Origin of the sequence: Pseudalkalibacillus decolorationis (assembly GCF_024609785.1) — a bacterium.
Lineage (GTDB): Bacteria > Bacillota > Bacilli > Bacillales > Fictibacillaceae > Pseudalkalibacillus > Pseudalkalibacillus decolorationis.
In genome coordinates this window covers 288,357-346,027 of sequence record NZ_JANHJQ010000001.1, presented here as the reverse complement: position 1 = coordinate 346,027, position 57,671 = coordinate 288,357, and the positions used below count along the sequence as shown (strand labels likewise).

The window sequence follows — 57,671 nt, the reverse complement described above, 5'->3', positions numbered from 1 at the left end:
CGGAACTATGCATCGTCATGAGATGTCGGGTGCCCTTGCTGGACTACAGCGTGTTCGATCGATGACCTTAAATGATGCACATATTTTTGTACGACCGGATCAGTTAAAAGATGAGTTTATCAGGGTTGTTCAGCTCGTACAAAAGGTGTACAAGGACTTTGGAATTGATGACTATAAATTCCGTTTATCATACCGAGATCCTGAGGACAAAGAAAAATATGTTGATAACGACGAGATGTGGGAAAAGGCACAAGCACTCTTAAAAGAAACGATGGAAGATATGGACCTGAATTATGTAGAGGCGGAAGGAGAAGCTGCTTTTTATGGTCCGAAGTTGGATGTCCAGGTTAAAACAGCACTTGGAAAAGAAGAGACGCTTTCTACTGTACAGCTCGATTTCCACTTGCCTGAGCGGTTTGATCTTACTTATAAAGGAAGTGACGGTCAAGGTCACCGCCCTGTTGTCATTCACCGTGGTGTCGTTTCGACGATGGAACGATTTGTTGCCTTCTTAATAGAGGAATACAAAGGAGCCCTTCCTACATGGCTTGCACCTGTTCAAGTTAAGGTTATTCCTGTTTCATCGGTGCATATGGATTATGCGTATAAAGTTCACGAAGACCTTAAAGCGAATGGGATCCGTGTAGAGGTTGATTCCCGTGAAGAAAAGATTGGGTATAAGATTCGTGAGGCGCAGATGATGAAAACTCCATATATGCTGGTTGTAGGTGATCAAGAGATTGAGAGCAACTCCGTCAATGTCAGAAAATATGGTGAACAGAACTCAGAAACGGTGCCGTTTGAAGGCTTTAAAGAAGGTTTACTAAACGAGATTGAACGAAGCTGATTTAAAGGACGTGTTCAAAAGAAGATAAAAGAGCCGTTATATATGAAGTTCAACTAAATTCGTAACCCATGCGCAGGAGATAGCTGAAAATAGTTATCTCCTTTTAAATTCCCCCTTGATTTTCAGAAGAAGGTCAGGTAAGCTATATTAGGTTGAATAAAAGCACACATGTAATTGCTTGACATCAGTGTGTCATCAATGATATGATTTTAAGGTGATAATTGAATAATCTTGTGAAAAAGCAGAAGCACCCGCTTCTCACCTTATTGACGCACATGAGAGTGCAGTTGTCAGGTAAATGATCTAGAGATCGATTCAAAGTCGATTCGTCAATCAGTGTGGGTGTTGTGTGCGCCGACGCTTTTTTATACGTTCTGAGGGTATATATACTTTCAAATATACGTTTTACAAGAGACCTTTAATGTAAAATCTTATGGAGGTGGCTCATTATTAGTAAGGACATGATGGTCAACGACGGTATTCGCGCTCGCGAAGTTCGCCTAATTGGTGCCAATGGAGATCAAGTTGGCGTAATAACTCGTCAAGAAGCACTTGAAATTGCACAAAATGCTAACCTTGATCTTGTTCTTGTTGCTGCAAACGCTAAACCGCCAGTATGCCGAATTATGGACTACGGTAAGTTTCGTTACGAGCAACAAAAGAAAGAAAAGGAAGCGCGGAAGAATCAAAAGATCATTACGACGAAGGAAGTTCGTCTAAGCCCGAATATCGAGGAACACGATTTCAACACAAAGTTACGTAATGCTAGAAAATTCCTTGAAAAAGGCGACAAATTGAAAGCGTCTATCCGTTTTCGCGGTCGTGCGATTACTCACTCTGAATTAGGACGTGCAGTACTCATGCGAATGGCAAAGGAATGTGAGGATCTTGGAACGATAGAATCCAGACCTAAGATGGAAGGCCGAAGTATGTTTTTAATTCTTGCTCCAATTAATGAAAAGTAAGAGGAAGTTCATCTATTTAATGTAGTGAACTAGTATCAAAAAGGAGGAAAACTCACTATGCCTAAAATGAAAACTCATAAAGGAACTGCAAAACGATTCAAAAAGACCGGGACTGGTAAATTGAAACGTTCACATGCATTCACTAGTCACATGTTCCGTAATAAGTCGCAAAAGCAAAAGCGTAAGCTTCGCAAATCTGCCATTGTGTCTAGCGGAGACTACAAGCGTATTAAAGACATGATCTAACACGAAATAAACAGATAAATTATAGGAGGGATTACAATGCCAAGAGTAAAAGGTGGCTATGTAACACGTCGTCGTCGTAAACGCGTCTTAAAACTTGCAAAAGGTTATTATGGTGCGAAACATAAATTATTTAAAGTTGCTCAGCAACAAGTATTTAAATCACTACGTTATGCTTATCGTGACCGTCGTCAAAAGAAGCGTGATTTCCGTAAACTATGGATTACACGTATTAACGCGGCAGCTCGTATAAACGGTATTTCTTATAGCCGTTTAATGCATGGCTTGAAGCAAGCTGGTATCGATGTAAACCGTAAAATGCTTGCTGATCTAGCTGTAAATGATGAAAAAGGATTTGCTGAGCTTGCAAGCAAAGCAAAAGATAGCTTAAAAGCATAAATAAAAACCGGGTCGACTCTGTTTAATGAGAGTCACCCTTTTTTAATGGATAAATTACTGCTACAGAGTTGATTAAGGTCATTGTGACTATACAATCACCATGACTCCGATTAAAAATGAAGGAGAACGATAACCAATGACGATAATTACTGCCCTGCTTGCTGTTCTGAATATATATGGATTAGCCCTTATGTACATAGATAAACAAAAGGCAAAAAAACAAAAATGGAGAATCTCAGAAGCCCATTTGTGGCTGGTATCGATCTTCGGAGGAGCATTTGGCGTATTAATTGGGATGTACATGTATCGACATAAAACAAAACACCTTTCATTTCGTTTGGGTGTACCCTTCATAATCCTTGTACATATTTCTCTTTATACATGCTACATTCTCAATGTGGTCTAGTGTCGTAGTTTCTCGCATAAAATAGGGAACGGGGGGGATGAAGGTGGAACAGCATGTCATGCAACTCATCCATTTGATCGGCGAAAGTGGTGTATTGGCCCCGGTATTATTTATTTTTCTCCACATTTTAAGACAATTTTTGTTTATTCCTGTCGGCTTTATTTGTATTCTCGGTGGGGTAATATTCGGTGTCGTGTTTGGAACCATTTATTCATTGATCGGGGTAACCCTAGTTAGTCTTTACTTTTATGGACTCGTTAAATCATTACCTAAATCGTACAAAAAGGTTATTACACTTAAAGAGAAATGGCTTGGAAGACGATCTACTCTTTCACTTGGACAAATTACGATCCTAAGACTCGTACCATTTCTACATTTTCATCTGATATCACTATGTTTAATTGAAATTGCAAGAAATTTTAAGGAATATACAAAGTTTTCACTTTTCACGAATGTTCCGCTTGCGATTGTCTATACATCTCTCGGAAATTGGTTGAATCAATTGTCTATTCAATGGATGATGGCAATCCTTTTGACGTTAGGAATTCTTTTTTATGTGCTCCGCCGTAAAGAAATGGTTATTAAATGGCATGACTTTTTTGCAAATGCAAGTTAATTTTTAATGGAGGAAATTGGCTAACGGAGACGGTAGGCTCACTTATGGAGGTGAAGCTTCCTTTCTATCCGTTAGTCTTTTTCTTTTTTACACGTTACTAAGGCGATCATCTGCGGGGCCTTTAGTTGTTCAAATGTTATACTGTAGGTAACATTTCGGAAGGGGTTACATAAATGAAGCTGAATCTAAAACCATTTTACAACATGCAGGACGAGCTTGACCGACGAATTGAACGAGAACATGCTCTTGAGGAAAAGGATCTTTTTACAGAAAAAATCCTAGCCTTACTTGTGGAGGTTGGTGAGCTTGCAAATGAAACGCGCTGTTTTAAGTTTTGGAGTTCTAAACCACCTTCAAGCAAAGAAGTTATTCTTGAAGAATTCGTTGATGGTTTACATTTTGTGTTGTCGATTGGGATAACAAAGGGTTATAAGCTGCCTGCAACTATAACAATTAAAGACGAACAATATGATGGACTTATACAAGCCTTTTTAGACGTTTATAACGATATTCAGCTATTAGAAAAGGATCACGATGTCAATAAATTTGTTCAATTAATGGAAGACTACTTAGTGATCGGGCGAATTCTGGGATTTACTGCTGAAGATGTGGAAAATGCTTATCTTTTCAAAAACGAGGTGAATCATTCGCGACAGGATCAAGGCTATTAACGCATCACGATAGAACATCAGGAGGTATTGTATGAAAAAGCTGGATGAAACGTTATCGATGTTAAAAGAGTTAACGGATGCGAGAGGGATTTCAGGGGAAGAAGCGGAGCCTCGTGAGGTAATGAAAACATACATTGAACCATTTGCCGACGAGATCTTTTATGATAATTTAGGAAGCATTATTGCCAAGAAAAAAGGATCAGCAGATGGTCCGAAAATAATGATAGCAGGACATCTAGATGAAGTCGGTTTTATGGTTACACGGATCGACGATAAAGGTTTTCTAAGGTTTCAGCCAGTCGGTGGTTGGTGGGGTCAGGTCTTATTGGCCCAGCGTGTTACGATTATGACGAAAAGCGGAAACGTAACAGGTATTATTGGATCAAAGCCTCCACATATTTTGTCACCTGAAGCACGCAAGAAGCCAGTTCCCATCAAAGACATGTATATTGATATCGGTGCGAGTGACCGTGATGAAGCTATGAAAACCGGTGTTCATCCAGGTGACTCCGTTGTACCCTATTTTGAATTTACAGTCATGAGTAATCCAAAAATGCTGCTAGCAAAAGCATTCGATAATCGGGTTGGCTGCGCAATTGTTATCGATGCGTTTAGACAGCTTAAAGATGGTCACCACCCGAATACGATTTATGGAGTAGGTACTGTACAAGAAGAAGTTGGTCTTAGAGGGGCGAAGACAGCAGCACACCTCATTGAACCTGATATTGCATTTGCTATCGATACGGGGATTCCTGGGGATACACCTGGGGTAACAGATCGAGATGCAATTTCAAGCTTGGGGGAGGGGCCACAAATTATACTGTATGATGCACGAACGTTAGCACATAGAGGGTTACGTGAATACGTACTGAATGTAGCTGAGAAAAAGAAAATCCCTTACCAGTTAGACACGACCGCTGGTGGTGGAACCGACGCGGGAACCATTCATATTAGTCATGCTGGAGTACCAGCCCTTTCTATTACAATTGCAACACGTTATCTTCATACGCACGCTTCAATGATACACAGGGATGACTATGAAAATGCAGTAACGTTAGTTGTTGAGATTATTAGGGGACTGGATGAAAAAACAGTCAAAGATTTAATTAAACCATAAGGAGAGGGGCTGCACAAAAGGTTAAATAAACCTTGAACAGCCCCTTCCTTATTCTGTAAAGATAAGAAAGTATAAAATTTTACTGCATTGATGTAATGTCTAGCTCCAGCGCCCAACCCCTTGATCACTTCAGTCCTCCTGCGGCGGCAACACACTGAAGTACTCCATGTATATTCCCACGCAGGACCGAACTTGTTTGGGCCGAGCCTCCTCGTTGGCCTTCCAGTGACCTTCGGGGCTAAACAGAGCGCTTGCGCTTTTCTAAAATTATTGAAGCCCAGATGATAACGTTTCTAACATTTCATCTTTTTCTTGTTCGTCTGAATGTTGCCAGATAACCTCAAATAAAACACCAAGACCAGGAAGCATTTTTTCCTCCCCGCTTTGGATCGCTTCTAATATCGTACTCTCAAGCTGTTCACGATTGTTACCAGAAACATTTGCTAAGATTGCTTTTCTTAAGTTCAAATCCAACTTAATCACCTCATTTGTCATGATTTTGGTAAGTTATAAATATAGTGTTTGCAGTTCTTATAGTATTCATCAGATAAAATTGGATTATGTATGGAATTCACGTATAATAACAATGTTTAGAACGGACGGTCAAATACACGTAAAAGGATTGAAATGAATGAATCGGATTACCTCTCCAAAAAATGGTCGAGTAAAGGAATGGAAAAAGTTAAACAGTAAAAAGGGTAGAGAAAAAGCGAATGCTTATCTTATAGAAGGGCCACACCTTGTTGAAGAAGCGTTGTTGCATCATGCAGCTATCTCGAATTTAATCACTGATGAATCGTTTCGGATTCCTACGAACTGGCACACGGGGGATATTACAACATGGGTAGTTACGAGCTCGGTTATTAAAGAGCTGTCTGATACTGAATCTCCTCAAGGGGTAATTGCTATTGTCGAGATTGAAAAGAAACCTTTTGAGATCAACCCGCAAGGAACTTATCTTTTAATCGATGGTATTCAGGATCCTGGAAACCTTGGAACCATAATCCGAACGGCCGACAGTGCTGGTGTTGATGGTATCATTCTAGGTCCTGGGACAGTTGATTTACATAACAGTAAAGTGTTGCGATCGACACAAGGATCATTATTTCATATTGCGGTAATCACAGATCAGCTAGAGAAGTGGATCGATCGCTTTCAACGTGAGGATGTGATTGTTTACGGAACTTCATTACAAGGAGGAGTTCCATATACAAATGAAAACATTCCACATGGTTTTGCATTATTATTAGGGAACGAAGCAAACGGGGTAACGACTGAATTACTTAAGAAAACAAACAAAAACTTATTTGTACCGATTTATGGCAAAGCAGAATCCCTTAATGTAGCCGTAGCTGCAGGAATTCTTTTATATGGATTAAAGCAAAATTAGTTATGGCAATAGTTGCAGGAACCAAGTTGAATCTTATATAATAACTACAAGAGAAGGTAAATTCCATTTAAATTCAACTAAATATAGTAAAAATAACGATGAAGGAAAGTAGTACATTATTAATAGCCATTGAGGGAGAGTGTGTCTAAGACTGGAAGCACACTTATGGTTAATATAATGGAATTCACTCTGGAGTTGCCTTTCGAACACTGGTCGGCTTTTAGGCGATGGGCTAAGATTGTGCCGGGAAACCGTTAGAAGAATGAAGTGATTGACCAAGTACGTTTGGTCTTTAAATAGGGTGGTAACGCGAATCTTCGTCCCTTTATGGGAGGAAGGTTTTTTTATTTGCACTTAATTTTAAATGGAAAGTCCATAAAGGAGGAAACGACTATGCAGGACCGTTTAATCACACTGCAAACCGAAGCAATTGAAAAAATCGAGCACGCTTCATCGCTAAAAGAATTACAGGATATTCGTGTCCAGTATTTAGGTAAAAAAGGACCTATAACTGAAGTTTTAAGAGGAATGGGGCAGCTTCCGGCAGATGAACGTCCAAAAATGGGGCAACTAGCAAATGATGTCCGTGAGGCAATTACTTCGAAACTTGATGAAAACATAAAAAAATTAGAAAGAGCGAAACTCGATGAGCAGCTTGCAAACGAAACGATTGATGTAACTTTACCAGGTCGACCTATTCGTAAAGGGAATGCACATCCATTGACGGCAGTAATCGAAGAGATTGAGGACTTGTTTATCGGTATGGGATTTTCGGTTGCGGAAGGGCCAGAAGTTGAAACAGATTATTATAACTTTGAAGCACTAAACTTACCGAAAAATCACCCGGCAAGAGATATGCAGGATTCCTTTTTTATTACTGAGGACTTTCTATTAAGAACACAAACCTCACCTGTACAAGCAAGAACGATGGAAAGACATAAAGGTAAGGGACCAGTGAAAATCATTAGTCCCGGTAAGGTTTACCGACGTGACACCGATGATGCCACACACTCTCATCAATTTATGCAAATTGAAGGCCTAATGGTTGATGAAAATGTACGAATGAGTGATTTAAAGGGGATATTAACAACTTTTGCTCAAAAGTTGTTTGGAGAAGAGCGGGAAATTCGTCTTCGCCCAAGCTTTTTCCCATTTACTGAACCTTCCGTAGAAGTGGATGTTTCATGTTTTAAGTGTAACGGGAAAGGGTGCCCGATCTGTAAGCGTACGGGCTGGATCGAAATCCTCGGGGCAGGAATGGTCCATCCGAATGTTCTTGAAATGGCTGGTTTTGATCCCAAAGTATACACTGGTTTTGCATTTGGAATGGGCCCGGAACGGATTGCGATGTTGAAATATGGCATTGAGGATATTCGTCATTTCTATGCGAATGACCTTCGTTTCTTACAACAATTTAACCGTTCATAAGTACCGGATCAATCGTTATCGTTATTCATTCGGTGATTTACTGAACATCTTCATAAAAGGAGTGGAAAAAATGCTAGTATCCTATAACTGGCTCAAACAATATGTTGATTTAGAAGGTGTAGACCCACATGAACTCGCAGACCTTATGACTAAAGGCGGGATTGAAGTAGAAGGGGTCCAAGCGCTAAATGAAGGAATAAATGGTGTCCTAGTCGGCTATGTCGAAACGTGTGAGCAGCACCCAAACGCAGACAAGCTTAATCTATGTAAAGTGAATATTGGAGATGCTGAACCAGCTCAGATTATTTGTGGTGCACCGAACGTAGCTGCAGGTCAAAAGGTTGCTGTTGCTACAATAGGGGCAGTTCTCCCAGGTAATTTTAAAATAAAAAAAGCCAAGCTAAGAGGAGAAGCATCTCAAGGAATGATTTGTTCACTCGAAGAGCTTGGTGTTGATCCGAAAATGGTTCCGAAAGAGTTCGCAGATGGAATTTACGTTCTTTCTGATGAAGCAATTGTCGGAAGCGATGCACTTGGTTATTTGAACTTAGATGACCACATATTAGAATTAGGGTTAACTCCAAACCGAGCAGATTGCTTGAATATGATCGGTGTAGCCTATGAAGTAGCAGCGGTATTGGATAGAAAGGTTTATTTTCAAAAGCCTGAATTCAAAGAACAAAGCGAAACGGCTGCTGATTATATTTCAGTAAATGTCGAAAATCAAGAAGATAATCCATACTATAGTGCGAAAGTGATTCGTAATATTCAAGTAAGACCTTCGCCAACGTGGCTACAAAACCGTTTAATTTCTTCTGGAATTCGACCGATTAATAATATAGTCGATATTACGAACTACGTTTTGATCGAATACGGACAACCGTTGCATGCCTTTGATTATGATCAATTTGGCTCAAAAGAGATTTTAGTTCGTCGAGCAAAAGATGGAGAACAAATGGTGACCCTTGATGATCAAAAGAGAACATTGAAGGGTGAACACCTAGTAATAACGAATGGAAACGTTCCAGTCGCTGTCGCTGGTGTAATGGGTGGAGCTGATTCTGAAGTTACTGATAAGACAACGGCGATCTTACTTGAAGCAGCTTATTTTAATCCTTCTATTGTCCGTCTTGCATCAAAGGACTTAGGACTCCGAAGTGAATCCTCTACCAGATTTGAAAAAGGACTAGATCGAAATCGTGTGTATGAAGCTGCAAATCGTGCCGCGCAGTTAATGGTGGAGCTAGCAGGTGGAGAAGTACTTGAAGGAATTGTGGAATCCGGTGGTCGATATGTTGATTGTGAAGAAGTATCTGTAAGCGTCAGTCGAGCAAATAAAGTGCTTGGAACGACTATAAAAACAGAGGAAGTTCAATTATTCTTCAAACGTTTAGACTTTAACTATGATCTTGAAGAGGATCTTTTCAACGTAGAAGTCCCAACGAGACGCCCAGATATTACACTTGAAGAGGATTTGATTGAAGAAATTGGTAGAATTTATGGTTATGATGCTATTCCGACAACGCTTCCTGACGGCTCTACCACTCAAGGATCGTTAACAACTGCTCAGAAAAAAAGAAGGAAAGTCCGTCGTTACTTTGAGAGCACAGGTCTATTCCAAGCGGTCACGTATTCGTTGACAACAGCAGGAAAGGCAAATCGTTATCACGGGCTTGAAACAGATGAAGAACCAAGTTTTGTTTCGGTTTCAATGCCGATGAGTGAAGAACGTACTGTATTACGTAGAACACTTATCCCACAACTTCTTGAGGTTGTTCAATACAATCAAAATCGCCAAATGAATGATGTAGCCGTTTATGAAGTGGGTTCAACCTACCTTGCAAAGAATTCCGAATTGCAGGAACTTCCAAATGAACATCAAAAGTTAGCAGGGGCATTATCTGGTTTATGGCAGACACATCCATGGCAAAGTGAAAAGAAAGTTGTTGACTTTTATGTTGTAAAAGGCATACTTGACGGATTGTTTGCTTTATTAGGTTTAGAAAATCGAATCGAATTTGAACAGGCGAAGCGTAAAGGGTTTCATCCAGGCCGAACAGCAATAATTCTCCTAGATGGGAAACAAATCGGTGTTGTGGGTCAGCTTCATCCTGGTGATCAAAAGGAATGGGATATTAAAGAAACGTTTATATTCGAACTCGAGCTTGATCTTTTATTCAATGCAGAAGTGAATCCTGTATTCTTTGAGCCACTACCAAGATATCCATCGATCACGCGAGATATTGCACTGGTCCTTGATCAGGATATCCAAGCTGGAGATGTAAAAAACGGGATTAAAGCTGCTGGCGGTAAACTGTTAAAGAGTGTATCGATCTTTGACCTTTATGAAGGGGAACGAATGGAAGAAGGAAAAAAATCGGTTGCCTATTCATTAACCTATTTTGATCCGGAACGAACGCTAACGGATGAAGATGTTACGAAGGTACATTCGAAAGTACTTGACTATGTAAAAGATAAGTTTAAGGCAGAAATGCGCGGATAATCGAGAAAAGGTTATTCTGTAGATACTTCATAACTAAAAAAGCATGTGAATTCGTAACGAAATTCACATGCTTTTTACTTTTTAGTATTTTCAGGTTGAGGCTTTCTGAAAAAAAGCTTCGTGTGCCCTACTTGGATCTGCAAACCATTGGGCAACTTTATCTGCTTTCGTTTGATCCTGTGCACCCTCTAATAACGTTTGAACCACATGCTGTGGAAGTGCCTGGGTCATCGCATTTGTCCATTCCGTTACTTCTTTTACAAAAGGTTTTGTTCGATTCCAATATGTCTCTCCAAGTTGTGTATCCCATCTGGAATGCTTATATTGAATCAAACTCTCGTATAATTGTTCTGCGCAATAAGAAGAAAGGTTACATCCCTGACCGGTGATAGGGTCATTAAGGAAAACACTATCGCCACAACCAATTACTAGCTTATTTTTAAAGGTTACGTAAGGTTTTCTAATGACTGGATTAATGGCAACTTGAAGGAAACCTTGGTCATCAGATAGGGCGAAACCTTTTTTATCGATGCGTTCGTGGATGTCGGGAAAATACTTATGCGTTACACTTTTTATTTGATCCGTAAACTCATTTGCGTGCTTTATTCCTTTAAATAAATCTAAATCTCTACCCGGTATTGCCATGATGAACAGTATCGTAACCGGGCCGTGTTCTGTGATAGCAGGTATTTCGAACATTTCACCTACTTCAGGAAGAACCGTCACGCTTACACCAACAGGATTATTTGGCTTTATCCCTACAAAATACCCAACAATACATTTTCGTTGTGGTACTTGAAAAGGAGACAGCTCCTCTTCAATTGGAAAAGGAAGAAGAGGTCCCGATTTTCCTGTACAATCAATTACTAAATCAAACTTGTCTATCACTCTTTCTAACTCCTCTTTATCTACCTTAAGGAGACGGAAAGAGACTCCTTTACTTTCAAGATCTTTCATGCAATGTGAAAAGTAGAGGCGCTGGTCAACAGACAATGCGGGCTCGTCCAACAGTCCCACAAATAATTTTTGATCTCCAATCGTAATATGGATGCTCCTAATAGGATCATTATCTTCCCATTTCGGCATATTAAAACGGTTTTCGCGTGTAATTGTTGAGCCGAAATGTACTTGAGTAGACATTACCCGCCCATTTCGGATCTCATCCGGTGAGCTTGAGTGAATAACAGTAACATCAAATTCTTCCTTGAGAGCGTAAGCTAGGTGTAGACCTGTTGTGCCACTGCCAATGATACATATTTGCTTTTTCAAAATTCTCGCCCCTTTAGTTTTTTAGTAGCCAAGTCGATGAGAGATTATGTGCTAGCTTTTCTCATTTTATTTAGAAAGAAGTGTAATGTAAATGAGACGAATTAATTAATTTAATAATAGAGGTTGTTCAAAAGTCCGGAGGCTAACAGGATGTTAGTCAGTTCGACGTTATCACAGGACGTGATGGGTTTAGTCGAACTTCTCGGCTCTTTTTATCCTCCTTTTGAACACGTACTAATAGAACACTGATTATAAATCCTTACTTAGGTCTTCCGATTAGCCCATAAAAGAAAAGGTGGACGAGCCTTTCCTCTGAGATAGAAACCCGCCCCTTCGATAAATGGAGCATTTCCTTTTGGTACATGGAAAAATAGAAAAGAAGGTCAGAAATTTTTATATCTGGTTCCATATAGCCCAGCTCTCTACCCAGTTCCATCAATTTAGAGAAAAAAGGGATCAGTCGCTGCTTTTGAAACTCCTCTACCATTTCCGTAAACGCATTGTCTTCGATGTTCTGTTTTAAACAGGCATTCATTAAACCGAGAATCTCGTTTTCTTTAATCATAATGGCTTTAATTATTTCTGGGAATGGTACGTTCTTTGTTAAAAAAATTTCGTACTCGGTTATTGCTTTCTCCATGTAATCTTTCATTATGTCTATCAAGAGTGCCTCTTTACTTCCGAAGTAGTTATAGATGCTTACTTGGGATACTTCGGCCATATGTGCAATGTCTGTTATCGAGACCTTTTCTAACTCTGTTAATAACTTAAGTGCAGCATGGCGTATTTGTGATTTTTTAATTTCCTTTCTCTGTTCAAATCCGTTCAAAGGACTTCACCTCTCTATATGAGGTTGTTCAAAAAGTCCGGGAAAAATAGCTGTCGAACTTCTTCGTTGTTCGATCTCTCCGGTCCTCACGTATTAATAGCATACGTTCTGGTCCTCGAGATTTTCACGCCTTGAACTTCTCGGCTCTTTTTGTCCTCCTTTTTGAACACGCACTATATACAATAACACTTTTGAAATATTTAGCCACATTTATTTCAAAACTTCTGGTGTATTCGATTTCAAAAGCATATAATAATTATGAAATAAAATCAATTTTACATTTCAAAATTTTTATTTCAGAGGGAGATGAATTGTATGAAGCTATATCAATCTCAAGGAAAATCTATCCCTCAGCGTTTGGTGTTATTTATCTTACAAACAGTCATACTCGCTATAGCAGGATGGCTTCTCTTTGGGGGAGAAAAAATGTTGCTTAACTGGTGGGGGTGGAATTTTGGACAAGGAAATGAACCTCGTCAAATCGTGTTATTTTGTCTCTTCGTTATTGTTTATTTCAGAATGATATTCACGATATTTTATTTGTTAAAACGATCGATTTCATGGGAGGAGGCGATTAGTATCCCTATTGCTTTTGGGTTGTATTACATTGGCTTTTCTCTATTCAGCCTAAGCACAGGAGCCCCTCTGTCAATCTCGGATATCTTTTTTATTTTGGTGTTTTTAATAGGGTCTTGGATGAATACGGCTTCGGAATGGGGAAGAGACCGTTGGAAAAAGAACCCAGATAACAAAGGTAAACTATACATGGAAGGATTATTCTACTATTCAATGCACATTAACTATTTCGGAGATGTGTTATGGGTAACCGCGCTAGCGTTGGTGACTCGGCAACCGTGGGCCTTGTTGATACCTATACTTCTGATTTGCCTATTTGTTTTTTATAATATACCGGTTCTAGATAGATATTTGGAAAATAAATACGGTAAGGCTTTTATCGTATATAAAAAGTCGACGAAGAAGTTGATCCCCTTTATTTATTAGATGATATTTATATTGACTACGCAACGATTTTAACGGGTATCGGTTGTTGTGGTAGTAATACGAAACGAGCCTGAAAATGAAATACAAGCTCGTTTTTTATAAAGGCTGTTTTCGAACAGATCGGTATTTAAAGTTTAATAAACTTCTTCCTTGCTCTACGATGGCATTAATAAATTTAGAACCATAACCTATACCAGTAAGAGTAGGTTTCATCTGAACGCCAACTATTATTATTTTCTTCTTTTTTCAGCTAGTATCAATGCTTTTTTTGTGTTTGCAAAATGCGCCTTCGTAATTTGTTCCAAATCTCCTATTCCATGCTTCAGGATAATTTTAGCGGCTGCTTCATCAACATGAGATCCAGCCCCTTTTGGAATCGTTACTCCTGTTTTCTCTGATATTTCATCCATCTTTTTTAAGAAAGCATAGCGAGCAATAATGGAGGCAGCAGCAACCGACAAGTGAAGACTTTCTGCTTTTGTTTCAAAGAAGTAGGGGATTTCTGTATTGGCACTGCTTTTTGTATGACGGAAATAAACGCCAGGCTCACAAAATTGGTCGATTAATACACCTTCTAAATTTGAATCATCTGGAAGTTTTTTCATCACATTATCGATTGCTTGATGGTGAAGCATCGCCTTCATTTTACCTTGCGTCGCTCCTTTGCTTTGTAATTGATTGTATTTCTCGTTATGTAATACCATTAGACTATACGGAATTACTCGAAGTAAATCCTTAGCAATCTTAATAATTTGTGGATCTTTTAACATTTTCGAATCTTTGACACCCAGTTCCTTTACAAGCGCCATATTTTCTTTTGAAACATAAGCAGCAACCACCGTTATCGGACCGAAAAAATCACCGGTTCCGACTTCGTCAGATCCAATAATTGACATTGAAGTAATCGTTTCTGGTGGTAGATGATTATGGGTTTTACGCTTTCGCTTTTCGATAACTGGTTTGTTTTTGATCACATCTTTACTCCATTTAGCTGATTCTTGTTCTGCTGCAGCCCCCTGAAAGAGAACTTTACCAGAACGATATGCTGTAATGGTGCATCCACTTACCTTTGCAACAAATTGTCCCCCTTGTGGAACCTTATCTTGTAGGAAGGCTTTATATTCACTTTGAAGCTGTGAAAGTTGTTCTTTTGAAAGCTTTAGTACTGCATGTGCCATTATTTACCTCTTTCTTTTTCGATTTATTTATACGACTATTATGTTGAAATTGTATATTTATTGAAACATGTGAACAGGATGGATATACTCCTTATTATAATGAACTTCCATGTTCTTTTCAGCAATTTATCATCTGAAATGAGTTGTGATCTTTTCGGAATTAATTGTACAGGCTAAGATATGTAAAATGAACAGGCTCTTTGTTCCCATTCGATCAGGTTCATGTTAAGATATAGATTAGGTATTTATGAGTTAGGAGGCTTTTGGGTGTCTAACGTTAATAACAAAAAGCGAACAACTGTACATATATATGGGCAGCATTATACAATAATCGGTGCTGAAGGACCTGCTCATGTCCATAAAGTTGCATCAATTGTTGATGATAAAATGAGAGAGATACGTCAACAGAGTAATAGTCTTGATGCGAAGCAGTTAGCGGTCCTGACAGCTGTTAATATCGTAGATGATTATTTAAAATTACAAGAACGGGTCAAACAATTAGAGAATAAGAAAGAGGATTAAGGATGGTTGATTTAATACTTATTGTTGTTTTGATTGTGGGTTTTTTGATTGGGCTTAAAAGGGGATTAGTTCTTCAACTTGTACATCTTACAGGTTTCATAGCTTCATTCATTATTGCATATTTGTACTTTGATGAGTTGGCACCACGTTTACGCTTATGGATACCCTATCCAACGGTTCCAGAAGGTAGTTTATCTATGTTTATGAATTCTGGATTTTTGGAGGATGCATACTATCGAGCGATTGCTTTCGCGATGCTCTTTTTTGGAATGAAAATTCTTCTGCATATACTAGGTTCGATGTTGGACTTTCTTGCAGACTTGCCAATACTCCGAACAGTAAACGGCTGGCTTGGCGGTGTGTTAGGTTTTGTGGAAGTCTATCTTGTGATTTTCCTGTTCCTTTATATTGCTGCACTCGTTCCAATGACTTCTGTTCAAAGTGCAATGGAGGGGTCTCTTATAGCGAAGGCAATGGTCGAACATACTCCCGTCTTTTCAGAAAAAATTCGTGAAATTTGGATCGCTGAAATAAATACAAAAGTGTGATCTGAAGGGATAAGGGGATACTTATCCTTTTTCACGTTTATACCTACATGGAGGAAGTACATATGAACAAGAAACAAATCATTAAAATCCTTGAGCAAATTGCTCTTTACTTAGAGATAAAAGGTGAAAATAGCTTTAAGGTTTCAGCGTATCGTCGAGCTGCTCAAGCGCTCGAGAGTGACTCAAGAACGATTGATGAAATCGGTGATATTTCACAATTGAAAGGGATTGGTAAGGCTACGCTGTCTGTGATAGAGGAAGTTATGGAAACGGGTCAATCTTCTCTGCTGATTGATTTGAAGGAAGAATTACCAAATGGCTTACTTGCTCTATTGAACCTACAAGGACTTGGTGGTAAAAAAATCGCGAAGCTCTATCATGACCTTAATGTGACTGATCTCCAATCGCTGAAAGAAGCTTGTGAACAAAATAAAGTTCAAGCACTTCAAGGATTCGGTAATAAAACAGAAGAGAAAATTTTAGCATCGATTGAAGAATTCGGCTCTAGACCTGAGCGGCTTCCAATTGCGATGATGCTGCCAGTAGCCGAAGTGATAGAAGCCCAACTAGCAAATATAGATCAAATTGACCAATTTTCTCGAGCGGGTAGCCTAAGAAGGTTAAGTGAAACAATCAAGGATATTGATTTTATTATAAGCACAAAGTCTCCCGAACAGGTTGCAGAATCACTTATGCAACTAGAGAATGTTACGGATAGTATAGCGGCCGGGACAACGAAGGTATCTCTAGTTGTAACCTACGACTATGATATTTCAGTAGACTTCCGACTAGTAAAACCGGACGAGTTTGCAACAACTCTTCATCATTTTACTGGGTCGAAAGAACATAATGTTAAACTTCGCCAGATCGCGAAACAGCGTTCTGAAAAAATTAGTGAGTATGGGGTTGAAAAAACCGAGACGGGGGAAGTTAAAACCTTTGGGAATGAAGGGGACTTTTTCGCCCATTTTGGTCTAAATTATATACCACCACAGCTGCGTTCGGGCCAAGAAGAGCTTGATCGATTTCAACAAACAGTGGCGATTCTTCAAAGGCATGATATTCAGAGTGATCTCCATATGCATACGACATGGAGCGACGGAGCAAACTCGATTGAAGAAATGGCAGGAGCGGCTAGAGGAATGGGGTATTCCTACGTTGTTATTACCGATCACTCGCAGTTCCTTCGGGTGGCAAATGGGTTAACCCCTGAGCAAATTCGAAATCAGCGCAAGGAAATTGAGCGTGTAAATGAAAAGTGGGATGATTTTACGATCCTTTCTGGTATTGAAATGGACATTTTACCAGATGGCTCACTCGATTATGAAGATTCATTGTTAGCGGAACTGGATTTTGTAATCGCATCCATCCATTCGTCCTTTTCACAGGATGAAGCAACTATAATGAAACGGCTAGATGCAGCACTGAATAATCCACATGTCGATATGATTGCTCATCCAACGGGCCGGTTGTTAGGTAGGCGTAAGGGTTATGCTGTCAATATTGAGAAACTAATTGATAAAGCGGCTGAAACGAAAACAGCTCTTGAATTAAATGCCAATCCAAATCGACTTGATCTTGCCCCAGAATGGTTGGAAATAGCACAAAACAAAGGTGTCAAGATCGCCATTAATACAGATGCCCATGTCCGGGATACGTTAGATCATATGGATATAGGAGTTGGGGTTGCACAAAAAGCGTTTCTAAAAAAAGAAAACGTCATAAATACCTATAATCTCAAAGACTTTCGTGCCTTTCTAGCACGTGGTCAGTAATTTTCAATAAATACAGGAGGCTATACTCGTGAACGAACGGATTCTAAGAGTTTTAGAATACACGAAGATAAAAGAGCAACTACTAGGACATGTCTCCTCATCATTGGGTAAGGAAAAAATCAATAAACTTGTACCGTGGACAACAATAGAAGATGTAAAGCATCAACAAAATAGCACAGACGAAGGTGTTCAAGTATTACGATTAAAAGGACATGTACCACTTGGAGGAATTCGTGACATACGGTCTTCGATTAAGCGATCGGAAATTGGTGGAATCCTTAATCCAGAAGAACTGGTGGACATTTCAACGACAATCTATGGTGGCCGCCGATTCAAACGATTTATTGAAGGACTTCTTGAGGATGAGATCGACCTTCCAATACTAGCGAATTTTACCGGTCAAATCGTTCCATTGACAGATCTTGAGCAAGAAATCAACTTATGTATTGATGATAATGGGGCAGTTCTCGATTCTGCTAGTTCAACCTTAAAAACGATACGTCAGCAGCTTAGAAGCTTTGAAAGTAGAATTCGTGAAAAGCTTGAATCAATTATCCGATCATCGAAATCACAGAAGATGCTTTCTGATACAATCGTAACGATTCGAAACGATCGGTACGTAATTCCTGTAAAGCAAGAGTATCGCAGTTCTTTTGGTGGGATGATACATGATCAATCAGCGTCAGGAGCAACGCTATTTATTGAACCCCAATCTGTTGTGACGATTAATAATCAGTTAAAGGAAGCGAAAAATAAAGAGTACCAAGAGATACAACGAATACTACGTCAGTTAACGGAACGTGTAGCAGAAGATGCGGATATTTTATTACACAATGTAGAAGTATTAGCTGAAATAGACTTTATTTTTGCAAAAGCTCGATATAGTCATTCTATAAAGGCCACAAAACCATTGATCAATGATAACCAATACGTGAAGCTCAAGAAAGCCCGTCATCCGCTTATCCCAGCAGAAGAAGTTGTTCCAATTGATGTCGAATTGGGTGGAGACTATAATTCTCTTGTTATTACGGGTCCGAATACGGGTGGGAAAACCGTCACCTTAAAAACAATTGGTTTAATTGCTATAATGGCACAATCCGGAATTCAAATACCTGCGGAAGAGGAGTCTGAAGTTACTGTTTTCGAGTCCATCTTTGCCGATATTGGAGACGAACAATCGATTGAACAGAGTCTTAGCACCTTCTCTTCACATATGACCAACATCGTGCAGATTTTAGATCAAATCAACTTCAAATCCCTTGTCCTTTTTGATGAGCTTGGTGCTGGTACAGATCCAACTGAGGGAGCAGCGCTAGCGATATCAATACTTGACTATGTGTATGAAAGAGGCTCAAGAATCATTGCTACGACCCATTACAGCGAGCTAAAGGCATATGCTTATAACAGGGATGGGGTTATGAATGCTAGTGTCGAATTTGACGTTGAAACTTTAAGACCCACCTATCGTTTGTTAATAGGAGTTCCTGGAAGAAGTAATGCATTTGAGATATCAAGGCGCATTGGTTTAGGGGAAAAGGTAATAGAGGATGCAAAATCTCATATTAGTGAAGATAACAATAAGATTGATCTCATGATAGCCTCATTGGAAGATGCTCAAAAGCAAGCAGAGCTTGAACGTGTTAACGCTGCATCGATCAATGAGGAAGCAAAACAGTTGAAGAAAGACCTTGAGGACAGGCTTCAGGAATATGAACAAACGAAGAACAAACTCTATACAGAAGCTGAACAAGTAGCTCAAAACGCAATTGAAAAGGCTCGTAAAGAAGCAGATGAAATAATTAAAGAATTAAGACAATATCAAAAGGAACATGGAACCGTAAAAGAACATAAACTCATTGAGGCACAAAAACGCCTTGAAGATGCGGATCCTATGCTTACATCGAAATCAAAGTCGTCACTAGAACGAAAGAAGCCCATCACGCAAAATTTAAAACCTGGTGAAGAGGTTAAAGTACTTAGCGTCAATCAGAAAGGTCATATTATTGACAAAGTTAATGAGAAGGAATACCAAGTTCAAATTGGAATAATGAAGATGAACGTGAATGAAGATGATCTACAGCCTGTAAAAGCAGAAAAGAAGGCTCCTACAAAGCCGGTTATACGCGTTCATGGATCAACGATTACGAAAACCGAATTAGATTTAAGGGGCGAGCGATATGAAAATGCGATGCGGGCGGTCGATAAGTTTCTAGACGAATCATTACTTGCAGGATACCCTCAGGTTTCGGTCATTCATGGTAAAGGAACGGGTGCGCTCCGAAAAGGGGTACAATCGTTGTTAAAAGAACATCCGAATGTTAAGTCGACAAGAATGGGCGCTGCTGGTGAAGGAGGTAGTGGTGTTACAATCGTGGTACTCAAATAGAAAGCGGTGAAGAGGGTATGGAAGGTTGGTTAGCGAACCCTTATGTAGAGACAGTTGCAAATTATAGTGTTGTTGTATTAAGTATGATTTTATTTTTAGCAGTATTTGAAATCGTAACAAAATACAAAAACTGGGAAGAAATTAGTAGAGGGAACCTTTCTGTCGCCCTGGCAACAGGCGGAAAAATATTTGGAATAGCGAATATTTTCCGCTACTCAATCGAACAGAATGATTCTGTAATAGATATGACAGTTTGGGGAATTTACGGATTTATCCTTTTGTTGATTGGTTATTTTATTTTCGAATTTTTAACACCACGATTTCGAATTGATGAAGAAATCCAAAACGATAACCGAGCTGTTGGTTTGATATCAATGGTGATCTCAGTAGGATTATCCTACGTGATCGGCAGTGGGATTGGTTAGGAGTAACTAAATGGAAACATTATGGAAAGTACTCATGGTTTGCTGTGGCTTATTTATTTTAACAGGAGTCATTTATCTTATCCTATAAAGAGTAGCTAAGATGTACGAGCTGATATCTAGTAATGGTAGGGATATGCTTTCACCCTGCTGTTAGATACAGCTCTTTTTTTCTTGAAACTAAGAAATGTGACATCCACTCAAAAGAACTAGGACAACAATAAAAGGAATTAAAATTCGCATTACATCTCTCCCCCAAAAGTTTTAAAAAAGCCTTATCAAAAGTAAACATATGTAGGACATTACAAGCTTATGAGAGAAGAATGGCGACCACTTGGAAAAAAATATTTCATCTAAATATTCTAAATATATATATAATTGTATTCGTTTTCATTATAATAGTAGTAGAGAGTGAGTTTATTAAGTTTTTTAAGGGAAGGGAGCTGTACAAAAGGAGGAGATTAAGGTGGAGAAGCATTGGTTAAACAATTACCCCAAAGAAATCCCTCATGAAGTAGAAATTGATAATAAGCCATTGCAGTTTTATTTAGCGGATGCAGCAAGAAGGAATCCAACAAAACCAGCCCTTTACTTTTTGGGAAAGCGAATGACCTATGGGGAAGTTTATGACAGTGCATTGAAATTGGCTAATCAATTAAAATCTCTTGGTTTGAATAAAGGTGAAAGAGTGGCAATAATGCTCCCGAATTCTCCGCAATCCGTAATCAGCTATTACGCTGTTCTAATTGCAGGTGGTATTGTTGTTCAGACAAACCCTTTATATAAAGAAAGGGAGCTTGAACATCAGTTGGTCGATTCAGGAGCGAAAATCATCATTGGGCTGGATCTTTTGTTCCCAAAGGTGGAGGCTGTCAGAAAACGAACGTCGCTTAAACATGTAATCGTAACTGGAGTTAAGGATTATCTACCGTTTCCGAAAAATCTTCTATACCCGTTTGTTCAAAAGAGACAGACGAACATCGTCGTTCGAATGGAGTACACGGATACGGTTCATTCTTTGAAACAATTGATAGAAGATGGTTTAGCTAATGAAATTGAGTTGGATCTGGATCCAAAAGAAGACCTTGCATTGCTTCAGTATACAGGCGGCACTACAGGACCTGCAAAGGGCGTTATGCTTACCCATTATAATTTAGTAGCAAATACCATGCAATGCCGGTACTGGATGTATAAAGCGAAGTATGGTGAGGAAAAGATCCTAGGCGCACTACCTTTCTTCCATGTGTATGGAATGACATGTGTTATGAATTTCTCAATCATGTATCTTGCTGAGATGATCATTCTCCCTAAGTTTGATCCTAAGCAAGTACTTAAATCGATTGAGAAGCAAAAGCCTACGATGTTTCCTGGTGCACCTACAATGTATATTGGATTGTTAAACCACCCAAACATTGAGAATTTTGACCTCTCGTCAATCCGAAATTGTATTAGCGGTTCGGCACCGCTTCCGGTGGAGGTTCAAGCGAACTTTGAAGCAGTAACAGGAGGAAACCTTGTAGAAGGTTACGGGTTGACTGAAGCATCTCCAGTAACTCATGCGAATTTTCTTTATGGAAGTCGCGTTAAAGGAAGTATTGGGTTGCCATGGCCGAATACAGATGCAGCGATTCTTTCTGCAGAAAATGGACGGATTGCAGATTTGAATGAAGTAGGAGAATTAATGGTGAAAGGCCCTCAAGTAATGAAAGGGTACTGGAATCAACCTGAGGAATCTGCGGCAACCTTTCATGACGGGTGGTTGTTAACAGGTGATATGGGTTATATGGATGAAAACGGCTACTTCTACATCGTTGACCGAAAGAAGGATATGATTATTGCTGGGGGGTTTAATATTTATCCACGCGAAGTTGAAGAAATCCTCTTTGAACATCCTGATGTGCTTGAGGCGACGGTCATTGGAGTTCCAGATCCGTATCGTGGTGAAACAGTAAAAGCATTTATCGTATTGAAGGATGGTGTTACTTGCAGTGAAGAAGAGCTTAATGTGCATTGCCGAAAGCACTTAGCTTCGTTTAAAGCACCGCGTCTTTATGAATTTAGAGAAGAGCTACCAAAAACGATGGTCGGGAAGGTATTACGAAGAGTTCTTGTAGAAGAGGAAAAAAGAAAGCTAAAGGAACAAGAGCAGCAAGCAAAATAATCATGTGCGTTTCTAATAAAGTGCTTGGTTTCTCCGTGCGTACAGCCGTTTTGTACGTCATGGAGACCCACACTTTCTTAGTAGCTGAGACAAACATGTTATGTTGAGGAATTTTCAGTACTTGTGGATGTATTCTAAATAATCGTACATAAGCAAAATTCAGAAAAGTGGCAAACATCAATTGACACTACCGTTCCTTTTACAGTACAATGAACCCGAGTGAACGTTCATTCATTTTTATGAACGTTTTGTATGTGACATTTTTTACACGTTAAGAAAGTATAAAAATACTTTCTATAGTATAAGCGCAACTACGGCGATCACCTGCGCTAAGGCTTGTCGCTAACCAAGTTTTCTTTATTCGTCAAACATTTGAACGGATTTTGGTGTTGGCCAGTTTATTTCACGCAGTAATAAAACCTTTGGAGGTAAAGTAATGACCGTTAAACGCAAAGGCCCCAAATATGAAAAAATAATTGATGCTGCGGTAGCGGTTATTGCAAAACATGGCTATCATCAATCACAAATATCAAAGATTGCTAAAGAAGCTGGGGTAGCTGACGGAACCATTTATCTCTATTTCAAAAATAAAGAGGATTTATTAATTTCTCTTTTTCGTGAAAAAATGGGGAAGTTTATCGACACAACCAGAGATGAAATCGAACATGTACAATCAATTGAAGAAAAACTATTAACACTGATTGAGATGCATTTTAAACAATTATCCGACGATCATGAACTTGCCATTGTAACTCAGCTCGAATTAAGACAAACAAACCGGGATCTACGTGTCAAAATTGGGGAAGTGCTTAAGAGGTATCTTGAGTTGGTTGATCAGATTATATACGATGGAATGGAACAGAAAACCTTTGTATCTGATTTAGATATTAGGATTGTCCGGCAAATGATTTTCGGGACGATTGATGAAACGACAACAAGCTGGGTTATGAATGATCATCGCTATGATTTGATAGCGCTTGCAAAACCGGTTCATCAATTACTTATTAACGGTTTACGTTATAGATCAAGTTAAAGGAGGTTTGTTATGGATTATCTATCGTACTCAAAGGAAGGAAAAGTAGCAACACTCCTTCTTCAAAATGCTCCTGCTAATGCGCTTTGTTCTTCAATGATCAAAGAATTAAACACCGTTCTTGATCAAGTGGAAAACGACTCAGATGTGAAAGCAATAGTAGTAAGGGGCGAAGGAAGATTCTTCTCAGCAGGTGCTGATATTAAGGAATTTACAAAAATTAAAGGTGAACAATCCTTTGCAGAGCTTGGTGCATTCGGTCAACGAGTTTTTAAACGAATTGAGCAATTTTCTAAACCAATTATTGCTGCTGTTCATGGTGCTGCACTTGGTGGGGGCCTAGAACTTGCAATGGCATGTCACATACGCATTGTTACTGATTCTACTAAACTCGGATTGCCTGAATTACAACTTGGTCTAGTTCCAGGTTTTGCTGGATCCCAGCGACTTCCACGTTATATTGGTACAGCAAAAGCCACGGAACTACTTTTAACATCTGAACCCATCAGTGGAATAGAGGCTGTTCAGTGGGGGTTAGCGAACCAGTCAGTAAGTAGTGATGAAGACTTATTAGAAAAAGCGTATACTCTCGCAGAAAAGGCGGCTACCAAGAGTGCAGTTGCGGTAGGATTCACACTTGAATTACTTGATTATGCTCGTAACAATGAATTTGAAGCTGGATCTAAGAAGGAAACAGATCTTTTTGGGAAAGCATTTGTCTCCCATGATGGACAAGAAGGAATTCAAGCATTTATAGAAAAGAGAAAACCAGAATTTCAAGATCATTAATATTGGAGGGAAACAAAAATGAACATTTATGTGATACTAAAGCGTACATTTGATACGGAAGAAAAGATTGCAATTGAAAATGGAAAGATTAGTGAGGATGGCGTTGAATTTATTATCAATCCTTACGATGAATATGCAGTTGAGGAAGCAATTAAACTACGAGATGACCACGGTGGGGAAGTTACCGTTGTTACTGTAGGGGAAGAAGAAAGTGACAAACAGCTTCGTACAGCATTAGCGATGGGAGCAGATAAAGCTGTACTCATTGATGATGAAGACGTCGAAGATGGCGATCAATACTCTACAGCTAAAATTCTTGCCGCTTATTTTGAAGATAAAGAAGTCGATATAATTCTAGGTGGAAATGTGGCTATCGATGGTGCCTCTGGTCAAGTTGGGCCTAGACTTGCGGAACTTCTTGATATGCCTCATGTTACAACGATCACTAAACTAGAGATTTCAGATCGCACAGCTACCATCGAGCGGGATGTCGAGGGTGACTTGGAAGTTATTGAAACAACATTACCGGTTCTAGTAACTGCTCAACAAGGGCTTAATGATCCAAGGTACCCATCATTACCAGGAATCATGAAAGCGAAGAAGAAACCGCTTGAAGAATTAGAGCTTGATGATCTTAACCTTGATGAAGATGACGTAGAAGGTAAGACTCGAACTCTTGAAATCTTTTTACCACCTGAAAAACAAGCAGGGAAAGTACTCGAAGGCGAATTGGATGATCAGGTAAAAGAATTAGTGTCATTACTGAGAACTGAAGCAAAAGTAATATAAAAAGGAGAGAGAAGCCATGGCTAAAAAAGTATTAGTACTAGGAGAAGTTAGAGAAGGTGAACTTCGTAACGTATCCTACGAAGCAATTGCAGCAGCAAAAGAAATTTCAGATGGTGGCGAAATTGTTGGACTTTTATGTGGTGAGTCGGTTAGTGGCATTGCTGAAAATATGATTCATTATGGAGCTGACCGAGTTCTCGTTGCAGAAAACGATCAATTGAAAACGTATACAACGGACGGTTATAACCAAGCAGTCATGCAAGTGATTGATCAAGAGAGTCCAGAAGGGATTGTTATTGGTCACACGGCTATGGGTAAAGATCTTTCCCCACGTATTGCTGCTAAGCTGCAGTCAGGATTAATTTCAGATATTACCGGAATTGAAAAGGTTGGAGAACAAATTATATACACGAGACCAATTTATTCAGGTAAGGCATTTGAAAAGAAACTTATCACAGACGGTTTATTATTTGTAACGATTCGTCCGAACAACATTTCCGCATTAGAAAAGGATGAGAGCCGCAAAGGTGATGTTGCAAAGGTAGATGTAACGATTAAAGATATAAGAACCATTGTAAAAGAAATTGTTCGCAAAACAACAGACGGCGTCGATCTTTCAGAGGCAAAAGTAATTGTAGCAGGTGGCCGTGGTGTCAAGACTAAGGATGGCTTTGATCCACTTAATCAACTTGCGGACGTACTTGGGGCAGCAGTAGGAGCATCACGAGGCGCGTGTGATGCGGACTATTGTGATTATTCTCTACAGATCGGGCAAACAGGAAAAGTAGTAACGCCAGACCTTTACATTGCCTGTGGAATATCTGGGGCCATCCAACATCTAGCAGGTATGTCTAACTCCAAAATTATCGTTGCGATTAATAAAGATCCAGAAGCGAATATCTTTAATGTAGCGGATTACGGTATTGTCGGAGACCTTTTCGATGTGGTTCCTAAGTTGACGGAAGAGTTCAAAAAGGTTCTCGTATAGAAAGGTGTCAAATCAATAACTTTAAATAAAAGATAAGGGTATATTCTGCCCTTATCTTTTTACACGTTTGTAATGTTTTTTGCTTATCCTGGTAAAGATACAGGTGAAACAAAATATTAGGAAGTTCATTTATTAGGTGATATAATTTCTATAGTAAGCGATGAATATTGAGGAGGCATTTTTAAATGGCAATTGTAAACGTTTCAGACCAAAGCTTTAGCACAGAGACTGGAGATGGCCTTGTTCTTGCAGATTTCTGGGCACCATGGTGCGGACCTTGTAAGATGATTGCGCCAGTTCTTGAAGAACTAGATAGTGAAATGAACGATAAAGTGAAAATCGTAAAGCTCGATGTTGATGAAAATCAAGAAACAGCTTCAAAATACGGAGTTATGAGCATTCCGACGCTAATGATCTTTAAGAACGGTGAAGTTGTAGAGCAAGTTGTTGGATTCCAACCAAAAGAAGCTCTTGTTGATTTGATTAATAAGCATCAATAAACTTTGGTTCTAATGCGTCAACTCATTGAACACATATCTAAAAGGGACCGGCTCAATCTGAGGTATTTTCCGAAATAGGGAGAATGCACTTTTCTGAGGCGGTCCTTTTTAATACGCTATATATATCCTTAAATGAATTAGTGCAACTCGAACAATGAGGGGGTGAGAGTGATGGAAGAAAAAATTAAAAACAAACTAGCCCTGCTTCCAGATCAGCCGGGATGTTATTTAATGAAAGATAGAAACGCAACAATTATATATATAGGAAAAGCAAAAATACTTAGGAATAGGGTCCGTTCCTATTTCACAGGTTCACACGATGGAAAAACCCAGAGGTTAGTGAGTGAGATTAAAGACTTCGAATATATCGTGACTTCCTCAGATTTAGAGGCACTTGTTCTTGAAATGAATCTGATCAAAAAACATGACCCAAGATATAATGTGATGTTAAAGGATGATAAGAGTTACCCATATATTAAGGTCACAAATGAAAAGCATCCGAGATTAATTACAACACGAAAGGTTAAGAAGGGTAGCGGGAAATATTTTGGACCCTACCCAAATGTTTATGCCGCGAATGAAACGAAAAAGCTTCTTGACCGAATATATCCGCTTCGCAAGTGTAAAACGCTACCTGACCGAGTGTGCCTTTACTATCATATGGGTCAATGTCTCGCCCCTTGTGTTTATGAAGTAAACGATGAACAAAATCGGGTAATGGTAGAAGGAATTGTTCGTTTTCTTAACGGTGGTTATAAAGAGGTGAAAGCCGAGCTTCAGGGGAAAATGGCACACGCTTCGGAATGCATGGAATTTGAAAGAGCAAAGGAATTCCGTGATCAAATCCGTCATATTGAATCGGTTATGGAGCAACAGAAGATGGTTCACAACGACCAAAAGGACCGCGATGTGTTCGGATATGCATTTGATAAAGGTTGGATGTGCATCCAGGTGTTTTTTATTCGACAAGGAAAACTAATTGAACGTGATGTTTCATTGTTCCCTCTTTATTCAGATCCAGAAGAGGAATTCCTTTCGTTTGTTGGACAATTTTATCTTCAAAATAACCATATTAAGCCAAAAGAGATATTTGTACCGAAAAATATTGAAAGCGATTTGTTAGGGCAGCTATTGAAGATGCCAGTCCTTCAACCCCAAAGAGGAAAGAAAAAAGATTTAGTTCAATTAGCAACGAAAAATGCACAAATTGCTTTATCGGAAAAGTTTGCGTTAATCCAGCGAGATGAGGCTAGAACTGTAAAAGCTATTGATAATTTAGGAGAACAAATGGGGATTGCCGCCCCGAACAGAATCGAAGCTTTTGATAACTCGAACATCCAAGGAACAAACCCTGTGTCTGCCATGGTTGTTTTTACAGATGGAAAACCGAATAAGAAAGAATATCGAAAATATAAAATCAAAACCGTTGAAGGACCTGATGACTACGCATCTATGAAAGAAGTAACCCGAAGAAGGTATTCAAGAGTTCTGAAAGAAAACCTCCCGTTACCGGATTTAATTATAATTGACGGTGGAAAAGGCCAGATTTCAGCAGCAATCGATGTGCTTGAGAATGAATTAGGACTTTCTGTACCAGTTTGTGGACTTGTTAAAGATGATAAACATAAGACTGCACAGTTGATGATAGGGGATCCTCCTGAAATTGTGCCACTCGAGAAGAATAGTCAGGAATTTTATTTACTTCAGCGAATTCAAGATGAAGTTCATCGGTTCGCAATTACATTTCATAGGAAGATTCGTGAGAAAGGAATGATTCAATCAAGTTTACAGAATATTTCTGGGGTGGGAGAAAAAAGACGGAAATCATTGTTACGTCACTTTGGCTCTTTTAAACGAATTAAAGAAGCTTCCTACGATGATCTAGTTAATGCAAGGATACCTGCTTCTATTGCTGAAAATATAGTTTCTTACTTTTCAAAACAGGATCAACAAAATAACAAAAAGGAATAAATTTCTCTTGTTTGATTGTTATGTTTTTGATACAATAATAAACAAATTTTATAAGACCACACTTCAAACGAATTTCAATGGAGTGATGGTAGAGGCGCGAAAACCAATAATACTTTGCATGAAGAGGTTGAGCTCTAGTGAAAGCAAAGGAAAGGGGAATTCGCCGAAGCCAAATAGTTATACTCAACACTTATTTGGCTGGACCTGTATTGAATAAGTACAGGGCTGTCATACGACCTGAATCCCGCCTGTCGTATGGAGGACTATCTCACGTAAGGGAATTAGTGTGGCAGATGTTCATGAGGATTGACTCTCAAGACTGACGATCTGTTTTCTGTATCAACCACAATGCAAAAATGACTTTTGCGATGGTTGTGAAGGAAGGTCCGTCACACTTACATTGAGTCAATTCTTTTTATTTTTCGTAAACATATTACTTAGATCCACTGAAAGGAATGGGAAATGTGTCATTAATTGTTCAAAAATATGGTGGTACTTCTGTAGAATCAATTGAACGTATTCAAAATGTAGCTAATCGAGTTATTGAAACTCACTTACAAGGGCATGAGGTAGTAGTTGTTGTTTCGGCAATGGGAAAAAGTACAGACCATTTAATTAAAATGGCACACAACATTTCTGATCATCCCTCCAAAAGGGAACTCGACATGCTAATTTCTACGGGTGAGCAGGTTTCGATGTCGTTGTTAGCTATGGCTTTACAGCAAAAAGGATATCATTCGGTTTCGCTTACTGGATGGCAAGCTGGTATTAAAACGGAATCGGAACATGGTAATGCAAGAATTCTGAATATAGAAACAAAGCGGATCAACCGTCACTTGGCGAGTGGGAACATTGTCATTGTAGCAGGATTTCAAGGAATGATGATTGAAGAAGAAATCGCGACTCTTGGTAGGGGGGGATCAGATACATCAGCTGTTGCATTAGCTGCTTCTTTAAAAGCTTCGAAATGCGAGATCTATACAGATGTTAAAGGAGTCTACACGACAGATCCAAGGGTTGTTAACGAAGCGAGAAAACTTCCGGCAATTTCCTATGATGAAATGCTTGAGATGGCCAATCTAGGAGCAGGTGTTTTGCATCCAAGATCAGTTGAATTTGCAAAGAACTATAATGTTACGCTGGAGGTCCGCTCTAGTATCGAAAAAGAAGCTGGAACAATGGTAGAGGAGGAAGTTTCAATGGAAGGAAATCTTATGGTACGTGGAATTGCATTTGAGGATAATGTGACAAAGATAACTGTTCATGGTTTACCAGATGAAATGTCTATGTTAGCAAACTTGTTTACTATCCTTGCTGATCATCAGATTAACGTCGATGTGATTATTCAAAACACAAACGGAAACCAAACGACGAATGTCTCTTTTTCACTAGATTCAGAGGTGCTGAAGGAGACGTTAGAAGTATTGAAACAATATCGTTCCCATTTAAATTACGATCATATTACGCATGAAGGGCACCTTGCAAAAGTTTCGATTGTCGGCTCAGGTATGATCTCTAATCCAGGTGTCGCAGCCCAAATGTTTGAGGTTCTCGCAAATGATCATATCAAGGTAAAAATGGTCAGTACATCAGAAATTAAGGTGTCTACAATTGTAGATAGCAGTATGATGATTCCTGCTATTGAATGCTTACATGAAGCATTTGAACTTGATGCTAGAAAGCCCGTCCACGTATAAGGGGGTGTTCGAAAGCCCAGTTTTATAAACAGGCAATGAAATATTCAAAGAATGAAGGTGGCCAAAACCAGATGCTGGAAGGCCGCCTTCTTTATCAATTTTAGATTATGTAGAGGTTTGCGGGATTTCATCTTTCCGATCCCATTGCACTGTAAAAATCATCTTATCCACTTTTCCTCGCTTTACTTCATCAAACGTCTCAGTCACTTTATCTTGCTGTTTTTGAATCTGCTCAGCCAAAAATCCTGCTTCTAACTGAAAACCTTCATGCATGCGTTTCATTAGCAAATCTGAAACCCGGTCGGAGAATAATTCAAATGTCATCGATTTTGCATCCTCTTGACTAAGTCGTAACTCACCCCAATTAGCAGTTGCGAAAAACTGGATTAACTCGTCTGTTGTTTCCAATGGGTATTTTCGTGCCAACATCCTCCCGGCCCAATAAAGTATTCTATGATTTTCGTTCCCTAGTAACTCTGGTAATAATACATCTCGTAATAACTCATATCCGAAGAGGTAACCCTCTTTTTCAGAGTTTAGTTGTGGCAGCTGATCGTTTGTTTGTTTGAACATTGTTGTTTCTCCCCTCTTTAACACGTTAAGAAAGTATAAAATTTTATAGCATAGATGCAATGTCTAGCTCCAGCGCCCCGGTGCGCAGATCGTCGCTTCAATTCTTCCACAAACACAAAAAGCGTGTTATGTTGCAGAATTCCAGCGCTTGCACCACAGGCATAAGGGCAACTAAGGTAATCGCCTTAGCGTTTACCAAGTTTTCTTTATCGGACTTATACAGGGCGCTTCCGCTTTTCTTTATTATAACTTTCTTTATAGAATTCCTCTATACGTTTATGAGTCATTTATCGTTTTCTGGAATTCCTTTAATTTATGTATCAAAAAGGAAAAGGCTTTCAATTTCAGTAAAATTCCGATATTATAATACATTCGTTTTCTTGACGGTGCTAAATGATGGGAGTACAATAAACATGTTATCAATATTTGTCGGAGCGTGTCTTCGACTCGTTTAATTCCTGAGCGTATGATCGGATATTAAAAAACATTGTTTTGCAGCGGCTACATCTACTTCAAAGGGGGCATAGAGATGGCAGATAATCGAGATTTTGCACTACGAAGATTACATTCATTACTCGGTGTTATACCAATCGGTTTATTCTTGCTACAACATTTAACTGTTAACCATTTTGCGACAAGAGGTCGTGATTCCTTTAATGCTGCAGCTCATTTTATGGAAAGTCTTCCATACCGTTATCTCTTGGAAATATTCATTATTTTCCTACCGATCATTTTTCATGCTGTTTTCGGACTTTACATAACGTTCCAGGCTCGCAATAACGTCAGTCGTTATGGCTACTTACGCAACTGGATGTTCTTATTGCAGCGTATAACAGGAATTATTACGCTTATTTTTATTTCCTGGCATGTTTGGGAGACACGGCTTGCAGCAGCATTGTTTGGTTCTGAGGTTAACTTCAATATGATGGAGGAGATCCTCGATAATCCTTTAATGGTTGGAATTTATGTAGTTGGTGTTCTTTCTACAATTTTCCACTTTTCAAATGGATTATGGTCTTTCCTCGTTAGCTGGGGATTCACGATAACACCTCGTTCACAAAAAATCGCAACATACGTGACAATTGGAATCTTTTTTGTGGTTTCAATTATCGGGCTACGATCGATTTATGCGTTTGTTTATCCAGAATGGTTCGCATTCGCAACAAACAACCTAGCAATTTTATAAGGAGTGAGTCACGATGAGTAAAGGGAATATCATAATAGTTGGCGGTGGTTTGGCAGGCTTAATGGCTACGATCAAATCCGCTGAAGCGGGCATGCACGTTGACCTGTTCTCACTCGTACCTGTTAAACGTTCTCACTCTGTTTGTGCACAGGGCGGAATCAACGGAGCAGTAAATACAAAAGGGGAGGGAGACTCCCCATACGTTCACTTTGACGATACGATTTATGGTGGGGATTTTCTAGCAAATCAACCACCTGTTAAAGCGATGTGTGAAGCTGCACCGGGGATTATTCACTTACTTGACCGTATGGGAGTAATGTTTAACCGTACACCAGAAGGATTATTAGATTTCCGTCGTTTTGGTGGAACACAACACCACCGTACAGCATTTGCGGGAGCAACAACAGGACAACAGTTATTATATGCACTAGATGAACAGGTTCGTCGATATGAAGTACAGGGACTTGTAACGAAATATGAAGGTTGGGATTTCCAATCGGCTGTCCTCGATGATGATCATGTTTGTCGTGGGATTGTTGCACAAAACTTGAATACGTCTGAAATACAAAGTTTTAGATCCGATGCCGTCATTATGGCCACAGGTGGACCTGGTGTTATCTTTGGTAAATCAACCAATTCAGTGATTAATACAGGATCCGCTGCATCTGTCCTTTATCAGCAAGGAGTACACTATGCGAATGGAGAATTTATTCAAATTCATCCGACAGCAATCCCAGGAGACGATAAGCTTCGTCTGATGAGCGAATCGGCACGCGGTGAAGGCGGACGTGTATGGACATATAAAGACGGAAAGCCTTTCTATTTCTTAGAAGAAAAGTATCCAGCATACGGGAACCTTGTTCCGCGTGATATCGCTACACGTGAAATTTTCGATGTGTGCGTAAATCAAAAGCTTGGAATCAATGGTGAGAATATGGTCTACCTTGATCTTTCTCATAAGGATCCTAAAGAACTAGACATCAAGCTTGGAGGAATCATCGAAATCTATGAGAAATTCATGGGCGATGATCCTCGTAAAGTTCCGATGAAAATCTTCCCAGCTGTCCACTATTCTATGGGTGGTATGTGGGTCGATTATAACCAAATGACAAATATCCCTGGTTTGTTTGCTGCAGGTGAGTGCGATTATTCACAACATGGAGCCAACCGCCTAGGAGCTAACTCACTACTTTCTTCAATTTTTGGTGGTATGGTTGCAGGACCTAAGGCGGCAGAATACATCCAAGGACTTGAAAAAAGTTCTGAAGATATTTCTTCTTCCATCTACGAAAGACAAATTAAGAAAGAAGAAGGACACCTTGATCAAATTATGAAAATGGATGGAACAGAAAATGCATATGTTCTTCACCGTGAACTTGGTCAATGGATGACAGATAACGTTACTGTGGTACGTTATAATGATAAGCTGCAGGAAACAGACGATAAGATTGTTGAGCTTATGACACGTTATAAAGACATCAATATTAATGATACGTCCAAGTGGAGCAACCAAGGGGTTTCCTTTACACGTCAGTTATGGCATATGCTTCAATTAGCGCGTGTCATTACACTTGGAGCATTAAATCGTAACGAAAGCCGCGGTGCCCATTATAAGCCTGACTTCCCTGAACGTAATGACGATGAATTCTTGAAAACAACTATCGCGAAGTTTAATGCAGAGAAGAATGGGCCAGATATTGGGTACGAAGCAGTTGATACTTCACACATTAAGCCTCGTAAGCGTGACTACTCTAAGAAGAAGGAGGCAAAGTAATCCATCATGGCTGAGGAAAAAGTAATTAAATTTATCATTAAACGTCAAGATAATCCTGATTCTGCATCGTATGAAGAAACATTTGAAATCCCATATCGTACAAACATGAATGTCATTTCTGCACTAATGGAAATTCGTCGTAATCCTGTTAATGGACAAGGAGAAAAGACTACTCCAGTAACATGGGAAATGGGATGCCTTGAAGAAGTATGTGGAGCATGTTCGATGGTTATTAATGGTAAGCCAAGACAATCTTGTACGGCTCTAGTCGATAAACTAGAACAACCAATTCGACTTGAACCAATGGCTACATTCCCTGTGGTTCGTGACTTGCAGGTTGATCGAAGTCGCATGTTTGATGCATTGAAAAAGGTAAAAGCATGGATTCCGATCGATGGCACGTATGATCTTGGACCTGGGCCACGTATGCCTGAAAAGAAACGTCAATGGGCGTATGAATTATCTAAATGTATGACATGCGGTGTATGCCTTGAGGCTTGCCCGAATGTTAACGATAAATCAGACTTTATTGGACCAGCGCCACTGTCGCAAGTACGTCTCTTCAATGCACATCCAACAGGAGAAATGAACAAGTCAGAACGACTAGATGCACTTATGGGTGACGGAGGGCTCGCATCTTGCGGGAACTCGCAAAACTGCGTTCAATCGTGTCCTAAAGGAATTCCACTGACAACTTCAATTGCGGCATTGAACCGTGATACTTCATTGCAATCATTCCGAAACTTCTTCGGTTCTGATTATCAATAAACATAATGAGAATATATGACATCTAAGAAGAGTGACTCGAGATTACGGAGTCGCTCTTTTTTACACGTATAGAAAGTATAAAAATACTTTCTATAGAGGACGAATTGTTCAAATTGAAAAGAAGAATGGAAAACCAGCACCATAGACAGACTCGATGCTTCAATCACTTCGGTAAATAAAAAAATAATACAGTTTCTCAATAAAATTTATCAAGGTAAGTCACGACCGATTTCATCCCTTCATATGATATGTTGACTAAATATCTTTTTTACTACATGATATGCAGCTCGTAAAGCCCATGCAAGGAGGGGTGAAATCATTGAAAGAGAAACACTACCGACCGAAGCCTCTACTTACAAAAAGGGAGAGAGAAGTATTCGAACTTCTTGTTCAAGACAAGACGACCAGAGAAATTGCAGAACAACTCTTCATAAGTGAAAAAACTGTTCGAAATCACATTTCCAATACAATGCAGAAGTTAGGTGTTAAGGGGCGCTCTCAAGCTGTTGTCGAGCTATTGCGGCTTGGCGAGTTGGAGATCTAAGTAATAGCAGTGTGACTCATAGGGAACTGGCACCTCCGCTTATATACAATTAAGCGGTGCGATTTGAAAGTGTGCGAGGTAGCTACTTCCATCTATGAGTCACCATTTTTTACACATAAAGAACTTGGGAGTTGACGAAAGGAAAGGTAATTCGATATGATATTGACGTTCGGACAGGTATACACTTTGAAAGGAATGTCGTTGTATGAGTACACGTTTCACGGTTCATAAGGTATTAAATAATAACGTGGTAATTGCAATGGATTCCGAGCAAAAAGAAGTCGTTCTAATTGGAAAAGGTATTGGTTTTTCAATAAAGGCTAACGACACTCTTAAATCTGATAAGGTGGACAAGCTTTATATTTTAGAAGACCAGGTGGAACAAGATCAGTATAAACAGCTAATCGAACAGGTTGATGAATCCTTAGTGCTCGTTATAAACGACGTGATTCGCTTTAGTGAAGAGCGGCTCCATATACAATTTAATGAACATATTCACATTGCTTTAACGGATCATATTGCATTCGCAATCAAAAGAATTCAACAAGGTTTGGATCTTGTAAATCCATTTTTGACTGAAACCAAGCTCCTTTATCCAAAAGAGTACACTGTTGCTGAAGAAGTTGTGAAAATAATAAATCGTAAAACGGGTGTGAATTTACCTGATGGGGAAATAGGATTTATCGCATTACACTTACATAGTGCTATGACGAACCGTTCATTATCAAGATTAAGCGGGTATTCTCATTTAATCAACCAAATGATTGAAATGACCCAGCAACAATTAAAGGTCTCAATCGATCAATCAGGTATTAACTATATGCGTCTCGTTCAACATCTCAGGCATACAATCGAACGTATAGAACGCGGTGAGCAGGTTCAAAATCAAGAAAGACTTGCAAAGGTGTTGAAAGAGGAATATCCGGTATGCTACAATTTATCTTGGAAGCTCATTAAAGTCATGCAACATCGTTTAAGAAAAAAGGTCTCAGATGCGGAAGCCGTTTATCTGACGATGCATTTGCAAAGGCTTTCTTAACACAAAATAACATAATACACGATTCTTTACGTGTTACTGATACGATCAGGCATGAGTGAAGAAGATAAGTGAAATGCAACATTTAGGGGTACGCTATCTCTAGATGCATTTCGTTGTCTTTTTACTCATGCCTTTTTATGTCTTAAAATCGTCTCGGTATGTATTGTAGAAGGAGGTAAAACAATTGAAAAAAGCTTTTGGAACGTTACAAAAGGTCGGTAAAGCCTTAATGTTACCTGTAGCAATTCTTCCGGCAGCAGGTCTTCTGCTAGCGTTTGGTAACGCTTTAACGAATCCGACACTTTTAGAACTTGCCCCTTTCTTAGAAAATGGAGGTGTCGAAATGGTTGCCTCTGTTATGGAACAAGCAGGGGGAATTATTTTTAGTAACCTAGCCCTTCTTTTTGCGGTCGGAGTTGCAATAGGACTTGCTGGTGGGGATGGAGTTGCCGGGTTGGCAGCTATTATTGGCTATCTGATAATGAATGTAACAATGGGGGTTGTGGAAGGACTCGAACTTGCAGATGTAACCGGAGAGGGCGTTGAACCAGCATTTGCATTAGTTCTAGGTATTCCAACGTTACAAACAGGGGTTTTTGGTGGTATAATCGTCGGAATTTTAGCAGCTTATATGTACAATAAATTCTATGATATTGATTTACCGTCTTACCTCGGTTTCTTTGCTGGTAAACGTTTTGTACCAATTGTAACTGCAGCATCAGCAGTCATTTTAGGACTCATCATGGTTCTTATTTGGCCACCGATACAAAATGGTTTAAATGCATTTTCAGAAAATATGATTCATGCAAACTTGACTATATCTGCGTTTGTGTTCGGTGTTATTGAAAGAGCGTTAATACCGTTCGGGCTGCACCATATCTTCTATGCACCGTTCTGGTACGAATTTGGTTCGTATACTAACGATGCAGGCCAACTCGTTCGTGGAGACCAGGCGATCTTTTTCGAACAGATCAAAGACGGCGTTCAAAACTTAACTGCGGGAACATTTATGACAGGAAAATATCCGTTTATGATGTTCGGTCTACCTGCTGCCGCTTTGGCAATTTATCATGAAGCGCGCCCTGAACGAAAGAAAGTAGTCGCAGGGATCATGGGTTCGGCGGCACTAACCTCATTTTTAACAGGGATCACTGAACCGATTGAATTTTCGTTCTTGTTTGTTGCTCCACTTCTATTTGGAATTCATACGATCTTTGCGGGTCTTTCATTTATGACCATGCACCTTTTAGATGTTAAGATAGGTATGACATTTTCCGGAGGGTTGATTGATTTCATCTTATTTGGGGTAATTAACCCGCAGACGAACTGGTGGCTTGTCATACCTGTAGGTCTCGTTTTCGCAGCCATTTATTACTTTGGATTCCGGTTCGCCATACGTAAGTTCAACCTCGCGACACCGGGTCGAGAAGATGTTAAAGACGATGAAGGAGAATTACAACAGACAAGCTCAAATGATCTTCCATTCAACATTCTAAGTGCGATGGGTGGAAAGGAAAATATTGATCATTTGGATGCGTGTATCACTCGACTTCGTGTTTCTGTAGGTGATGTTAAGCAAGTTGATAAGAATCGGTTGAAGAAGCTTGGAGCTTCTGGAGTGATGGAAATCGGAAACAATATTCAAGCCATTTTCGGACCGAAATCTGATTCGATTAAATCACAAATGCAAGATATCATGTCAGGTAAAACACCTGCACCAGCAAGAACAGATCCAAATGAAGAAGTACGAGAGCAAATAGAGGAGGTGAATCCAATGGCATTACAAGGGGAAATAAACGAAAATCAATTGATAGCAGCTCCAATGAAAGGAAAAATATTACCGATTTCTGAAGTGCCAGACCCAGTGTTTGGCGAAAAAATGATGGGTGATGGATTTGCGATTGAACCAACAGAGGGAACCGTTGTGGCTCCAGTTGACGCAAAGGTTGTAAATGTCTTTCCTACCAAACATGCAATTGGTTTGGAAACAGCAGATGGGCGAGAGATCCTAATCCATGTTGGTATAGATACGGTTAATCTAAAAGGTGAAGGCTTTGAGTTATTAGTTGAACAAGGTAACGATGTAAAACAAGGTCAAGAATTATTAAAAGTCGATCTTGACTATATCGCAAAGCATGCGCAATCCACTATCACACCCATTGTATTTACAAATTTAGAGGATGGGGAGAGTGTTTTCCTGGAAAAAACTGGTACAGTTGAACAAGGTGAAACAAGTATAATTAAAATTAATAAATAATTTGAGAGGAAGATAATAATGGCAGAAAAAACATTTAAAGTAACGAGTGAATCTGGAATCCATGCACGACCTGCTACCACATTGGTAAATAAAGCAGGGCAATTCAGCTCCGAAATTGAGTTGATCCACAATGAAAAAACTGTAAATTTAAAGTCAATCATGGGTGTTATGTCACTAGGAATTCAACAGGGGTCTGAGATTACAATTACAGCAGAAGGAACCGATGCTGACGAAGCGCTTTCAGCGTTAGATGATGTGTTGAAGCAAGAAGGACTGGCCCAATAATGAGCCAACGGATTAAAGGGATCGGAGCATCGGCAGGAATCGCTGTTGCAAAGGCGTTTAAACTTGAAGACCCAATTCTCGAAGTAGAGAAAAAGACGATCGAGGATCCAGAACAAGAAATAAAACGCTTTACACATGCCATTGTACAATCGAAAAGAGAACTTGAGACGATCAAAAACCATGCTGGGAAAGAACTTGGAGAAGATAAGGCAGCAATTTTTGCTGCCCATCTTCTTGTATTGGATGACCCGGAACTTATTGATAATGTAAAAAATAAAATTAATGATGAAAATGTTAATGCAGAGAGTGCCCTTGATGATGTTACGGGTATGTTTATATCGATGTTCGAGAACATGGATAATGAATATATGAAAGAAAGAGCAGCGGACATTCGTGATGTTCGAAAACGAGTACTGGCCCATCTTCTTAATGTAACTATTACGACTCCAAGCATGATTACCGAAGAAGTTATTATTATCTCAGAAGATCTTACACCATCTGATACTGCACAGCTTAACCGAAACTATGTTAAGGGGTTTGCAACCGATATTGGTGGACGAACATCGCACTCAGCGATAATGGCACGATCCATGGAGATTCCTGCCGTTGTGGGTACGAAGATGATTACCAATAAGGTTGAGAATGGAACGACTGTCATTATAGATGGAATTGATGGGGATGTCGTGATTGATCCTACGGGATCAGAGCTTGATGATTATATAGAAAAACGGTACAAGTATATCGAGCAGAAAAAAGAATGGGCAAAACTTGTCAATGAATCTTCAATTACAAATGATGGGCAACGGGTTGAATTAGCTGCGAATATTGGTACACCTCAAGATCTTAAAGGAGTCATAAACAACGGTGCGGAAGCGATCGGATTGTACCGAACTGAATTTCTTTATATGAATCGGGAACAACTGCCAACTGAGGAAGAACAATTTGAAGCATATAAAGAAGTTCTATCGAAAATGGAAGGGAAGCCTGTCGTTATCCGTACACTTGATATCGGTGGAGATAAAGAGCTTCCATACCTAGATCTTCCTAAAGAATTAAACCCATTCCTCGGATACCGAGCCATTCGTTTATGTTTAGATGAGCAATCGATATTCCGTACGCAGCTTCGGGCATTATTACGTGCAAGTGCATTTGGTAATCTAAAAGTTATGTTCCCAATGATTGCGACCTTGGACGAATTCCGACAGGCAAAAAGTATATTAAAGGAAGAACAACAAAAATTAAGGAACGACAACTTGAATGTATCGAATTCAATCGAGATTGGTATGATGGTTGAAATTCCTGCAGCAGCTGTGATGGCTGATCAGTTCGCTAAAGAAGTCGATTTCTTTAGCATAGGAACAAATGATTTGATTCAATACACAATGGCTGCAGATAGAATGAATGAACAAGTAGCTTACCTCTACCAACCATACAACCCTGGTATATTGAGACTCGTAAAAAATGTAATTGATGCTGCCCATAAGGAAGGAAAATGGGCTGGAATGTGCGGGGAGATGGCGGGGGATGAAACGGCGATTCCATTGCTCCTCGGTCTTGGTCTAGATGAGTTTAGTATGAGTGCAACGTCAGTTCTACCAGCACGAAGCCAGTTGAGACGCCTAGATAAAACAGAAATAGCTGACAAGATGGATGAGGTTCTCCAACTTGATTCCGCACAACAGGTTAAAGAATACGTACAAAAACATTTTTTGAAATAATAAGAGAATTAAATGTAAGGGTGGCTCAGGTCGAGTCGCCTTTTTTTTGATGGTAAAGAAAGTGTAACTTTTTGATGCATAGATGTAATGTCTAGCTCCAGCACCCAGCCACTTGGATCACTTCAGGCCTCCTGCGGCGGCGACACACTGATTTGCATCCTGTGTATTCCCACGCAGGGCCGAACTTGTTTGGACCGAGCCTCCTCGTCGGTCTTCCAGTGACCTTCGTGGCTAGACAGGGCGCTTGCGCTTTTCTTATGACGGTAAAGAAAGTGTAAAAGGTCATGGTATACTAGTAGTTGAAAAATAATCAAAAACCAATCACAATAGATATAAGTAGTCGTTCAGGAGGTAACCTAGTTGGAGCAATCAAAACAAGAAAAAATCACTGAAATGGAAAAATCGCTGCGGATGATCGCCGCTCATATTAAACAAAGGGGAAGAGAAATTCTTAATGATTTTTCGATAACTCCTCCTCAATTTATTGCACTTCAGTGGTTGTTTGAGGAAAATGAAATGACAATTGGAGATCTCTCCAATAAGATGTATCTTGCCTATAGTACAACGACAGATTTAATTGACCGGATGGAAAAGAACGGTCTAGTTAAACGAATAAAAGATCCAAAAGATCGTCGTGTTGTAAGAATACAGAAGCTTGACAAAGGTTATGAAATAATTGAAGAAGTCATTAAACGCCGCCAAAATTATTTAGAACAATTGACAGAATCCTTTTCTGATCAGAACATAAATAATTTACATGAATGTTTACACCTCCTCTATGATGAGATGAATAAACATAATTATAATCAAACACCGAAGTAAAAAAGAGGGGATCACTTGAATAGACCAATAGGAATTATAGATTCGGGCGTTGGGGGTATGACAGTAGCGAGAGAGGTCATGAGGCAATTGCCGAAGGAAGAAGTTCTTTACCTCGGTGATACATTACGATGTCCTTATGGTCCCCGCCCCTTTCAAGAAGTTCGGAGATTCACGTTAAATATGATCCGATTTCTGACCGAAAAAAATATTAAGTTACTTGTTATTGCATGCAACACAGCAACAGCAGCGGTTCTTAAAGAAGTTCAATCAATGCTTCCGATTCCAGTTGTTGGGGTTATCCATCCTGGAGCAAGAGCGGCTTTAAAGATTACTAAGCATAGGGAAATTGCCGTAATTGGAACAGAAGGTACAATACGAAGTCAGGCTTACGATATGGCATTGCATAGTATCGATGATCGTGTGAATGTTCATAGTATTGCTTGTCCCGAATTTGTTCCTCTTGTCGAAAATGGCATGGTCAATAATCAAGAAACCTTGCAAGTCATATATGAGCGCCTTGCACCTTTACGGGACATGTCCATCGATACACTTATTCTTGGTTGCACGCATTATCCGTTACTATCCCCACTAATCGAACTGGTTATGGGAACACAAGTTACAATTATCTCATCAGGCTCTGAAACGGCTAGAGAAGTAAGTACAATTTTACATTATAGTAACCGACTATATACAGGCGATCGGGCACCTCAACACCGTTTTTATACGACAGGATCGAGTGAAATGTTTAATCGACTTACGTACGAATGGTTTGACCAGGGGATTAAGTATATCGAGCATATTGAATTGAGTTAGAAGGGTTCGTAATTCCAATACTCTTGGAGTTACGAACCCTTCTTTTTAATACGTACCTTCCGCTTTTCTTATACTTTTTACAATATAAGCGCAACATCTTTGTGTCATCCCTTTAAGGGCTAAGATAAGTGCTTACACAAGCCAAGTTTTCTTTAAAAATTGTGGTCTAAATCAAAGGATGGCTCGTATACATATTAGTACAAACCACCGTAGGAGGGAATGGAATGATCAAAAGGCATAAAAGAATGGTATTCGTCTCTCTTTTGACAGTTCTGCTGTTGGTAACATCCGGCTGTGGACTGTTGACTGAAAAAACAACGAACGAAATCGACCCGCCACAAGAGGTCGATTATCTTGAAGAAGGTGAGAAGCTGGATCAGGGTAATAAGGAGCAAGAAACAGCGGCTGGCGGGAAAGACGCTCCAGTTGGCGCAACGGATTCGAATCAAAGACAGGTATACTTAATTGATAAAAACGATATGGTTGTACCACAAGTATTACAAGTACCGAAGTCAGATAAACCGGCAAAACAGGTTGTTGAATACCTTGTTGAAGATAGCAAGGTGACTAATCAATTACCAGATGGAATGCGTGCAGTTTTACCGGCAGGAACTGAAGTTTTATCCTTAAATATTGAACAAGGAACAGCAACTGTAGATTTTTCAAAGGAATTCAAGCAATATGCCCCAGAAGACGAAATGCGTATACTACAATCATTAACCTATACATTGACGCAATTTGATAACGTAAATAATGTTAAAGTTCAAATAAACGGTAAAGATCAAAAGGTTATGCCAGTGAACCATACTCCGATTGGTGACGGTTTGACTCGCGAAAATGGAATTAACATTGAAACGAGTGGAGTTGTTGATGTAACAAATAGTGATACAGTGACCGTTTACTTCCTTGCTCAAAACGACAAAGAGCAGGTCTATTACGTACCTGTAACAAGAAGAGTTCCTTCAACGGATAACCTAGTGAAGGCAACAGTTGATGAGCTGATAACTGGCCCATCCCAACAATCGGGTTTGGTAACTGAAGTCCATAATACAGTTGAATTAGTCACAGCCCCTGTGATTGAAGACGGGGTAGTAACTCTGAATTTTAATAAAGCTATACTTGGTCAAAATGAAAACACCGCAATCTCGGAATCTGTATTGAATTCCCTAGTGCTTTCATTAACAGAAGTTGAGGGAATAGATAAAGTAGCACTAAAGGTAAATGGGCAAACTGAGGTTCTTAAGGAATCAGGTAAAATGTTGACAGAACCTGTTTCTAGACCAGCCAATGTGAACACAGTTGAATTTTAATTATCGATGAACTTTGAGGGCAGTTGTGTTACGATAAAAGGGCGGTTTTGAACCGCTCTTTTTCTTTTTCCACGTATTGAAATTATAAGTGTCACTAAGGCTCAGCCCGTCCCCAAAGGCTTGGGAGAAGTATTAAATAAATTTATATAGGATTCAGAAGACTACTAAAGGAATAATTCGTTATACTAATTGATAGCTTTCTATTATTCAGAGGAGGGTCATAATGCGTACAGACGGTAGAGCTAATAATCAATTAAGGGAAATACATATTGAACCTCATTATATCAGACACCCTGAAGGATCTGTCTTAATATCAGTAGGTGATACAAAGGTCATTTGTACAGCAAGTATTGAAGAACGGGTACCGCCATTCATGCGTGGCCAAGGGAAAGGGTGGATTACAGCAGAGTATTCCATGCTACCACGCGCGACGGAACAACGAAATATTCGAGAATCCAGTAAGGGTAAAGTGTCTGGCCGCACAATGGAAATCCAACGATTAATTGGAAGAGCACTTCGTTCTGTAGTGGATTTAGATCAAATCGGGGAGCGCACATGTTGGATTGATTGTGATGTCATCCAGGCTGATGGAGGAACGCGAACGGCTAGTATAACTGGTGCATTTGTCGCAGTTGCGTTTGCTTTTAACCATATTCTAAAAAAAGAAATGATCAAGAAAATGCCGATCAAAGATTATCTCGCAGCAACGTCTGTAGGAGTTTCACCTAAACATGGGGAGATACTGGATCTTTGTTATGATGAGGATTCTACTGCACATGTTGATATGAATATCGTTATGACAGGCAGTAACGAATTTGTTGAGCTACAAGGAACAGGAGAAGAAGCAACCTTCTCTAATCAACAGCTTCAAACATTACTTGAACTTGGTGAGCAAGGGGTGAAGGAACTTATCAAAATTCAAAAGGAAGCCCTTGGAGAAATTACTGGGCTCATTGATAAACGGTAGGGAGACTAATGAAGATGCAGAAAATCATTATTGCAACACATAATGAAGGAAAAGCACGTGAGTTTCGATCCTTGTTTGAAGCACTTAATGTAGACGTTCAATCTCTCAAGGATCTTAATTACTATGAAGAAATAGAAGAAACAGGGTCAACCTTTAATGAAAATGCTAAAATCAAAGCGGAGGCAATTGCTGCCCATTATAACGAAATAGTCATTGCAGATGATTCAGGATTAACGATTGAGGCATTGGATGGAAAGCCAGGCGTATATTCTGCACGCTATGCAGGTGAACAGAAGAATGATCAGGAAAATATTAAAAAGGTGCTTAGTAAAATGGAAGGTGTAGCTAATGCGAAACGGAAAGCTCAGTTTGTTTGTGTTTTAGCAGTTGCTGTTCCGGGAAAACCAACATACACAATTAAAGGAACATGCGATGGTGTAATTACACATACACCGAGTGGAGAAAATGGGTTTGGTTATGATCCAATCTTTTATGTTCCTTCCCTTTTAAAAACCTTGGCACAAATGTCACAAGAAGAAAAGAACCAAATCAGTCACAGGGCAGATGCTCTTAAAGAGCTGAAGGCTCGCTGGGATGAAATATTTTAACACTGCCTGATAATTAAATTAATCAAATATGAGGGGGAAAGGATCATGAAAATCTTGATCGTAAGTGATAGCCACGGACTTACTAATGAACTTGAACAAATTGTTGAGCGACATAAAGATGAAGTAGGTACGATGGTGCATTGCGGAGATTCGGAACTGTCGGCGGACGATGTGGTTCTTTCCCCTTTTCATAACGTTCAAGGGAATATGGATTTGAGTCATAAGGAATTTTCAAATGAGAAGTTAATTGAAGAAAACGGTGTTCGAATTTTCCTAACACATGGACACCTTTATAATATTAAGATGTCCTATATGAAGTTAGCATACAAAGCGGAGGAAAAGAGAGCTGATCTTGTCTGTTTCGGTCATTCTCACGTTGCTGAGTCATTCGAGAAAGACGGTATCATCTTCATAAATCCAGGAAGTATACGATTACCCCGTGGACATGTTGAAAAAACATACGCAATTTGCGATTTTGGAAATCGAACGAATGTAAAAATCCGTTTTTATAATATCGAGGGAAAGGAAATTAGTAAACTTTCCACGAATTTTCAGCGGTAAAAAGGAACTAGAAAAAGTCATTGACAATTACGCTATTTTTCGGTATATTATATATTGTCGCTGATAAATGCGGGTGTAGTTTAGTGGTAAAACAAGAGCCTTCCAAGCTCTGGTCGTGAGTTCGATTCTCATCACCCGCTCCATTTAATTTTATAATGTCCCAGTAGCTCAGCCGGATAGAGCAATAGCCTTCTAAGCTATCGGTCGGGAGTTCGAATCTCTCCTGGGACGCCATTTATACCATACATACAAACGTCTTCTCTGCTCTATGCAAAGAAGGCGTTCTTTATTATTTAATCCAGATGAATGGTGCAAAACGCACAAAATAATTTGTTTTTAGTGAACTAAACTGCTAAACTTGCTTTAAAGTGATGTAGGAAAAAGCGGGGAGATTGATTTGGAAAAACACCGAAAAGGGCCGCGTGACAGTAAAATCGTCTACTTCCCAAACCTTACCGGTAAACTCGTGAATAAGGGAATGTCTGCTCTTAAGCAAAAAAAATTTAATGAATCACTCAATTATTTTAAACAGTTGATTGAAATGGAGCCAGAGCACCCGCAGGGGAACGTTGGGGTTGTATTGAGTTTGGTTGAGTTAGGTCAATTGGAAGAGGCAAAGGAAAAATGTGACGAGATCCTTAAAAAAGACATAGGTGACTATTACGATGTCCTCCAAATATACATATCGATCCTCATTCAACTAGGGGATTATGAAGAAGTAGTGGAAATACTGGAAGCTGTGATTCAGGAACAATCTCTACCCGCTCAAATGGCCGAAAACTTTTATCAGTTGCTTTATTTTAGTCGGAAGATGGCAGAGGATGACACTGAAGAACATACGGAGGACTTTTTCGAGAAGAAAGCAGAGGTGATCTCTGAAGCAGAACTAAAGAGCCTTACCACTCAACTACAATCTTCTGATTCGAAATTGCAATGGAAGGCTGTTCAGTCGATTGAAGCAGTGAAACACCCAGTCATTAAAGAAGAATTGAAGAAGTACCTTACATATCCGGATGCAAATCCATCTCTTAAAACGATTGTCCTTCAAATGATGAAAGACGAAAACATTTCAGAGTCTGTTGAAATACATAAGTTTGGAAAGAAAATAACGATTCAAACCAGTGAATTGCTGGACATACCCGAAGGACAATTTTACAGACTCGTCAAGAAAATTGTGGTCCACCAACTTGAACAGGAAAACCCGACATTATTAGAGATGGCTGTTCAAATTTGGGATCACTATTTATTTATGATTTATCCATTTCAACCAGACCCGTTAAACGAACAGTTATGGGCTACAGCGGTACTCGAAGTTGCTCACCGTTTAAATGGAATCGAATTTGATAGGAATGAATTACAACAGGCATTTTCACTTGACCTAGATACAGTCAAAGAAGCAGCCGAAAAAATCTTTGAAATCGAGCGACTTTCAATGAAGGATATCGGTTTTTCGGGTAATCAACCGAACTAGTTGAAAAGCAATGACCTTATGTTATAATGAAGTGGTTGTAAACTCATTCGTACGTTAATGAAGTAATAAGAAGATATATGTTGGAGGGAATTATAGTCATGAGTGCAAATTGGGAAAAGCAAGAAGGCAATCAAGGTGTCTTAACGATCGAAGTTAACGCTGAACGTGTTGATACAGCGTTAGATCAAGCATTCAAAAAAGTTGTTAAAAAGGTTAATGTTCCTGGATTCCGTAAAGGAAAAGTACCTCGTTCCATGTTTGAGAAACGTTTTGGGGTAGAGGCATTATACCAGGATGCTCTAGATATCTTATTACCAAGTGCATATAGTGAAGCAATTGAGGAATCTGGGATTGACCCGGTTGACCAACCGGATGTAGATATCGAGCAAATGGAAAAGGGTAAAAACCTGATCTTTAAAGCCACTGTTACAGTAAAACCTGAGGTAACACTTGGTGAATACAAAGGGCTTGAGGTTGAGGAGCAAGATACAAACGTAACAGATGAAGATATTGAGAATGAATTGAAAGAACTCCAAAAGAAAAATGCAGAACTTGCCATTAAAGAAGACGGGAAAATTGAAGATGGGGATACAGTTATTCTTGATTTTGAAGGGTTCGTAGATGGCGAAGCCTTTGAAGGTGGAAAAGCTGAAAATTACTCACTTGAAATTGGATCTGGTTCGTTTATTCCAGGATTTGAAGAGCAGCTTGTGGGCGAAGAAGCTGGAGCTGAAAAGGATGTAGAGGTTACATTCCCTGAAGAATACCATGCGGATGAACTAGCTGGAAAAAAAGCAGTCTTTAACGTGAAGATTCATGAAATCAAGCAATTAGAACTTCCTGAGCTTGACGATGAGTTTGCTAAAGACGCAGATGAAGAAGTTGAAACACTTGATGAACTTAAATCAAGTATTAAAGAACGTTTGCAAAATGAAAAGACAACTCAAGCTGAAAACGAAAAACGGGATAAGCTTGTAGAACAAGCAGCTGGGAATGCAGAAATTGACGTTCCCGAAGCGATGGTAAAGTCTGAACTTGATCGAATGATGAAGGAATTTGATCAACGTTTACAAATGCAAGGAATGAATCTTGATATGTACTATCAATTCTCTGGTACTTCCGAAGATCAATTGAAAGATCAGATGAAAGAAGATGCTGAAAAGCGCGTGCGTACAAACCTGACTCTTGAAGCTATTTCAGAAGCTGAAAACATCGAAGTAAATGATGAAGAAATAGAAGAAGAAATTAAAAAGATGGCGGAAATGTATCAGATGGAAGTTGATAAAATGAAGCAAATGCTTGCAATGCAAGGCGGTCCAGACCTTCTTAAAGGTGATCTAAAAGTTCGAAAAGCAATCGAATTTCTTGTAGAGAATAGTAAGACTGTTGCATAATATAGTTTAAAGGTGAAGCAAGGCACGAATAAAAATCGTGCCTTGCTTTATAAAAACAAAGCTGATTTAAGAATACATCGCATCATTATGACTATACTGATAATTATCGGCACCTAATTTCATACATATAATGCAGATATTCAAGAACTTAATGACCTAACAAGATGTACTACGTTCACTTATCAAAAAAAGTTTTCACAAAAAGTACTTCGTCTTTGGACACGTATTTTACAAAAGTGTTATTTTTTTGTTTTTAACATCTTCTGTGATAAAATCGTATACATAATCCAAACTTTTAAATTGAAGTGCATGCTTGTTTAGGACGCAAGACAACATATTGAAAAAGTTTCAATGTGTAAAATAGCCATTGTGGCAAAAGACTATAAGTACTACTTCATCCAAACCACTTTTAGGGGTGATTAAATGTTTAAATTTAATGAGGAAAAAGGACAATTAAAATGTTCTTTCTGCGGAAAAACACAAGATCAAGTACGAAAACTGGTTGCCGGACCAGGTGTATATATTTGTGATGAATGTATCGAATTGTGCACGGAAATCGTAGAAGAAGAACTTGGAACAGAAGAAGATGTAGAGTTTAAGGATGTTCCAAAACCACAAGAGATTCGTCAAATCCTTGATGATTATGTAATCGGTCAGGATATGGCTAAGAAATCTCTTTCAGTTGCTGTTTATAACCACTACAAACGGATCAATGCATCAAAGAAGACGGATGATGTTGAACTAGCAAAGAGTAACATTGCGATGATCGGTCCAACTGGTAGTGGTAAAACTTTACTTGCCCAAACGTTGGCACGTATCCTAAATGTACCATTTGCGATTGCAGATGCTACATCACTGACAGAAGCTGGTTATGTAGGAGAAGATGTGGAAAATATTCTTCTTAAATTAATTCAATCTGCAGATTATGATGTAGAAAAGGCTGAACGTGGAATTATTTACATTGATGAAATCGATAAGGTTGCTCGTAAATCTGAAAATCCATCAATAACACGTGATGTTTCCGGAGAAGGTGTGCAACAAGCCTTACTTAAAATTTTAGAAGGAACGGTAGCAAGTGTTCCTCCTCAAGGTGGCCGAAAGCATCCACATCAGGAATTTATTCAGATTGATACTACAAATATTCTCTTTATTTGTGGAGGAGCATTCGATGGTATCGAACAGATTGTTAAACGCCGTCTTGGTAAAAAAGTAATTGGATTCGGTACAGAAGGCTCCCAAAATGCGGATCTTAGACAAGGTGAATACTTATCAAAAGTGTTACCTGAAGATTTACTGCGATTTGGACTAATCCCTGAATTTATTGGACGTCTACCAGTAACAGCGAGCTTAACTCCACTTGACGAAGAAGCACTGGTAGAAATATTGACTAAACCAAAAAATGCGCTTGCAAAGCAATATAAAAAGTTATTGCAACTTGATGGGGTTGAACTAGAGTTTGCAGACGAAGCACTTGTTGAGATTGCAAAACAAGCAATTGAGAGAAAAACCGGGGCACGTGGTTTACGTTCCATTATTGAAGGAATTATGCTCGATGTCATGTTTGACTTGCCATCTCGTGAAGATATTAAGAAATGTGTCATCACAAAAGAAACAGTCACAGAAAAGATTTCACCGCAACTTGTTCTTGAAGACGGCACGGTGATAGAAGGAAAAAAGGAAACACCTAAAGAAAGTGCATAACATATAGAATTAAGACACTTCGCATTTTAGCGGGGTGTTTTTTTATTTCATAAAAAAATAAAGAAAAAATGATCCAAATCCCAGTTTGTTTCGTATGCTTAGTAATTAAGTCGTCCTTCTTGAAGAAGCTGACTTAATTTATTAAAATAACATACATCCTTGTAAAAAGGAGGTGACTCAAAACTGGTGAAATTACGTATTATGCAACTAATTGTGCTAGGAATCACATGCATGGTTCCATCCGCTGTACTAGCCAATGATGGCTCCTTGCTGTCTTCAGTCACATCTACAGTTGATAAAACCGTTCAACATGCAAATGAAACTGTAGAAGAAAAGACTGAAATCGTAGAAGGTACAATAAAGGTAGAAGAAACGGCAGAAAACAAAACAAAGGAAGATCAAGGAACCCATGAATCACAAGCTGAGCAGGAAAAACCAAGCAGCAAAAGTGAGGAACGTGTTCAAGTTGCTGATAAAAACCTTGTAGGTCAGGTAACAGAAACAGTATCAAATGTTACGACTGTGACAACTGAGACTGTTGATGAAACTGTTGAAACAGTAGATAAGACAGTTAAAGTAGCTGAAAAAACTGTTGTGCCAGTGGATAAGGCTATTGAACTAGTGGAAGAAACTGTTAAAACGGTGGATAAGACGATAGGGGTAGTAGACAAAACCGTAGGAACAACAGTAAATAAGACTGTTGAACAAACTGTCGAAGGAGTCAATAAGACAGTCTCCAACACTGTTCAAGAACAATCATCATCAGTGGAGAATGACCCGTTAATTGATGTTTCAATTAACGACGGGGTCTCTGCAACTGTTCATACAGATATTATTGATGTTGACGTTAATTCAGACGTAACAGAAACACCATCTTCTACAAATACACAGGATCAAAAGGATCGTCTAGAGACAAAGGTTGAAGTGGAGAATGGGAGATCTGATTCTCATGAGAATGATGCCAGGGATTCTTCTGATCGAGCAAATGATTCAAATGTCATGAACAAACAGCAGCAAGAAATAAATGCTCAACTATTAGATAGAGCCGAAGAACAAGATTCCAAAGATATAATGAGTGAAAATCTAATTGAGCGAAGTAATGAATCGTTTGGAAGTGGGGTTTCGGATTCTCCATCCAAAGGTGATCATCCACTTTCCCCCCTGGATTCAGTAAATAATGCTGTAATACCAACTAAGTCATCAGGTCCTAGCGCAAGTGGACCTGGAACGACCGGTTCACACGGTTCAACTAGTACAACAAGCTACACCTCCGGGTTTTTAGCAGTGCTTACAGGAAGCGATGCTTCGAGTAATGAAAAAGGAATGTTACGCCCATTAGAAAATGGATTCTTCCATGACCAATGGGTGAATGCACCACCGGCACCACCACCCAAATAAACGCTTCTTCTTATACGTATTAGTAAATGAAACTTAGTCATAGCAACCATTAAAAAGAAGAAGGAGCGATTTATAAAATGAATGGAAATAAGTTTTTCAAAACGGTAGCTTTAACTGGTGTTGCAACTTTTGGTGTATTAATTGGAAGTAACGATGTATTTGCTTCAAGTTCAGATAGTGAAGTTGAAACCGGGATTTCAGTAAATCTCACTAGTACTCTTGGACTGACCGATGATTCTGAAGAAAGTTCAGAAGTCGAATCAAATGTATCTACAGACGTAGGAGTAAATGCAAACGTTGAAGGCGAAAGCAGTGAAGACGCTGAATCCAATGCCAACATCAATGCAGGAGTAAATGCAGATGCAGCATTAGAAGCAGCAAGTGAGGAAGATGGAGAAGAAACGAATTCTTCAGTAAATGCAGACCTTGGAGCGGATGTAAATGCAGATGCAGCATTAGAAGCGACAAGTGAAGAAGATGGAGAAGAAACGAATTCTTCAGTAAATGCAGATCTTGGAACGGATGTAAATGCAAACGTTGAAGGCGAAAGCAGTGAAGACGCTGAATCCAATGCCAACATCAATGCAGGAGTAAATGCAGATGCAGCATTAGAAGCGACAAGTGAAGAAGATGGAGAAGAAACGAATTCTTCAGTAAATGCAGATCTTGGAACGGATGTAAATGCAAACGTTGAAGGCGAAAGCAGTGAAGACGCTGAATCCAATGCCAACATCAATGCAGGAGTAAATGCAGATGCAGCATTAGAAGCGACAAGTGAGGAAGATGGAGAAGATACGAATTCTTCAGTAAACGCAGATCTTGGAGCGGATGTAAATGCAAACGTTGAAGGCGAAAGCAATGAAGACGCTGAATCCAATGCCAACATCAATGCAGGAGTAAATGCAGATGCAGCATTAGAAGCGACAAGTGAAGAAGATGGAGAAGAAACGAATTCTTCAGTAAACGCAGATCTTGGAGCGGATGTAAATGCAAACGTTGAAGGCGAAAGCAATGAAGACGCTGAATCCAATGCCAACATCAATGCAGGAGTAAATGCAGATGCAGCATTAGAAGCGACAAGTGAGGAAGATGGAGAAGAAACGAATTCTTCAGTAAACGGAGATCTTGGAGCGGATGTAAATGCAAACGTTGAAGGCGAAAGCAATGAAGACGCTGAATCCAATGCCAACATCAATGCAGGAGTAAATGCAGATGCAGCATTAGAAGCGACAAGTGAAGAAGATGGAGAAGAAACGAATTCTTCAGTAAATGCAGATCTTGGAACGGATGTAAATGCAAACGTTGAAGGCGAAAGCAGTGAAGACGCTGAATCCAATGCCAACATCAATGCAGGAGTAAATGCAGATGCAGCATTAGAAGCGACAAGTGAAGAAGATGGAGAAGAAACGAATTCTTCAGTAAACGCAGATCTTGGAGCGGATGTAAATGCAAACGTTGAAGGCGAAAGCAATGAAGACGCTGAATCCAATGCCAACATCAATGCAGGAGTAAATGCAGATGCAGCATTAGAAGTGACAAGTGAAGAAGATGGAGAAGAAACGAATTCTTCAGTAGACGCAGATCTTGGAGCAGATGTAATGGCTGCCATCGATGGATCGGAAGATGATAACACAGAATCTTCATTTAATACTGGACTTTTGGCTGGTGTCTCTCTTGAAGCATTATTGGAAGATAAAGACAATCAAGAGGATACGAACCTAGAAAGTAACCTTGGCTTGAATGTAATGACAACAATAATGACAAACATTGAAGATGAAGAGAATGAAAGTACAAATTCTTCAATTAATACGGGACTGTCGGCAGACGTAATGCTGGATACCTTGTTGGAAAATCAAGACAACCAAGACAATACAAGCCTAGACAGTATTATTAATCTCAATGTATTCGCACCAGCTATGTCTAGCATTGATGAAGAGTAAATCGTACTAAACAAATAGTAATAAAGTGCTGTTAATTGGCACATTAGAGGCTGTCGAGAAAATCTCGGCAGTCTTTTCTTACTCTTTAAGAAAGATAAATGCTTTTTATAGTATAAGTAAATAAGGCTATCCCTAAATGAAATCATAAGTAAATCATACGTTTAGTCCAACTCATGCTCGGAGATACTAGTGGATAATGAACATTCAGGAGGGGAAAATATGAGCTGGACAAGTATTGCTCTGATTATTCAATTGTTTTTTGGAATTATTATTGGACTTTATTTTTGGAACTTATTACGAAACCAACGGACGCAAAAGGTTTCGATTGATAAAGAGTCAAAGAAAGAAATGGATCAACTTCGAAAGTTGCGAAGTATATCCTTAAGTGAACCACTGGCTGAGAAAGTCCGACCGTCTAGATTTGATGAAATTATAGGTCAAGCTGAAGGGATACGTGCCCTCCAAGCAGCGTTGTGTGGCCCAAATCCGCAGCATGTAATTATTTATGGACCCCCAGGTGTTGGAAAAACCGCAGCAGCAAGAATCGTACTTGAGGAAGCAAAGAAAAATAAACGTTCTCCTTTTCGACCGACTGCTATTTTCGTTGAATTGGATGCAACAACAGCAAGATTTGATGAAAGAGGAATTGCAGATCCGTTAATCGGTTCGGTTCACGACCCGATTTATCAAGGTGCCGGAGCAATGGGGCAAGCTGGGATTCCACAACCGAAACCCGGGGCAGTGACAAACGCTCATGGAGGCGTATTATTCATTGATGAAATTGGGGAATTGCACCCGATTCAAATGAACAAATTGTTAAAGGTGTTAGAAGATCGAAAGGTATTTTTAGAAAGTGCATACTACAGTGCTGAAAACACACAAATACCAAACCATGTACACGATATTTTCACAAACGGGTTGCCAGCTGATTTCCGTTTAATTGGCGCAACGACACGTACACCTGATGAGATTCCACCTGCCATTCGCTCACGTTGTTTGGAGATTTTCTTTAAAGAACTTTCAGCTAACGATATTACTAAGATTGCACAACGTGCTGTTGAGAAAATTTCTTTTACAATTGAGGAAAACGCAATTCAACTACTTTCAAAATATGCCAGGAATGGTCGGGAAGCGGTTAACAGTATACAAATTGCTGCTGGACTGGCGATCACTGAGGATAGAAGTCACCTTACAAAATATGATATTGAATGGGTTTTACATTCAAGCCAGTTGACACCACGCATAGATTCGAAAGTCCATACTAAGCCGAGAGTAGGTCTTATTAATGGATTAGCGGTCTATGGGCCGAATACGGGTGCCCTTCTTGAGATTGAAGCAACAGTAATACCGACAAAAGAAAAAGGAACGATTATGATCACTGGAATTGTTGAGGAAGAAAGCATAGGTAGTCAATCGAAGTCGGTACGTAGAAAAAGTCTTGCGAAAAGCTCAGTAGAAAATGTGCTTACTGTGCTAAGACGTATGGGTGTTCCGTCCAATAGCTTTGATATACACATCAACTTTCCCGGAGGAGCACCGGTTGACGGGCCTTCAGCAGGAATCGCAATCGCTACCTCGATTTTTTCTGCTATAAAGGGAATCAAGATTGATAACAAAGTTGCCATGACAGGCGAAATTAGTATACATGGCAGAGTAAAACCTGTAGGTGGCGTATTTGCAAAGATAACTGCAGCAAAGCAATCAGGTGTTGAAGTTGTTTTTGTACCTAAGGAAAACCAACAATCCATTCTTAAAGAAATTGAAGGTATCACCATTCATTACGTTGAACATCTTGAAGAGGTTTTTGAGTACTTGTTTAAAGAAACGTTCAATAAAGACCGTGTTGAAAATATCGCTGCACAGGAGTCCTCGCCTAAGGTTGTCTGAGGCGGGGCTCTTCTTCTTACTAGTTACTTTATTGTATATAAATAATACATCCTCTCATTAGACAAACCAATAGTTTACGGGTAGAATTGATTAGATGAAATACTTATAAAGAAAAAAACTTGGGTAGTGCTAAATTTGAGCGTAGGCGTCGCCTTGGCTGCGCTTATACAATAGAAAGTATTTAAATACTTTCTTAACGTGTAAATCAGGAGATGACCTATCTTAAAGTCATCCTTTTTTCCACGTTTAGATAGGTGATTGATAAAAAGTATAAATAGAATAATGGAGGTGTGTTTTCTATGGCTCAAACATCGTCAAGAGATATCCCGTTATTACCGCTTAGAGGACTTCTCGTTTACCCAGGTATGGTTCTTCATCTGGACGTAGGACGGAAGAAATCAGTTCAAGCTTTAGAACAAGTAATGATGGATGACCAGCATATCTTTTTATCCACTCAAAAAGAAGTGGCCATAGAAGAACCAACGGACGAAGATATATATTCCATGGGGACGTTGGTAAAGGTTAATCAAATGCTTAAGCTGCCGAACGGTACAATCAGAGTCCTTGTAGAAGGGATTCAACGAGCTGAAATTACTGGTTTTACTCTTGAAAAGAAATACCTTGAGGTGAACATCAAGCTGATCAATGAACGAACGAAGCCTGATTCAGAAGAAATTGCCCTTATGCGAACATTGCTTAAGCAGTTTGAACAATACATAAATCTATCGAAAAAAGTGACAACTGAAACATTAGCTTCGGTTCAAGATATTGAAGAACCAGGCCGTTTGGCTGATATTGTCACTTCTCACTTGCCTTTGAAAATTAAAGAAAAGCAAAAAATACTCGAAACCTTGGACATTAAAGAAAGAATGAATGAAATTATTGATATTTTAAAGAATGAGCGAGAAGTACTTGGGCTTGAACAGAAAATTGGTCAACGAGTTAAAAAGTCGATGGAGAAAACGCAAAAAGAATACTATTTGCGTGAACAAATGAAGGCGATACAAAAAGAGCTCGGAGATAAAGAAGGGAAAACAGGAGAAGTATCTACTCTTCGTGAAAAGATCAATGAAGCGGATATGCCGGAAAACGTTCAAAAAACAGCGTTAAAAGAACTAGAAAGATATGAAAAGATGCCTCAGAGTTCAGCTGAGAGTGCCGTTATTCGTAATTATATTGACTGGCTCTTAAACCTACCTTGGACAAAAGAAACTGAAGATAATCTCGATATTCATCATGCGGAAACCATTTTGAATGAGGATCATTATGGACTTGAAAAAGTAAAGGAGAGAGTTCTTGAATACTTAGCTGTTCAACAGTTAACCAATTCGTTAAAAGGACCTATTCTTTGTCTTGTTGGACCACCTGGAGTAGGGAAAACGTCATTGGCGAGATCGATCGCGCGTACAATTGGAAGGAACTTTGTCCGTATTTCCCTTGGTGGCGTTAGGGATGAAGCAGAAATTCGTGGTCATCGTAGAACGTATGTTGGGGCAATGCCTGGCCGCCTAATTCAAGGAATGAAAAAAGCGGGTTCGATTAATCCAGTGTTTTTGTTGGATGAAATTGATAAAATGTCAAATGATTTTCGAGGGGATCCAGCGTCCGCTTTGTTAGAAGTCCTTGATCCAGAGCAGAATCATACGTTTAGTGATCATTATATTGAAGAACCCTATGACCTATCCAAAGTAATGTTTGTCACAACTGCGAATAACATGTCTACAATTCCAGGACCTTTACTCGACCGTATGGAATTAATCCAAATCGCAGGGTATACAGAAATTGAAAAACTTCATATAGCTAAGCAATATCTAGTGAAGAAGCAGACAAAAGCTCACGGTTTGGAAAAAGGTAAGGTCCAAATACGAGATGAGGCTATTTTACAAGTCATTCGAAGATACACACGCGAGGCTGGGGTTCGAAGTCTTGAACGCGTTATTGCATCCTTATGCCGAAAAGCGGCAAAGCAGATTGTTTCTGGTGAGAAAAAGCGAGTCATTATTACGAACAAAACGGTGGAAGAGTTGTTAGGAAAGCCAAAATTCCGATACGGTCAAGCTGAGGATGAGGATCAAATTGGAACGGCAACCGGTCTTGCGTATACAACGGTTGGCGGGGATACCCTATCCATCGAAGTGTCAGTTGCACCCGGGAAGGGGAAATTACTTCTAACAGGAAAACTTGGAGATGTGATGAAGGAATCCGCACAGG

General features: G+C 39.4%; 51 protein-coding genes, 2 tRNA genes, 1 riboswitch and 2 other annotated features (2 of these 56 cut by a window edge). Of the genes, 48 read left to right on the top strand and 5 right to left on the bottom strand.

The window, feature by feature from the left end; genetic code table 11:
* From thrS to NON16_RS01655, 8 genes are all read left to right on the top strand, one after another.
* Nucleotides 1-847, top strand: the 3' portion of a protein-coding gene (gene thrS / locus NON16_RS01690; RefSeq protein ID WP_257346520.1) for a threonine--tRNA ligase. It extends 1,088 nt beyond the left edge of the window; only the last 847 of its 1,935 coding nucleotides appear in the window; its start codon lies off the left edge, out of view; the stop codon is at nucleotides 845-847.
* Between the two features lie 233 nt (nucleotides 848-1,080).
* Nucleotides 1,081-1,220, top strand: a sequence feature (ribosomal protein L20 leader region).
* A gap of 88 nt (nucleotides 1,221-1,308) precedes the next feature.
* Complete coding sequence (infC, locus tag NON16_RS01685; protein WP_257346518.1) at nucleotides 1,309-1,812, top strand: translation initiation factor IF-3; 504 nt, start codon at nucleotides 1,309-1,311, stop codon at nucleotides 1,810-1,812.
* A gap of 57 nt (nucleotides 1,813-1,869) precedes the next feature.
* Nucleotides 1,870-2,058: a 50S ribosomal protein L35 gene (gene rpmI / locus NON16_RS01680; protein ID WP_257346517.1), complete on the top strand. Its 189-nt coding sequence runs from the start codon at nucleotides 1,870-1,872 to the stop codon at nucleotides 2,056-2,058.
* Between the two features lie 36 nt (nucleotides 2,059-2,094).
* The gene (rplT, locus tag NON16_RS01675) at nucleotides 2,095-2,454 is read left to right on the top strand and encodes a 50S ribosomal protein L20 (RefSeq protein WP_257346515.1); all 360 of its coding nucleotides are present in this window, start codon (nucleotides 2,095-2,097) and stop codon (nucleotides 2,452-2,454) included.
* 136 nt (nucleotides 2,455-2,590) lie between these two features.
* Nucleotides 2,591-2,860: a DUF1294 domain-containing protein gene (locus NON16_RS01670; protein WP_257346513.1), complete on the top strand. Its 270-nt coding sequence runs from the start codon at nucleotides 2,591-2,593 to the stop codon at nucleotides 2,858-2,860.
* Between the two features lie 43 nt (nucleotides 2,861-2,903).
* A complete protein-coding gene (locus NON16_RS01665; protein ID WP_257346511.1) occupies nucleotides 2,904-3,476 on the top strand; it encodes a TVP38/TMEM64 family protein in 573 nt (190 codons plus the stop codon).
* Nucleotides 3,477-3,649: 173 nt separating this feature from the next.
* Nucleotides 3,650-4,147: a dUTP diphosphatase gene (locus tag NON16_RS01660; protein WP_308216566.1), complete on the top strand. Its 498-nt coding sequence runs from the start codon at nucleotides 3,650-3,652 to the stop codon at nucleotides 4,145-4,147.
* A gap of 31 nt (nucleotides 4,148-4,178) precedes the next feature.
* Complete coding sequence (locus tag NON16_RS01655; RefSeq protein ID WP_257346509.1) at nucleotides 4,179-5,264, top strand: M42 family metallopeptidase; 1,086 nt, start codon at nucleotides 4,179-4,181, stop codon at nucleotides 5,262-5,264.
* A 267-nt stretch (nucleotides 5,265-5,531) separates the two neighbouring features.
* Here the strand turns inward: NON16_RS01655 and sspI are convergent, their stop codons facing one another.
* On the bottom strand, nucleotides 5,532-5,738 hold the full coding sequence (sspI, locus tag NON16_RS01650) for a small acid-soluble spore protein SspI (RefSeq protein WP_257346506.1): 207 nt from the start codon (nucleotides 5,736-5,738) through the stop codon (nucleotides 5,532-5,534).
* 157 nt (nucleotides 5,739-5,895) lie between these two features.
* On the opposite strand from sspI, the gene NON16_RS01645 reads away from it, so the two are divergent.
* From NON16_RS01645 to pheT, 3 genes are all read left to right on the top strand, one after another.
* Nucleotides 5,896-6,654 carry a TrmH family RNA methyltransferase gene (locus NON16_RS01645; protein WP_257346504.1) on the top strand — a complete coding sequence of 253 codons (759 nt, stop codon included), beginning with the start codon at nucleotides 5,896-5,898 and terminating at the stop codon, nucleotides 6,652-6,654.
* Nucleotides 6,655-6,743: 89 nt separating this feature from the next.
* Nucleotides 6,744-6,982: a binding site (T-box leader), on the top strand.
* 65 nt (nucleotides 6,983-7,047) lie between these two features.
* On the top strand, nucleotides 7,048-8,082 hold the full coding sequence (gene pheS / locus NON16_RS01640) for a phenylalanine--tRNA ligase subunit alpha (RefSeq protein ID WP_257346501.1): 1,035 nt from the start codon (nucleotides 7,048-7,050) through the stop codon (nucleotides 8,080-8,082).
* Nucleotides 8,083-8,152: 70 nt separating this feature from the next.
* The gene (pheT, locus tag NON16_RS01635; protein ID WP_257346498.1) at nucleotides 8,153-10,585 is read left to right on the top strand and encodes a phenylalanine--tRNA ligase subunit beta; all 2,433 of its coding nucleotides are present in this window, start codon (nucleotides 8,153-8,155) and stop codon (nucleotides 10,583-10,585) included.
* A 90-nt stretch (nucleotides 10,586-10,675) separates the two neighbouring features.
* Here pheT and NON16_RS01630 read toward each other — a convergent pair whose 3' ends face one another.
* Both NON16_RS01630 and NON16_RS01625 read right to left on the bottom strand, forming a co-directional pair.
* Nucleotides 10,676-11,854 (bottom strand): styrene monooxygenase/indole monooxygenase family protein, encoded by a 1,179-nt coding sequence (locus NON16_RS01630; protein WP_257346496.1) that lies wholly within the window; start codon nucleotides 11,852-11,854, stop codon nucleotides 10,676-10,678.
* A gap of 259 nt (nucleotides 11,855-12,113) precedes the next feature.
* Entirely contained in the window at nucleotides 12,114-12,683 is a 570-nt protein-coding gene (locus NON16_RS01625; protein ID WP_257346493.1) for a TetR/AcrR family transcriptional regulator, read from the bottom strand.
* 315 nt (nucleotides 12,684-12,998) lie between these two features.
* Here NON16_RS01625 and NON16_RS01620 point away from each other — a divergent pair, with 315 nt between their 5' ends.
* Nucleotides 12,999-13,685, top strand: a complete 687-nt coding sequence (locus NON16_RS01620) for a DUF1295 domain-containing protein (RefSeq protein WP_257346490.1) — start codon at nucleotides 12,999-13,001, stop codon at nucleotides 13,683-13,685.
* A gap of 230 nt (nucleotides 13,686-13,915) precedes the next feature.
* Here NON16_RS01620 and rnhC read toward each other — a convergent pair whose 3' ends face one another.
* Nucleotides 13,916-14,863, bottom strand: coding sequence for a ribonuclease HIII (gene rnhC, locus NON16_RS01615; RefSeq protein ID WP_257346489.1), 948 nt, complete (start codon nucleotides 14,861-14,863; stop codon nucleotides 13,916-13,918).
* 267 nt (nucleotides 14,864-15,130) lie between these two features.
* Between rnhC and zapA the strand changes: the two genes are divergently transcribed.
* The 13 genes from zapA (at nucleotide 15,131) to NON16_RS01550 (ending at nucleotide 30,444) form a co-directional block, all read left to right on the top strand.
* On the top strand, nucleotides 15,131-15,385 hold the full coding sequence (gene zapA, locus NON16_RS01610; protein ID WP_257346487.1) for a cell division protein ZapA: 255 nt from the start codon (nucleotides 15,131-15,133) through the stop codon (nucleotides 15,383-15,385).
* A gap of 2 nt (nucleotides 15,386-15,387) precedes the next feature.
* Nucleotides 15,388-15,933: a CvpA family protein gene (locus NON16_RS01605; RefSeq protein ID WP_257346485.1), complete on the top strand. Its 546-nt coding sequence runs from the start codon at nucleotides 15,388-15,390 to the stop codon at nucleotides 15,931-15,933.
* 62 nt (nucleotides 15,934-15,995) lie between these two features.
* On the top strand, nucleotides 15,996-17,708 hold the full coding sequence (gene polX, locus NON16_RS01600) for a DNA polymerase/3'-5' exonuclease PolX (protein ID WP_257346484.1): 1,713 nt from the start codon (nucleotides 15,996-15,998) through the stop codon (nucleotides 17,706-17,708).
* 28 nt (nucleotides 17,709-17,736) lie between these two features.
* The gene (locus NON16_RS01595; RefSeq protein ID WP_257346482.1) at nucleotides 17,737-20,094 is read left to right on the top strand and encodes an endonuclease MutS2; all 2,358 of its coding nucleotides are present in this window, start codon (nucleotides 17,737-17,739) and stop codon (nucleotides 20,092-20,094) included.
* Between the two features lie 17 nt (nucleotides 20,095-20,111).
* Nucleotides 20,112-20,519: a DUF350 domain-containing protein gene (locus tag NON16_RS01590; protein ID WP_257346480.1), complete on the top strand. Its 408-nt coding sequence runs from the start codon at nucleotides 20,112-20,114 to the stop codon at nucleotides 20,517-20,519.
* 463 nt (nucleotides 20,520-20,982) lie between these two features.
* The gene (locus NON16_RS01585; protein WP_308216565.1) at nucleotides 20,983-22,677 is read left to right on the top strand and encodes an AMP-binding protein; all 1,695 of its coding nucleotides are present in this window, start codon (nucleotides 20,983-20,985) and stop codon (nucleotides 22,675-22,677) included.
* A 436-nt stretch (nucleotides 22,678-23,113) separates the two neighbouring features.
* Nucleotides 23,114-23,710: a fatty acid metabolism transcriptional regulator FadR gene (gene fadR, locus NON16_RS01580; protein ID WP_257346477.1), complete on the top strand. Its 597-nt coding sequence runs from the start codon at nucleotides 23,114-23,116 to the stop codon at nucleotides 23,708-23,710.
* Between the two features lie 12 nt (nucleotides 23,711-23,722).
* Nucleotides 23,723-24,499, top strand: coding sequence for an enoyl-CoA hydratase (locus NON16_RS01575; protein ID WP_257346474.1), 777 nt, complete (start codon nucleotides 23,723-23,725; stop codon nucleotides 24,497-24,499).
* Nucleotides 24,500-24,517: 18 nt separating this feature from the next.
* On the top strand, nucleotides 24,518-25,288 hold the full coding sequence (locus tag NON16_RS01570) for an electron transfer flavoprotein subunit beta/FixA family protein (RefSeq protein ID WP_257346472.1): 771 nt from the start codon (nucleotides 24,518-24,520) through the stop codon (nucleotides 25,286-25,288).
* A gap of 16 nt (nucleotides 25,289-25,304) precedes the next feature.
* On the top strand, nucleotides 25,305-26,276 hold the full coding sequence (locus NON16_RS01565) for an electron transfer flavoprotein subunit alpha/FixB family protein (protein WP_257346470.1): 972 nt from the start codon (nucleotides 25,305-25,307) through the stop codon (nucleotides 26,274-26,276).
* A 185-nt stretch (nucleotides 26,277-26,461) separates the two neighbouring features.
* Nucleotides 26,462-26,776: a thioredoxin gene (gene trxA, locus NON16_RS01560; protein WP_257346467.1), complete on the top strand. Its 315-nt coding sequence runs from the start codon at nucleotides 26,462-26,464 to the stop codon at nucleotides 26,774-26,776.
* Between the two features lie 171 nt (nucleotides 26,777-26,947).
* On the top strand, nucleotides 26,948-28,747 hold the full coding sequence (uvrC, locus tag NON16_RS01555; RefSeq protein ID WP_257346464.1) for an excinuclease ABC subunit UvrC: 1,800 nt from the start codon (nucleotides 26,948-26,950) through the stop codon (nucleotides 28,745-28,747).
* An 81-nt stretch (nucleotides 28,748-28,828) separates the two neighbouring features.
* Nucleotides 28,829-29,021, top strand: a riboswitch (Lysine riboswitch).
* 190 nt (nucleotides 29,022-29,211) lie between these two features.
* The gene (locus tag NON16_RS01550; protein WP_257346461.1) at nucleotides 29,212-30,444 is read left to right on the top strand and encodes an aspartate kinase; all 1,233 of its coding nucleotides are present in this window, start codon (nucleotides 29,212-29,214) and stop codon (nucleotides 30,442-30,444) included.
* 105 nt (nucleotides 30,445-30,549) lie between these two features.
* Here NON16_RS01550 and NON16_RS01545 read toward each other — a convergent pair whose 3' ends face one another.
* A complete protein-coding gene (locus NON16_RS01545; RefSeq protein WP_257346458.1) occupies nucleotides 30,550-31,017 on the bottom strand; it encodes a YslB family protein in 468 nt (155 codons plus the stop codon).
* 529 nt (nucleotides 31,018-31,546) lie between these two features.
* Here NON16_RS01545 and NON16_RS01540 point away from each other — a divergent pair.
* The 23 genes from NON16_RS01540 to lon form a co-directional block, all read left to right on the top strand.
* Nucleotides 31,547-32,203: a succinate dehydrogenase cytochrome b558 subunit gene (locus NON16_RS01540; RefSeq protein WP_257346455.1), complete on the top strand. Its 657-nt coding sequence runs from the start codon at nucleotides 31,547-31,549 to the stop codon at nucleotides 32,201-32,203.
* Between the two features lie 13 nt (nucleotides 32,204-32,216).
* Nucleotides 32,217-33,977, top strand: a complete 1,761-nt coding sequence (gene sdhA / locus NON16_RS01535; RefSeq protein ID WP_257346452.1) for a succinate dehydrogenase flavoprotein subunit — start codon at nucleotides 32,217-32,219, stop codon at nucleotides 33,975-33,977.
* A gap of 6 nt (nucleotides 33,978-33,983) precedes the next feature.
* Nucleotides 33,984-34,745 (top strand): succinate dehydrogenase iron-sulfur subunit, encoded by a 762-nt coding sequence (gene sdhB, locus NON16_RS01530; RefSeq protein WP_257346449.1) that lies wholly within the window; start codon nucleotides 33,984-33,986, stop codon nucleotides 34,743-34,745.
* Nucleotides 34,746-35,064: 319 nt separating this feature from the next.
* Nucleotides 35,065-35,289 carry a helix-turn-helix domain-containing protein gene (locus tag NON16_RS01525; RefSeq protein ID WP_257346422.1) on the top strand — a complete coding sequence of 75 codons (225 nt, stop codon included), beginning with the start codon at nucleotides 35,065-35,067 and terminating at the stop codon, nucleotides 35,287-35,289.
* 205 nt (nucleotides 35,290-35,494) lie between these two features.
* On the top strand, nucleotides 35,495-36,328 hold the full coding sequence (glcT, locus tag NON16_RS01520) for a glucose PTS transporter transcription antiterminator GlcT (RefSeq protein WP_257346419.1): 834 nt from the start codon (nucleotides 35,495-35,497) through the stop codon (nucleotides 36,326-36,328).
* Between the two features lie 229 nt (nucleotides 36,329-36,557).
* Nucleotides 36,558-38,585, top strand: coding sequence for a glucose-specific PTS transporter subunit IIBC (gene ptsG, locus NON16_RS01515; protein ID WP_372508720.1), 2,028 nt, complete (start codon nucleotides 36,558-36,560; stop codon nucleotides 38,583-38,585).
* Between the two features lie 18 nt (nucleotides 38,586-38,603).
* Nucleotides 38,604-38,870, top strand: a complete 267-nt coding sequence (locus NON16_RS01510) for a phosphocarrier protein HPr (protein WP_257346413.1) — start codon at nucleotides 38,604-38,606, stop codon at nucleotides 38,868-38,870.
* Nucleotides 38,870-40,588 carry a phosphoenolpyruvate--protein phosphotransferase gene (gene ptsP, locus NON16_RS01505; RefSeq protein WP_257346411.1) on the top strand — a complete coding sequence of 573 codons (1,719 nt, stop codon included), beginning with the start codon at nucleotides 38,870-38,872 and terminating at the stop codon, nucleotides 40,586-40,588. The genes NON16_RS01510 and ptsP overlap by 1 nt, the downstream gene beginning before the upstream one ends.
* Before the next feature lie 393 nt (nucleotides 40,589-40,981).
* Entirely contained in the window at nucleotides 40,982-41,410 is a 429-nt protein-coding gene (locus tag NON16_RS01500) for a MarR family winged helix-turn-helix transcriptional regulator (protein ID WP_257346643.1), read from the top strand.
* Nucleotides 41,411-41,425: 15 nt separating this feature from the next.
* A complete protein-coding gene (gene racE, locus NON16_RS01495) occupies nucleotides 41,426-42,223 on the top strand; it encodes a glutamate racemase (protein ID WP_257346409.1) in 798 nt (265 codons plus the stop codon).
* 224 nt (nucleotides 42,224-42,447) lie between these two features.
* A complete protein-coding gene (locus tag NON16_RS01490; protein ID WP_257346407.1) occupies nucleotides 42,448-43,533 on the top strand; it encodes a GerMN domain-containing protein in 1,086 nt (361 codons plus the stop codon).
* A gap of 223 nt (nucleotides 43,534-43,756) precedes the next feature.
* Nucleotides 43,757-44,500, top strand: a complete 744-nt coding sequence (rph, locus tag NON16_RS01485) for a ribonuclease PH (protein ID WP_257346406.1) — start codon at nucleotides 43,757-43,759, stop codon at nucleotides 44,498-44,500.
* Between the two features lie 14 nt (nucleotides 44,501-44,514).
* Nucleotides 44,515-45,108, top strand: coding sequence for an XTP/dITP diphosphatase (locus tag NON16_RS01480; protein WP_257346404.1), 594 nt, complete (start codon nucleotides 44,515-44,517; stop codon nucleotides 45,106-45,108).
* A 45-nt stretch (nucleotides 45,109-45,153) separates the two neighbouring features.
* Entirely contained in the window at nucleotides 45,154-45,669 is a 516-nt protein-coding gene (locus NON16_RS01475) for a metallophosphoesterase family protein (RefSeq protein ID WP_257346402.1), read from the top strand.
* Nucleotides 45,670-45,738: 69 nt separating this feature from the next.
* Nucleotides 45,739-45,812, top strand: a tRNA-Gly gene (locus NON16_RS01470).
* 14 nt (nucleotides 45,813-45,826) lie between these two features.
* A tRNA-Arg gene (locus tag NON16_RS01465) sits at nucleotides 45,827-45,903 on the top strand.
* A gap of 163 nt (nucleotides 45,904-46,066) precedes the next feature.
* Nucleotides 46,067-47,140, top strand: a complete 1,074-nt coding sequence (locus NON16_RS01460) for a tetratricopeptide repeat protein (protein WP_257346398.1) — start codon at nucleotides 46,067-46,069, stop codon at nucleotides 47,138-47,140.
* Between the two features lie 98 nt (nucleotides 47,141-47,238).
* Nucleotides 47,239-48,534: a trigger factor gene (gene tig, locus NON16_RS01455; protein WP_257346396.1), complete on the top strand. Its 1,296-nt coding sequence runs from the start codon at nucleotides 47,239-47,241 to the stop codon at nucleotides 48,532-48,534.
* 423 nt (nucleotides 48,535-48,957) lie between these two features.
* Nucleotides 48,958-50,235: an ATP-dependent protease ATP-binding subunit ClpX gene (gene clpX / locus NON16_RS01450; protein ID WP_257346393.1), complete on the top strand. Its 1,278-nt coding sequence runs from the start codon at nucleotides 48,958-48,960 to the stop codon at nucleotides 50,233-50,235.
* A 186-nt stretch (nucleotides 50,236-50,421) separates the two neighbouring features.
* Nucleotides 50,422-51,633 carry a hypothetical protein gene (locus NON16_RS01445; protein WP_257346390.1) on the top strand — a complete coding sequence of 404 codons (1,212 nt, stop codon included), beginning with the start codon at nucleotides 50,422-50,424 and terminating at the stop codon, nucleotides 51,631-51,633.
* Nucleotides 51,634-51,710: 77 nt separating this feature from the next.
* Nucleotides 51,711-53,573 (top strand): hypothetical protein, encoded by a 1,863-nt coding sequence (locus NON16_RS01440; protein ID WP_257346387.1) that lies wholly within the window; start codon nucleotides 51,711-51,713, stop codon nucleotides 53,571-53,573.
* A gap of 219 nt (nucleotides 53,574-53,792) precedes the next feature.
* Nucleotides 53,793-55,460, top strand: coding sequence for an ATP-dependent protease LonB (gene lonB / locus NON16_RS01435; RefSeq protein ID WP_257346384.1), 1,668 nt, complete (start codon nucleotides 53,793-53,795; stop codon nucleotides 55,458-55,460).
* Nucleotides 55,461-55,759: 299 nt separating this feature from the next.
* On the top strand, nucleotides 55,760-57,671 hold the 5' portion of the coding sequence (gene lon / locus NON16_RS01430) for an endopeptidase La (protein ID WP_257346381.1). The gene runs 413 nt beyond the window's last position; only the first 1,912 of its 2,325 coding nucleotides appear in the window; it begins with the start codon at nucleotides 55,760-55,762; the stop codon falls past the right edge of the window.

Excerpts from the sequence above, each read along its gene's own strand:
- infC (WP_257346518.1), top strand. The coding sequence starts at position 1,309 with ATGATGGTCAACGACGGTATTCGCGCTCGCGAAGTTCGCCTAATTGGT.
- rpmI (WP_257346517.1), top strand. The coding sequence starts at position 1,870 with ATGCCTAAAATGAAAACTCATAAAGGAACTGCAAAACGATTCAAAAAG.
- rplT (WP_257346515.1), top strand. The coding sequence starts at position 2,095 with ATGCCAAGAGTAAAAGGTGGCTATGTAACACGTCGTCGTCGTAAACGC.
- NON16_RS01670 (WP_257346513.1), top strand. The coding sequence starts at position 2,591 with ATGACGATAATTACTGCCCTGCTTGCTGTTCTGAATATATATGGATTA.
- NON16_RS01660 (WP_308216566.1), top strand. The coding sequence starts at position 3,650 with ATGAAGCTGAATCTAAAACCATTTTACAACATGCAGGACGAGCTTGAC.
- NON16_RS01655 (WP_257346509.1), top strand. The coding sequence starts at position 4,179 with ATGAAAAAGCTGGATGAAACGTTATCGATGTTAAAAGAGTTAACGGAT.
- NON16_RS01645 (WP_257346504.1), top strand. The coding sequence starts at position 5,896 with ATGAATCGGATTACCTCTCCAAAAAATGGTCGAGTAAAGGAATGGAAA.
- pheS (WP_257346501.1), top strand. The coding sequence starts at position 7,048 with ATGCAGGACCGTTTAATCACACTGCAAACCGAAGCAATTGAAAAAATC.
- pheT (WP_257346498.1), top strand. The coding sequence starts at position 8,153 with ATGCTAGTATCCTATAACTGGCTCAAACAATATGTTGATTTAGAAGGT.
- NON16_RS01620 (WP_257346490.1), top strand. The coding sequence starts at position 12,999 with ATGAAGCTATATCAATCTCAAGGAAAATCTATCCCTCAGCGTTTGGTG.
- rnhC (WP_257346489.1), bottom strand. The coding sequence starts at position 14,863 with ATGGCACATGCAGTACTAAAGCTTTCAAAAGAACAACTTTCACAGCTT.
- NON16_RS01605 (WP_257346485.1), top strand. The coding sequence starts at position 15,388 with ATGGTTGATTTAATACTTATTGTTGTTTTGATTGTGGGTTTTTTGATT.
- polX (WP_257346484.1), top strand. The coding sequence starts at position 15,996 with ATGAACAAGAAACAAATCATTAAAATCCTTGAGCAAATTGCTCTTTAC.
- NON16_RS01590 (WP_257346480.1), top strand. The coding sequence starts at position 20,112 with ATGGAAGGTTGGTTAGCGAACCCTTATGTAGAGACAGTTGCAAATTAT.
- fadR (WP_257346477.1), top strand. The coding sequence starts at position 23,114 with ATGACCGTTAAACGCAAAGGCCCCAAATATGAAAAAATAATTGATGCT.
- NON16_RS01575 (WP_257346474.1), top strand. The coding sequence starts at position 23,723 with ATGGATTATCTATCGTACTCAAAGGAAGGAAAAGTAGCAACACTCCTT.
- NON16_RS01570 (WP_257346472.1), top strand. The coding sequence starts at position 24,518 with ATGAACATTTATGTGATACTAAAGCGTACATTTGATACGGAAGAAAAG.
- NON16_RS01565 (WP_257346470.1), top strand. The coding sequence starts at position 25,305 with ATGGCTAAAAAAGTATTAGTACTAGGAGAAGTTAGAGAAGGTGAACTT.
- trxA (WP_257346467.1), top strand. The coding sequence starts at position 26,462 with ATGGCAATTGTAAACGTTTCAGACCAAAGCTTTAGCACAGAGACTGGA.
- uvrC (WP_257346464.1), top strand. The coding sequence starts at position 26,948 with ATGGAAGAAAAAATTAAAAACAAACTAGCCCTGCTTCCAGATCAGCCG.
- NON16_RS01545 (WP_257346458.1), bottom strand. The coding sequence starts at position 31,017 with ATGTTCAAACAAACAAACGATCAGCTGCCACAACTAAACTCTGAAAAA.
- NON16_RS01540 (WP_257346455.1), top strand. The coding sequence starts at position 31,547 with ATGGCAGATAATCGAGATTTTGCACTACGAAGATTACATTCATTACTC.
- sdhA (WP_257346452.1), top strand. The coding sequence starts at position 32,217 with ATGAGTAAAGGGAATATCATAATAGTTGGCGGTGGTTTGGCAGGCTTA.
- sdhB (WP_257346449.1), top strand. The coding sequence starts at position 33,984 with ATGGCTGAGGAAAAAGTAATTAAATTTATCATTAAACGTCAAGATAAT.
- glcT (WP_257346419.1), top strand. The coding sequence starts at position 35,495 with ATGAGTACACGTTTCACGGTTCATAAGGTATTAAATAATAACGTGGTA.
- ptsG (WP_372508720.1), top strand. The coding sequence starts at position 36,558 with ATGTTACCTGTAGCAATTCTTCCGGCAGCAGGTCTTCTGCTAGCGTTT.
- NON16_RS01510 (WP_257346413.1), top strand. The coding sequence starts at position 38,604 with ATGGCAGAAAAAACATTTAAAGTAACGAGTGAATCTGGAATCCATGCA.
- ptsP (WP_257346411.1), top strand. The coding sequence starts at position 38,870 with ATGAGCCAACGGATTAAAGGGATCGGAGCATCGGCAGGAATCGCTGTT.
- NON16_RS01500 (WP_257346643.1), top strand. The coding sequence starts at position 40,982 with ATGGAAAAATCGCTGCGGATGATCGCCGCTCATATTAAACAAAGGGGA.
- NON16_RS01490 (WP_257346407.1), top strand. The coding sequence starts at position 42,448 with ATGATCAAAAGGCATAAAAGAATGGTATTCGTCTCTCTTTTGACAGTT.
- rph (WP_257346406.1), top strand. The coding sequence starts at position 43,757 with ATGCGTACAGACGGTAGAGCTAATAATCAATTAAGGGAAATACATATT.
- NON16_RS01480 (WP_257346404.1), top strand. The coding sequence starts at position 44,515 with ATGCAGAAAATCATTATTGCAACACATAATGAAGGAAAAGCACGTGAG.
- NON16_RS01475 (WP_257346402.1), top strand. The coding sequence starts at position 45,154 with ATGAAAATCTTGATCGTAAGTGATAGCCACGGACTTACTAATGAACTT.
- tig (WP_257346396.1), top strand. The coding sequence starts at position 47,239 with ATGAGTGCAAATTGGGAAAAGCAAGAAGGCAATCAAGGTGTCTTAACG.
- clpX (WP_257346393.1), top strand. The coding sequence starts at position 48,958 with ATGTTTAAATTTAATGAGGAAAAAGGACAATTAAAATGTTCTTTCTGC.
- NON16_RS01440 (WP_257346387.1), top strand. The coding sequence starts at position 51,711 with ATGAATGGAAATAAGTTTTTCAAAACGGTAGCTTTAACTGGTGTTGCA.
- lonB (WP_257346384.1), top strand. The coding sequence starts at position 53,793 with ATGAGCTGGACAAGTATTGCTCTGATTATTCAATTGTTTTTTGGAATT.